Below are 55916 nucleotides of genomic sequence, written 5' to 3' on the forward strand. Positions count from 1 at the left end.
AGGCCACCAACGCCCGGGTGTCGGATGCGTTGGCGCCGTTGTGGACAGGGACGAAATACCGGGAGTCCGGCAGCGCGTAGTCGGCCGGATCCCACACCCCCGTCACCACCGAGGCGTTCTTTCCGTCCGACACATCCACGAACGACGTGAAGCTGTGGAAGTGGTTCTCCGCCGTCGAGGCGGGCGCCGCACGCAGATAGTTGCGGTACGGCGCCGGAATGCTGACGTCGATGCGGTACTGGCCGCCGTTCAGCACGGTCGACCCCGACACCACGACCTTTCCGGTGGTATCCGTGACGCCGGTGACGTGGTGCCCAGCGGGGTCGGAGATCTCCACCTTCATGCCCCGCTGTGGGACGTCCATCGTTGCGTTGATCACGCCGGTGCCGAAGAAGTCGCGCAGCACCTCAACTGTCAGCGTGCCGTCGGCGGTCGAAGCGGCAGCCGGTCCAGCCGTTGCTCCCACCGCCCCGCCTGCCAGCAAAAGAACGGATAACCCCACGCGCGCCAGCGGCTCCACACGCCTCCGGGCCGACCGGCGAGGGTCTCTATCGACTCGGTTCATGGCATCACACTCCTCACTTTTCTTGTCAGGAAAACGAAGCCCCCGCTTCTCGCTGCACGTCCCTTCATGGCCCCGGACGCGGACGCCGGCGCGAACGCCACGGAAAAGAAAGAGGGCCCACGCTGGTGCGTGGACCGCTTTGTGGTGATCGCGTGATCGTTTGAGATATTGCGGGCGAGTGGTAAGCGTCGCAGGCCAGGGAAAGCGAACGCACGTTCAGAGCCTGGGGCAGGGCGGCGCCGGGTTGCATGTCCTTGCAACTCCATCACGGTGCCCTCGCCCCCCACCGCCTACCTCACCGACCGCCATCGCGAGCAGCGGGCGATATTTTATCCACTGGAGTCTCGCCAACACCAGCGGAATTCCTGGAATCCCCTCGGGATCCGCGATAGTCCCCGAGTGCCCAGAGAATGGCGACCGGAAGAATGTGCGACAGTGACGTGATGGCCGGATCCGGTCGCGTTGGGTGCCTGATGCCGGAATGACGCGGGGGAACGTGCCCGTGAGACAAGGACGTTGGGTAGTCGAGACCGACGTTGGTGAACATGTGGTTGCCGAGGACCATGAGAACTGAGTCGACTGGCCTATGACTAAACCGGTTTCGAGGACACATTCGAGAACACACTGAACTCCTCGGTCGGTTGCAGTCATCAGGCTGGTTCGCTGGAGCTCTACGCGGCGGAATCGAAGTAGGACGGCTTTCGATATCAAGCGGTCGCGGTCACGCTGGCTTCGGTCCTGCACCGGCACGCTGTGGAGGACGGGCGGGAGTCGGCCGTGGCGATGCTTCGCGCCGACTGGGCGGGCCCGCCGTCCTGTCGGAAGCCGCGGGGCCAGGAGTACGACGTGAGGCGGGCCCACACCGCGCTGGTGGGGCCCGCCTCATCGGGTCGGACGGCGTGTTCAGGACTGCTGTCCGCCGAACTCGCCGTAGATGTCGGCGAGGAAGGTCGACAGGTGGGTGAACTCGATCTGGTCGTGCAGCACGAGTTCGTAGGCGAGGCCCAGTGCCCCGTGGCGGGCCTTGTCGTCCGCCGGGGCGGGGCCCTGGTCGAATATGTAGCGGCTGCGCAGCTCGAAACCGTCAGCGGTGTCCCGCACCAGGTGGATCATGCAGCCGTTCTGGATGTGGCCGCAGGCGTGGGCGCGGTAGCCGGCCTCGGCGAAGCGGCTGGTGTCCATGCCGAGTTCGGACGGGTCCACGAATTCGACCCACAGCTCGGCGCGGTGCGGGCCGATGTACTCGACGATCTCGTGCCGGCTGCCGATGTAGCGCTCGGCGTCGGTGAGGCCGGGCCGGGTGAGCGCGGACCGGTCGCGGGGCCCGGACTGCAGGTGGTTGTAGGGGTACCACAGGGAGTACCGCTCCGGCTCCACGGAGTGCCACCAGAACCACCAGGTGAACATCTCCGGGGAGCAGCCGGGGAAGCGGGTCAGGCTGGCGACGTAGGGATGGCCGGCCTCGGTGAGGCCGAAGCCGGTCTCACCCGGCAGGTAGCCGGGTTCGAGCAGTTTGTTGAGGTCGGCGGGGGCCGAGGAGAGCGTGGCTTCGGGGCTCATGGGCTCCTTGAGGAACGGCAGGACCTCGTCGTGGAGCCACAGGTCACCGTTGAAGTACTTGGCGTAGGGCTTGTCCTTGATCCGTTCGGCGTTGTAGCGGAACAGGTCCTGGGTGGGGACCGGGTAGTACGTCACGGGAAGCACGGTGATCGCCTTTCGGAGGGGCTGGTTCCGTGGTGTCGAGTGGTTGGCGCGAGGTCGGTGGCCCAGGCGGATGACTGCGGCATTGCCGACGTATTGGCCGGCGACGATGCCGAGCGGTCCGCACAGCGCCACCCAGGGCGGGGCCGGGGTGGCCACACCCATGAGCCGGTAGAGAAGCCCGGCCAGCACGCCGGTGCCGGAAGGGACGAGAGCGCGGGCGGGGGCGCGGCTCATGCGACCGCTCCGGAGCACCCGTAGCCGAGCAGCATGCCCGCCAGGCCGACGAGTCCGATCAGCGGCGGCGCGGGCGAGCACACCCTGAGCACGGCGTATCCCACCGGCGACCGCTCCGGCTGCCAGTGCCTGGAGGTAAGGCAGCATCGTTCGTCCCTCATTTCCGACTCCGCGCGGGCTCCGGCCGCTTCCGACCTCCCGAACCTAACATGAACGTGAATTTATATTCACCTCTGGGGGGTGCGACAATCTCTCCGTGAGTACGCGCAACGCACCCCGCCCCCCGCAGCAGCAGCGCAGCCGCGCCGCGATGGAACGCATCCTGAATGCCACACAGGAGCTGGTGGCCGAACGCGGCGCCGCGGCGGTGACCGTTGCGGACGTCGCGGCCCGGGCCGCAGTGGCGGTCGGCACGGTCTACCAGCGCTTCGCCGGCCGGGACGCACTGCTCGAAGCGGCGCAGACCCGCTGGCTGGACCAGCTCATCGGCGGCGAGCAGGCCAATCGGGCGTCCGTCAGTGAAGAGTCCGCAGACTTTGAGGACCTTGTCACCCGCTACATCAGACGGGTCATCCTGACGTTCCGTCAGAATACCCCGCTCATCCGGGAGTTCATGCTCCGCGTCACTCTCCAGCCGAACCACGGCGAGGCGGTCCTGAGCAAGCTCCAGGAAGTCTTCACCGGGCTGTGTGATGCACTCATGGCCCACCCGGACCGGCCGGCCCATGCCGACCGGGATCGGATTGCGTTCGTGCTGCGGGCGGCGCAGGCCATGCTTGAGTGGCGGGTGACCGCCCCCGAGGAGGTGGCCTCGGACAACGGCTGGGACACGCTCAACGAGGAGCTGCCGCGGATGGCCCTGAGCTATCTGCGGGACACATCCCGCTGACGCCACCTCGGCGACGCGTGTGAGTGGCCCGCGTTTGCCGGAAGGGCCTCTGCCTCACACCTGGCTTCTCCGGCCCGCGGTCGCGTAGGGGCGAGCCGCCGGCAGGCAGGTGGCGGCTGGGACGTCCTTGGTGGCGTGTGCGGCGTGGGCGAGCATTTCCCGGTGCAGGGAATTCTCCGCTGCGGCCAGGTGCCGCTGTCGCAGCTCGTGCAGCAGAAGCAGTCCGGCCGGTAAGCCGCGCACAGGAGCCGTCACCGCTCCTCGGCGGGGAGTCCGACGACGCAGGCGGCGCAGTCGGTGCCTTCCGCGACGTCTCGTTGGCGCCCTCCCGACGAGTGCGCCGAGGTACGGAGCGAGGGGCGGTCCGCACCGCGCGCGTCCCGGCGTCAAAGATCACCATCGAGCTCCACCGTCGTCGCCACCCGCGTCAGGGCGGGCTTACGGGGCACCGAAGCGAAGCCGAAGCGCACGGGTGGGTGGACAGGTGCCATGTCGCCGAGGTCGGCACCGTCGAAGACCGCCGTAACCTGTTCGATCGGCCGTAGATCCCGCGCTGCGTACCATTCGAGGCGGCCGGCTCCGGCGCTGCCCCGGGCCCGGACGCCGGCCAGCAGCACGCGGGCGGGCAGGTCGGTCAGCGCACCCCATGCCGGACGGCTGGCGAGTACGTTCGGCACGGCGTGCAGCAGGAGCCCGAAAAGCCCTCGCCGACCGGTGGTGAAGCGGAGGCCGAGCGGCCCCGCGGTGAGGTTCCACATGTCGTCGGTGACGCTCACGGTGACCGGCGCGACGCTGACCGCGTCGAAGGTGTAGGTGCCGCCGATGAAATCTGCTGTGGCGGCGGTGGGCGCGACCAGCAACCGGTCTCCGTTCGCCCGCTCGATCATCACATCGCTGAACGGCCCGAACGGCGACCGCTCCCAGTGTCCCAGCACGATGCGCGTCCCCGACGAGGTGCCGGTGCCCGGGATCCATCCATCGAAGCGCAGCCGGATGCGCCTCCGTCCGGCTGTGTGGTGCATCCGGTTCCTCCTCCCGCTCCGATACGGAGTGTCCTGCGGAAAGGCGGACCGTGGCGTCAGGAAGGGCGCCCGGGCCCGTCCTGTCTGGCCGGCCGGAAATTCCCGGTCACAGGTCACAGGTCACAAGTCACATGGCCGTGAGATTCCGAGCCGCACCTGTCTGACTCCTTCCGAGAAGTGCACCAAGGGTTCACCGGCGGGCGCGGGGAGACCGGCCGAGGTGGTCAGCGTCTCCTCAAGCTCGTCGACAGCGGCGTTCGCCAGCGGCCAGGGCTCGTGCTCGACGGGCGTCTCCCACAGCAGCCCGAACCGTCGGGTGTAAGCCCGCCGGCGCGAGGTCAGCCAGACGTCCCGCTCCGTCGGCCTGAGGATCGGATCACCGGGACGGACGCGCAGGCGGTAGGAGGGCTCGACGGGCCGCCTGGTGCCCGTGTACGCAATGGCCTCCGCCTCCGCAGAAACGCTCAGCGTGCCGAGGTCGTAGGGCGCGCCCATCGCACGAGCCGCCAGCATCAGCGGGTACGACACCTGGAGGGACAGGAACCAGAGCCCATCGCGCCCGTTCCGGTGCCGGACGTAGGTCCGCAGATCGGTCTCCGCGAACGTCGGTCCGGGCACGGCGGCGGGCACCCCGCCAGGGTGCACCTGGGCCATCAGGGAGGGAGTCAGGCTCACCCACGCCGCCCCCTCATACTCGTCCACCACCAGTTCCTCGGGCAGCCGCGCCTGCACCTGCTCCGGGCGGAAGGGCCAGTGGACGAACGCCTGAGACATCCAACCGGCCCGCAGCGCGGGAATGCGCACGCGCTGCTCCGCTTCACGCGCGACCACGGCGGGTCCTCGCACAGGGCGGGCGAAACGGTGCCCTTCGGGTCGTTCCGAGCCTCATCCGGTCACCTGGGGCGCTCGGCAGCAGGGGCTGCCGCGACGACTTACGTGGAGACGCCTTCACGGCGGGGCCATGCGGCGCATGAGCTGCACGGCAGCCGGTGCATGGTCAGTGGCACATCGAGGCATTTTCCCGACATTTCCTTAGCCGAAACGGGCGTAGGTGACGCCCCGGTCCGGATCACGCTGCACGTGTCGGGGCCTCTGTCGCTCGTTCTGGACATCGTGATGCTCGGCTGCACGTACGGGCTCACTCGCCTGTCCGTCGGCCGGGTACTGCGCCCGGTGCGCACCATGACCGACCAGGCAACGACCGACCAGGCCACCCAAGGGAGCGCCGTGGGCTCCGATCAGCGCTTCGGCGTGGCGGATCACCAATCGGCCGAACTCGCCCGCCTGGGCGCCCCGTTGGACGCCGAGACCTGCGCGAGTCACGAGGTGATCGCCGGACGTCGCGCCGACCCCGGCGACGGGCACGACGGCGCGGGCCTGGGGCTACCGCTCGCGCGACACCTGGCCCGCGCCGTCGGCGGCGAGGTGTCCTACGGCCCCGGGCACGCACCCGGGGCCGGGTTCACCGTCAGCCTGCCTGCTGGGTGAACGGTTCCTTCTCTACAGCCCGCGGGCGGCAGTCCGGCGCTCCTTCACCTGGGCGGAGGCCATCAAGCCGAACAGCACGACGAGCAGAACGGCGGACGACCCCGCGGTACCGAGATCCAGGCCGCCCTTGGCGACCGGCTTGGTCAGGAAGTCGCCCGCGGTGGCGCCGAGCGGGCGGGTGAGGACGAAGGCGATCCAGAACAGCAGCACGTTCGGCACCGCGGGCACCTTCATCAGCGCCACGAGCACGGCGAGCACCCCGGTCACGAGCAGCGCGCCGCCGGCGTAGCCGAGGCCGGAGCTGTCGGACAGGAAATCGCCCATGGACGTGCCGAGGGTGTTCGACACGAGGATCGCCGACCAGAACAGTGCCTCGCCCTTGAAGGTGACGATGTCGCGGATCTGGAACGTCATGCCGCTCAGCTTCCAGGCAAGGAAGATCGCCAGGAGGATCGAAATCAGGATCGCCGCTCCGGCGGGGTAGCCGAGGCCGAGGCCCTGCGGGCCCCACCCCAGCTTCGCCGCGCCGTTCGAGAGGTACTTCGCGCTGGCGTCGCGGTTCATGAAGTCGGACATCGTGGTGCCGGCCATGCTGGTCGACAGGATCACGGTCCAGTAGAAGAACGGGTGGTAGCGGCTGGATCGCAGCTGGACCACGAGCGTCACCACGAAGATCAGGAACAGCGCGATCGTGGTGAGGAAGTAGCCCAGCTTCAGTGTCTGCGCGAAGAGGTCGCCCGCCGTCTCGCCCAAGGTCGTTGCGGCGATCTTCATGATCCAGAAGGCCAGCGTGACTTCGGGCAGCTTCTTCATCACCGACTTGGTCGTGCTCGACGTGCTCGATGTGCTCGCCACGTCGAGGTCCGTGAGGACCTCCGATGTCTCCAACTCAACGTCTCCTGTTCGGTGGAACGACAGGGCGCCCGCCCCCGGTCCGGGACGAGCGCCCTGTGAGATGAGTCGACCGCGGACGGCGGCCGAGATCATCGACCGTGGCACAGAGAGCCTGAACGCATCCTGAACAGGGACCGGTCGGCTGGTCAGGCCGCGTGTCGGGTGCTCCCTTCCGGCTCGGTGACGTCCTTGCGCGTCACCGCCAGGTACACGACCAGACCGAGGATGACCGCCAAGAACACCACACTGGTGATCACGGTGCCCAGGCCCAGGCCGCCGTCCCCGCTCGGCTGGGAGAGGTAGTCGCCGATGGACGCGCCGAGCGGCCGGGTCAGGATGTAGGCGATCCAGAAGCTCCACACCGCGTCCAGGCCGAGGGCGAAGTGTGCGATGGCCACGGCGGCGATGGCTGCCGCGAACAGGACCGCAGACAGCCAGTACCCGAGGTCCATGCGCTCGGAGACCAGGTCACCGGCGGCGGTGCCGAGCGCGAAGGTGAACAGCACCGCCAGCCAGTAGAAGGACTCGCGGGGCGTGGTGTCGATGTGGTGGATGGACAGCGTCCGCTCGCGCCGGTACCAGACCACGAACACCACCGCGAGGACGATGGCGAAGACCGTCGCACTCGTCTCCAGCGGCACGCCCATGTTGTCGGTGAGGTTGTCGCTGATCAGCGTGCCGACGACGCTGATCAAGGCCACGGCGAGCCAGTACACGCCCGCCCGGTACGCACTCGTACGGAACTGCACCACCAACACCACGGCCAGCAGCGCGCTCATCAGCACCGACACACCGGTCAGGCCGAGCCCGGCCTTCTCGTTCAGCAGGTCGGCCGCGGTCTCCCCGACCGTCGTGCACAGCACCTTGATGATCCAGAAGTAGACGGTGACTTCGGGCACCTTGTTCCAGTGCAGGCGGTGTCGCGCAGGAGCGGCGGACCCACCCGCCTCGGTGAGCGTAGATGCCTGGGACGTTTCGTAGGTCATGGACAGCGACCGTGCCACCGGAGGCCTGAATACATCCTGACTGCCGCACGGCACCGCGCGCATCACCCATCGCCAGGTGCGCTCGGCGAGTGACTGTGACCTGTTCTTCACGGTTCGGACTGGACGGGGGCCGAGGCATGGGAAGAGCTGCCGTGCACACAGGCAGCTTCTCCTACGATGTCGCCATGACGGTCTCCGGGGAGCAGCCGCTGATACGTGTCTTGTACGACGAGTCCCGCACTGACCTGCGGGATCCGGCTCGTCCGCGTCCCGTCCGTCTCTACCTGTGGGAGCCGGACCGTCCGCCGGCTCTCCCCGCCCCGCTGGTTGTCGTCTCGCACGGCACCGGCGGTTCGGGCAGCAGTATGGAGTGGCTGACGGGACCTCTGCGCGAGGCAGGCTTCCGAGTCGTGGCCCTGGACCACCACGGCAACAACTTCATCGACGGCTACGAGCCGGAAGGCTTCCTGCACGTGTGGGAACGGCCCCGAGACGTTTCCTTCGCCCTCGACGCGCTCGCCCGTGAGCAGCCCCTCGGCCCGGTCGGAGTGGCGGGTTTCTCCCTGGGCGGCTATACGGCGGTGGCACTTGCCGGTGCGCGTGTCGATCCGCAGATCCTGTGGGCGGTGATGACGGGGGCGGTGCCTTTGCCGGAGATTCCCGAGTTCCCCGGCGCGCTGGAGGCACTGCGGAAGAAGCACCCGCTGGACGAGTCGTCGCCACATGCACTGGACGCCGCCGGGGCAGACCTCACGGACGCCCGAGTGCGCGCGGTCTTCCAAGTGGCCCCCGGAGTCGGCAGTCTCGTGACCCGAGAGAGCCTCCGAACGCGACCCCGTCCTGCTCCGCGACGGCACCTACGACGGCTGCGCCCTCATCACCCCTTTGGCCGGGGGGGGGGCCGGCCCTGTTGGCCACCGCCGCGGCCCGACCTCCTCGGCCCTGCGGGAGCTGCTCGACGAAGCCCTCGCACACGCCCTCGGAACGTAAAGGGAAAGGCGCTGTGGCACGAGCAGCGCGGCCTCAGCCCGGTGATCGGGTTGGTCAGGACGGCTCAGACGCCCTGATCGCGCCAGTCAGGACGAGATCCTTTCACCATGACCGGTCCCTACCGGTCGGCCATGGGGCGGCCGGACGCGAAGGCGAGGATGTCGTGCACTGCTGCCCGCAGGCTGTTGAAGTGGCGGTGCACCCCGCTCGCCGCCACAGGGGTGTTGACGCCCCACACCGTCATCCCGGCACGCAGGCCGGCCTGCACCCCGGAGGGGGCGTCCTCGATGACCAGGCAATCCTCCGGTTTGACGCCAAGCCGCGCGGCGGCCTGCAGATACGGCACCGGCGACGGCTTGCCTTCCTCAACGGCGGCCGCATCTACCAGGACCTCCGGCACCGGCAAACCCGTCCGCGCGAAACGTCCACGCACCCGGTGCTCGTAGTTCGAGGTCACCAGTGCCCAGGCCCCCGGCCGCAGATCATTCAGCAACTCCGCCGCGCCGTCGAAGGCCGTATAGGAGCCGGAACGAACGTCCTCGTCCTCCAACTCGTGCAGTGCGGCCAGGCACTCTCGGGGGTCCTTGTCCGGAGCAACCTGCGCGAAGGTCTCCATCGGCCTCGTCCGCAGCGCCACTTGGTAGACCTCGTCGGGGTCCAGTCCGCAACGCTGTGCCCACGTTCGCCAGACCAGGCGCTGATTGTCTACGGCATCGATCAACGTGCCATCGACATCGAACAGTACATACCTCATGGCACCGGAACTGCCGGTTTCACCGATCACGCCTCGATCATGCCATCCAGCCCTGAGCAGGCAGCTTGCTGGACAAAGCTTGAAGCGTGAGATTTATCCAACGCGCCGTGGTGTGGTGCCCACCTTGTGAGGGGTGGGTCGGTCCGCTGTATGCCTGGCCGGTGGAGAGGACTCGATCCACCCGGCGCGGCGGGTAGCCGGGTGGCGGTTCTTCGATCCGGGCGGTCGCCCCGGGCGGGGTGCCACTCCTCCGCTGGGCCGCGTCTCCACGTCCAGGCGGATGACGGTGCCCTCGATGACGGGCAGCGGTCCGTCGTGGTCGAGCCAGGCCACCCGCTATGTCAGCCGCGGATGCAGCCGGCCCCATGCCTGGGCGGTGGCCTTCCCATAGAGGCGTGTGTCCGTGGTCGTGACAGCCTGTTCTGTGCCCCAAGTGGGCGGGGTCGCCGAAGACGAATTCGCCGCCGTGCTGGGGCGGCCCGCCGCCCTTGGGGTCGTAGACGCGCGGTGGTGTCGGCCGTCGCATCACCCGGCCCGAGCGAAGGCGGCTGAGGATCTGCATCGGCAAGCCGGCCAGGAGGTGGGCGATGCGGGGTGCGTCGTATCCGGCGTCCAGCACCACCAGGATCTCCGCGCTACCGTCCTTCCACTGGCCGGATGCGACGAGCCGCTCGACGACTTCGCAGATCCGTGCGGTGGTCACGGCGCGCCATCGGCGCCGGGCTCCAGCCGGACGGCATCCGGCACTGCCGTCCAGGACATGCGGCCGGTCTCCAGCGCGGCCACGACTGAGTACGGCCAGACAGGGGACATCCGACGCTCGTTCTGATTCTGATCCGGCCGTAGGTATGGCCGAAGGAACTGTCCTGGCAGGATGCGGTGTCCGGCCGCAGCTCGAGTGAGACGTCCACCGCCAGGACCAACCAACGTCCGAACTGGTCCGTCCGTGCGCAACAGCGCGTCGCACAGCTCGACAGCGCGTAGCCCGGGGCAGTCAGACACGCGTACAACTCCGTCCGGAAGCATGGCACTTTCGCGACCGCTTCCCGCAGGAGGCCCTGATGTACCGGACTCACGAGCCACGGCCTTCGTGCTGTTCCTGTGCCTTGCGACGATGCAAAGGGTCAGACGAAGGCCAGCTTCACGTCCGCTGAACTGTATAAACAACGGTCAAGTTCGAGGCGCGTCGACGTCGGACGATCGCGACGCTACTCAGACACCCCCTCAACAAGAAGAAGCCGCCGTTCCAGGGCTGTATTCCGGACCTCAAGCGCGTCCGCATACTCAGAAGACGTGTACCACTCCTTGGCCCGGTCTGCATCCGGGAACTCGACGATGACCACTCGCTGCGACGAGGGCCAGGTGCCCTCCAAGGCTTCGGGTACAGCACCGCGGACGATATAGCGACCGCCGTAGCGACGGATGGAAGCCTCCGCCAATGCCCGGTAGGCGTCAGCGTGTTCCTCGTCCAGCACCTCAACCTCAGAAATCACGTAAGCAGGCATGTCAGCCATGCTGCCAGGTGCGTCAACCAGCGAATCCGGCTAGCAGCAGGGTGTGTAGCAAGCGCCCATAGCTATGGCAGAACGAGCCTGTTCAAGCCCGAGGCGCTGTGGGACGCCGACCTTAAATGGCAAGTGAAGAGCGACGCTCGATGGCTGCTCGACGGCCGTTCCCGGGCGAGACGTCGTGCTGTCCTCGCGTTCTCAGACCTGGCCTGTCTCGTCTGTTGTGTGGAGAAGCAACGGGAACAGCCGGGTGATGAGAGCCACCGGGCGGGCGCCATCAGGTCGGGCCAGGGGGCGTTGCTCGCGGTCTTGGTAGGGGGCGAGCGTCCGTCGGATGGCGTCCGCGACCCGGTTCATCTCCTCGGGCGTCAGGTAGGCGACAGCGCTGAATGCCTCATCGTGGCGCCATTCGATCGGCGCTTGGTCGCGCTGGGCGAGCCATCGCTGCCAGCTCTGGTCCTCCAGCCCTCGGGCCAAGTCGCCGAAGTGCTTCTCCTCGGGTGCACCAGCGGAGGGGTTGCGCTGCCTCAGGCGCCAAGGGCGTGCACGCCCCCCGCGGCGAGGAGCTTCCTCGATGTGTCCGTGGCGCGCGAGCTGCCGAAGGTGAAACGAGCAGAGCCCAGAGCTGTAGCCAAGTCGGGTGGCGGCTTCGGTCGCCGTGACGGTACCGACTTCGGCCAGCAGGTCCAGCAGGGCCGTGCGGACCTCGTGCTCACGCAGTTCGTCGCTGGCGTCACGTTTCTGGCCGGGCTGAGGGCGAAGGTCATCTCCAGTCACTTTGCAAACTCTGCTACTTTGCAAAGGAGTTGGCAAGTGTTCTTGCTGGGGGCATCAGGACGCAGCGCCTTTCACGGTGTGTGCGCGCAGAAGGGGAGACAGCAATGCCTGTTCGTCACGATCGTTCCCGTCCCATAGACCGGCGAGTCCGTGTGCAGGGCCAACCCGTCGACTCGTATCCCGTTCTGCCGCCGGAGGCGGAACGGGGTTCGGTGCGGCGGGTCACGGTGGTGGGTGAGGAGATCCTTAGCCGTCCGTGCCGGGAGGTGACGGAGTTCGGAACTGCGGAGTTGTCGGCGTTAATCGACGACATGTTCCTGACTATGTATGTGGCCGAAGGTGCCGGCCTGGCAGCCAACCAAGTAGGCGTCGGTCTGAGGCTGTTCGTGTATGACTGCCCGGACGACAATGGGATTCGGCATGTCGGTCACCTCCTCAACCCGGTTGTGGATCTGCCCGATCCCGGGAGCCGCCGCCTCGTTGACGAATTCGAGGGCTGCCTGTCCGTGCCCGGTGCCGCTATGGAGGTACCTCGTACCGATCGTGCCATCGCTCGCGGGTTCGACATGGAGGGCAACCCTCTCGTCATCGAGGCGACGGGATACTTCGCCCGGTGCCTGCAGCACGAGGCCGATCACCTCGTCGGCCACACGTATCTTGACCGGCTCTCCAAGCGGGACCGCAAGGACGCGTTGCGGCAGATGGAAGACCGCCGTGAGGATGTCTTCGCCCAACGCGCCAGCAGGACTGCCAGTCTGGGGCGGTGAGACGCCTGGTGGCATCGGCCACTGTCCTCCCGGAAGGCGTGGGAAAGCGCGCACGCCTTCCGGCAGCCCCGTTGAGAGCGTCCGACCAGGCTCTCGCGCCCTTGGGTGCACTTTTCGATGCAGCGGGGAAGATCAGCAGCCGCTCGCCGTCAGCGGAAGTGGAGGGAGCCTGGTCCGTCGCTCATGCCGGGGTGGTTGCTGAAGTGGGGCTCCTTTGCGCCCGGTGCCAGGGAGAAGTGGGTGCCTGTGTATCCGGCGTGCTGGTAGAAGGTGACCGTGCGCTTGCCCGGGTTGGTGGCGGAGCCGCTGCCGTCCCAGTCGTGGGCCCGCAGATTTGCCACGTTGTGGGTGATGCCCACGGACCTGCCCTTGAAGTGGGGCTGTTCGTAGAGCTTGACCTTCGCCTCGCGGGGCTTGAGCGTGCCGGCGGCCTCCTGGGAGTTGTCGGCGAAGGCCGGTAGGGAGGCGCCGAGCGTGAGTGCAGCGGCGACGCCCGCAACTATGTGGCTGATGCGCATGATGTGCCTCTTTCGATGTCTGTCGTGCGATGTGTTTCGGGGGCGGTGATGTTGTGGGGCTCGCGGGCGGCCGGGGGATGCCGCGGCCGGGACGTGGCCCCCTGCCTCAGCCGCCCTCGCGCTTCAGGACGCTGCGGGCGGCTGCCAGCCAGCGGTCCTTGCGGACCTTTGCCTCGTACAGGCGGTCGGTGTTCTGTCGGATCAGGCGGTGTTGGATGCGGGTCTCGGCCGCTGTCCATACCTTCACCAGATTCGCCGACTTCTGGCAGGCCACGTCGGCGCGGGCGGTGGCGCGTTCGACGGGGGTGGGGTCGGCCGTTTTCCAGCGCTCGTTGCCGGCGGCGGCATAGGGGTCCGGGTAGTCGAAGCCTGCCTTCGCCATGCATGCGTGCCATGTGTGCAGGGCGTCACGTACTTCGGGGGTCCGCCGGGAGGTTTCCAGGGCGGTGCCGGTCAGTTGGTTGAAGGCGTGGTCGTCGGGTGGGGCGGTGTCGCCGACGAGTTGGCGTTGGGCGGCCTTGAGGCAGCCGCCCTGGCCGGAGGCCCCGTAGGCCGCGCGCTGCACCTCGGCGGGGAGCGCGTCGCGCTCGTCCCAGGCACGGTTGCGCCGTACGACCGACGGCGGGTCGGGGCTCGGGTGGTACCCGTAGCGGACGGCTGTGGCCTTGTCGGCGCCGTATCGTCGGAGGTTCGGCGGCTTGGTGTCCTGGGGGTCCACCGGCGGCAGGGTCTTCCACTCCATGCCCAGGTCGTTCATGCACCGGTGCATGAGGATGTCCTGTGCGTCTTCCACGATATGGGTCTCGGCCACGGTGGATACATAGGCGTCCAGCGGCAGCCGGAGCTGCCCGGCCTGCCGGAACGCAGGCGGGGAGTGCGGGGCGGGCGTGGGCTCGTGTTCCGCGGCTGTGCAGGCGGTGGTGGCCAGGAGCAGCAGTGCGAGCGCGGTGGCGGCCCGGGCGCGGGAGGGCGACATGGTTGCCTCTCGTCGTGCGGTGCGCGGTGAGTCGGGTTCGGTGGCAGGTGGGGTGGGGTGCGGTCCCCCGTGGCCGCACCCCGCCCGTCAGTGTTCGTTCCCGAACGGACCTGCCGTCAGCTGAACTCGATGGAGCTCGTGGCGTCACTCATGTTCGAGTGGTGGCCGAAGTGGGCCTCATTGTGGTGCGGCTTCAGGGAGAAGCTGGCACCCGTGTAGCCGGCGTCCTGGTAGAACGTGACCGTGCGGTTGCCCAGGTTCTTGGCGGAGCTGATGGTGTCGTTCCAGCCGTCCTTCTTCAGGTTCCGCATGTTCTCGGTGAAGGTCGTGTTCCGGTTCTTGAACTTGGCGTCCTGGTAGACCTTGACCTTCGTGACACGGCCCTTGGCCGCGGCGCTGTCCGCGTGGGCATCGGCGGAGGCAGGCAGCGCGGCACCGAGCGTGAGTGCGGCAGCGGCGGTGCCCGCCGCGACGATGTGACGAATACGCATGAGGTTCCCCTCGGGTCAGTTCTCAGGTGGGACACCTGAGAGGGGTGATGTGGTGGCCGGTTCTGGTGCTCGTGCCTGACCGGCACTTCGTACGCTAAGAGCTCCCGTGCGCTGGAGGTTCAAGTAGCTGTGAGCGAGACCACATGGACCATCGGGCAGCTGGCGGCCCGCACCGGGCTGCCGGTGAAGACGGTCCGGTACTACTCCGACGTCGGCCTGTTGCCCGTCGCTGAGCGAAGCGCCGGGGGCCACCGCCGCTACCGGCCGGAGGCGCTGGAACAACTGCACCTGGTCCAGCGGCTGCGCGCGCTGGACACCCCGATCTCCACCCTCACCCAGCTGGCTTCCGGCGAACGCAGCCTCGGCGACCTCATCGCCGACGAGATGGGCTTGGTGCGGAGCCGATTAACCGAACTCCACTGGCGCCAAGCCACCCTGGAGGCACTGGACAACTGCTCCGCACATGAGCGGCTCCGCCGTCTGGAGGTGTTGTCCCGGGTTCAGCGTCTGCCGGAAGCCCAAGACCGGCTCGCACGGGCATGGGGGCAGACGATTCCCGCCTCCGTGCCGGCGCGCCTTGCCGAGGCCATTACCGCGCAGGCCGTTCCGGATCCTCCGGAGAATCCCACCGCCGAGGTGGTCCTGGCCTACGCCGAGCTGCACACACTCACCAGGCACCAGGACTTCCCCGTCTACTGGGCCTGCCCCAACGTGCGCGACAAGGCGTCGCTGTACTCGGAACTCCTCGATACCTCCGAGCTCGCCGCCGACACAGTCGCCGACGGCCTGCCAGCCCAGCCCGGAGAGGTCCTGGACCACTTCTCCCGAGCCTGCGCCCGCTCCCGTGGCGAGGACGACACCCCCGGATTCCGCGCCTTCATGGGTGCGCAGCTGCGCAGCACCATCCCCCTCTTTCGCCGGTACTGGCACCACGTCGCCACGATCTCGGCCGCTCAGCGACCCAATCTGGGGGTCACGCATTGCTGGCTGGTCGAAGCCCTCGCTTCGCGGGAACGAGCCGCGCTGGCGCCGGCGCGATAACGCCCCTCCACCAAGGGCCTCAAGGGGTGGGGCATTCCCGCTAGGACCTGCCGGTGCCGCCCGCCCGTTGCAGATGGCCAACTGGCAAACCACAACGCTCAGTCACGTCGCTTATGAGTGCGCGCCTTGGTTGGCCAGGGTGCGCGTCGCGGAGCGAGCAGGAGCGTGCGGCAGAATTCCGCTGTGATGTCCATGGGGATCCTGGCCGGCTTGGAAGCGGGTATGGCAGAGCTGTCCACGCCGATGCGGGTGTACGTGGCGGCCGGGCGGTTCGCCGAGCCGGAACCCGACCTGCCCGAGCTGGCGGCTCAGGTTCGCGCGCTGCTGGCCGTGGTCGCGGTGGACGAGGCATGGCGGCGCTTCCTGCCCGGGTACGTCCCGCCGTCCCTCCGGGAGATCTGCGCTGCTCTGGAACCGGTGGAGAGGGATGAGGCCGCCGCGTTTCTGGCTCAGGTCGCGGCCGTCGACCTGGTCTGGCCGGGCCACCGGCACCTGCCCGCCGAGGCCGCCGAGCGCGCGGCGGACCGGGTCGTGTCTCTGCTCGGGCCGGAGGCCAGCTGGTGGACCAATCACGACGCCGGATGCGGCGCAGTGAACGGACTCACCCCGCTGTTCGACAGCCTGCTCGCCGGGACGGACGGTGAGCACTACGCGCTGGCCCTGCAGATCGCCGACGACTGAGCGACCTGCCCGGTTCGAGTGCTCACGCGTAGCTCCGCATGCGGACACAACGGCGTTCCCGACAAGGATGCGGCATGCCTGCTCACCGACACCGCGGCGCACTCTTCTCCGTTCGCCGGGCCCTGCTTGGCCGCCGCCGGAACCGCGGCCGACTCGTGAGAGCCGTACCGCTCGCCCTGTCTCATCCCACCCTCCGAACCGGCTGAGCGCCTACGTGGCCAGACTGGCTGACTGCGATGCACAGTCACACCGGCGCTCATGACGGAGCGCCCCAGGTGGCTGTTGAGCGCTTCGGTTGGCCAACGCGTCGCTCAGCGGCACGGTGCGGCGACGGGCCGGCACCGCTTCGGGGAATGCCGGCTGTCGGCGGGGCTGTCGGTGATCCATGGGCGAGGTGTCGGTGGCTGCTGGAACCGTGGGTGTCGAGTTGCCCAGCGGGGCAGTCGCATCGTCCGTCAACGCAAGGGAGCCCCGTCGTCATGGTGTCCACGCCCTCCGCCTCACCCTGGGATGTCCGACGGCTGCCGCGTGCCGATGGCCGCGTCTTCCTGGTCACCGGCGGCAACGCCGGTATCGGGTACTTCGTTGCGGAGCAGCTGTCGGCAACCGGAGCGACCGTCGTGCTCGGCAGCCGGGATCCCGCGAAGGCCGAGATCGCCATGGTCTCGATCCGTGGGCGTGTCCCTGGCGCGCGGTTGCGGGCCGTGCGGCTGGACCTCGTCGACCTCTCGTCGCTCGCCACAGCGGTGGAATCTCTGAACGTGGAATGCCTCGATGCGGTGGTCCACAACGCCGGTGTCGCGCTCGATGACCCGCCGCGCAGGGAGACCGGGGACGGTCACGAGCTCATGTTCGGCACGAACCACCTCGGGCACTTCGCGTTGACCCAACGGCTGATGCCGCTGCTGTCGGCTGCGCCGGCGGCTCGCGTGGTGACCATGGGCAGCTTCGCGGCGAAGTCCGAGCGGCTCGACCTGGACGACCTGCAGTCCCGGAAGGACTACCGGCCCAAGCGCACCTACGGACGCTCCAAGCTGGCGCAGATGTACTGCGGCATCGAACTCGACCGCCGCCTGCGCGCTGCGGGCAGCACGGTGGCGAGCATGGTGGTCCATCCCGGCGGCGCGTTGGATTCCCTCACCCCGTCACGGCCGCCGGTCCATGTGCGCACCACCGGCGCACGGCTGAGCGCGGTACCGGCGGCCCTCCTCGTCCAGGGCAAGCACGCCGGCGCATGGCCCGCGGTCCGGGCGGTGCTCGACCCTGGGGTGCGTGGCGGCCAGCTGTGGGGACCGCGCGTCTTCGGCCTGCGCGGCGAGCCCCGACGTGAACCGGTGTGGGACCACCTCGCCGACACCTCCGTCGCGACGCGGTTGTGGGACGCGAGCTGTGATCTGACCGGCGCCGACCTTGGCACTATCGTCGGATAGCCTCCGGTCGATGAGGCCGGCATGGTCGAGCCGGAGCATGACCGCCTCGTGCAGCCGACGAAGCAGGGCGGCAACGCGCGCCATGCACAGCCGCTGACCAGCACTGTTGGGGCTCTCTGGAATTCTCCACCAGCGCTCACACCCCGAGTGCCGGCTCGGCCTCAGTCCTGCTGGGACGTGCGAAGGACGGAACGGGCGGAGGACTGCAACGGGGAAGACAGCCCGGCCCGGTGTGTCGTCTGTCCGGTCCGCGCAATGGGCATATGGAAGTCACGCCCCACGTAACCTCTTCCTGTGTCAGCTTCCCTCCCGCATCGCGTCGCCGTCCTCGTGCTTGAGGGGGCGAAGCCGCTCGATGTCGGAATTCCCGCGCAGGTCTTCACGACCCGCGCGAGCATGCCGTACGAGGTGCGGGTGTGCGGTGCCACACCCGGCCTCGTGACCGGCGGCGATGGCCTCGCGTACTACGTCGCCCACGGCCTCGACGCGCTTGCCTGGGCCGACATCGTCTTCGTCCCCGGCTACCGGTTTCCGGACCGTGACGACCCGCCGCAGGCCGTCGTCGACGCCCTGATCACCGCCCATGCGCGGGGCGCGCGGCTCGCCGCCATCTCCACGGGCGCCTTCGCGCTGGCCGCCACAGGCCTGCTCGACGGCAGGCGCGCCACGACGCACTGGCACTACACGCGGGCACTCGTGACCAGACACCCGCTCGTCCAGGTCGACGAGAACGTGCTGTTCGTCGACGAGGGCAGTGTGCTCACCTCGGCCGGCGCCGCCTCCGGGATCGACCTGTGCCTGCACATCCTGCGCGGCGACCTCGGCGTGGCCGCGTCCAACCACGCGGCCCGCCGCCTGGTCGCGGCCCCCTACCGCAGTGGCGGCCAGGCCCAGTACGTGCCGCGCAGCGTCCCCGAGCCGCTCGGCGAGCGCTTCGGCGCCACCCGAGAGTGGGCGCTGCACCGGCTCGGCGAGCCCCTCACCCTCGACATGCTGGCGCGGCAGGCGGGGGTCTCGCCGCGCACGGTCTCCCGGCGCTTCGTCGAGGAGACCGGCTACACGCCGATGCAGTGGGTGATGCGCGCCCGCATCGACCTGGCCCGTGAACTGCTGGAGCGCTCGCAGCGGAGCGTCGAGCAGATCGCCGCCGATGTCGGGCTCGGCACCGGCGCCAATCTGCGGCTGCACTTCCAGCGCATCCTCGGCACCACCCCGAGCGAGTACCGGCGCACCTTCACCCGGGGTGAATAGCCCCGCCGCCCGGCACCGGGTGGCGGGATCCTTTTGAACCGTGGCGATCCCGCCACTGTCAGCGGCGCCGGCCGCGGGCGAGCCTGGTGGCGAAGGGAAGGGACCTCACTCATGACTCGCATCGCCATCAACGGATTCGGCCGCATCGGACGCAATGTGCTGCGCGCACTGCTGGAGCGCGACAGCGCCCTCGAGATCGTCGCCGTCAACGACCTCACCGAGCCCGCCACTCTCGCCCGGCTGCTTGCCTACGACAGCACGGCGGGCCGTCTCGGGCGCCCGGTGACCAGCGAGGGGAACACCCTCGTCGTCGACGGCCGCCGGATCACGGTGCTGGCCGAGCGCGAACCGGCGCAGCTGCCGTGGGCGGAACTCGGCGTCGACCTCGTCCTGGAAGCCACCGGCCGCTTCACCTCGGCCAAGGCCGCCCGCGCCCACCTGGACGCGGGCGCGAAGAAGGTGCTCGTCAGCGCGCCGTCGGACGGCGCCGACGTCACGCTCGCGTTCGGGGTCAACACCGACGCCTACGACCCGGCCGTGCACACGATCGTCTCGAACGCCTCCTGCACCACCAACGCGCTCGCGCCGCTGGCCGCGGTCCTCGACGAACTCGCCGGCATCGAGCACGGGTTCATGACGACGGTGCACGCCTACACGCAGGAGCAGAACCTGCAGGACGGCCCGCACCGCGACGCCCGTCGCGCCCGGGCCGCCGGCGTCAACATCGTGCCGACCACGACCGGCGCCGCCAAGGCGATCGGTCTGGTGCTGCCGAACCTCGCCGGCAAGCTGTCGGGCGACTCGATCCGCGTACCGGTGCCGGTGGGCTCGATCGTCGAACTCAACACGACCGTCGCCCGCGACGTGACGCGCGACGACGTGCTCGCGGCGTACCGCACCGCAGCGCAGGGACCGCTCGCCGGCATCCTCGAGTACTCGGACGACCCGCTCGTGTCGTCCGACATCACGGGCAATCCCGCCTCCTCCATCTTCGACTCGGCCCTCACCCGCGTCGACGGCCGCCACGTCAAGGTGGTCGCCTGGTACGACAACGAGTGGGGCTTCTCGAACCGCGTGATCGACACGCTCGAACTCCTCGCCACCCGCTGACGGGACGCCGGGGCGGTACCCCCGCCCCGGCGACCGCGCCGACCGGCACGTCCTTCGGGCGCTCCGGATCACCAGATGGAGAAGGTTTCCGCCCACCACGGCAACCCCTGAGTCGTAGGGGCCGCCGCCGTCGAACCACGACGGCGGCAGCCCTTCCGGCAGGTTTCAGCCCTTGCGGGGGGAGAAACTGCCGTCGGCATCGCCGTGGGCCGTGCAGTCCGTGTCGCGGTAGCGGTCGACGAAGGTGCCGGTGAGGCCGGTGAACGCGTCGTATGTCTGGTCCAGGGGCAGGTCCTTACTCACCCTGAACCGCAGCTGCACGTGGACGGACTCGCGGGGCTTCAGCGTCTTCGGGCCGGGGATGGTGCCGCGAGCCTTTCCATCGGCCTGGCGCAGCGTCTTCCAGGCGCGCTGCGAGGTGTCCCAGTACTGCAGATCGCCGTACGGGCTCAGGTCGCGCTCGCCCTCGTTGTAGACATAACTGCCCAGCTTGCCGCTGAGTTCGAACGACTTCAGTTCCTTCGCCGAGGCGTTGGTGAGCGTGGCGGTGTAGGTCGTCCAGTGAGTGCCGAGAGCGATCGACTTGGGTATGCCGAACGAGCGGCCCACGAAGGTGTTGTTGTGGTACTGCCCGTGGGCGGTGTCGAGGTCGTAGCAGGTGGGGATTTTCGCGGCAGGGGCCGCCTGGGAGGCGGGCGCGGCCGCCACCGTCACGGGGAGCAGGGCGGCCGTCGCGGCCGAGAACGACAGGGCGCGGCGCAGTTTCATGAAGATCTCTTCCCGGTTCTTCGGACCCTTGGAGCCTTGGATTCCAGTGTCAGGCGTTGAGTGGTAAGGCTGGGGATCCTTGGGTTGGCAGGTGCTGAGGGAGTTGGTGGGGCTTACGCGGTGATGTCCGTGGCGCCCGGACCGGCCACGCCCTTCCGGCGGCGCACGCCGATGACCGCACCCGCGCCGGCCACCATCGCGGCTCCGCCGGTGAGAGCGATCGCCGGGAGCGCGGGCGAGGAGCCGGTCGCGGCGAGGGCGCCGCCTCGCGGGCTGAGGCCACCGGTGGAATCGGAACCACCCGTACCGCCGCCGGCCGCGGCGCTCTGGCCGGGCTCGGCCGTACCACCCGGCTTGCCCGGCTCACCCGGCTTGGTGGTCGGGGGATGCGTCGGCTTCGCGTTCGCGGGGAGGATGGTGAAGTCGTACCAGGCTTCCTTGGCCGAACCGCAGGAACCGTCGCGGTTGCGGTAGTCGCCGGCGGCGAGCGCGTAACCGGCGCCGGGCTTGGCGTCCTTGACCACGCGGGTGCGCAGTTGGAGCGTGAGGGTGCTGCGCGGACCGACGGGGAAGAAGCCGAACAGGTCGTCGGGCTCCGCGTCATGGAAAGTCTTCCACCGCCCTGTCTTGGCGTCGCGGTACTCGGTCTCCAGCTCCCAGTACGGTCGGTCGACGTCTTCGGCGGAGGACACGAGCAGGAAGGGCTGGACCTTCTCCAGAGCCTTGCCGGTGGTGTTGGTGAGCGTCATGGAGAAGGGGGTCCAGGCACCGCCCGCGGTCAGCTGGCGCGGCAGCCCGTGGACGGCCGCGGGTAACTGGTCGGACTCGAACGCGCAGGACTGACCCGCACCATCGGAATCCCCGGCGCCCTTGCCTCCACCGGTGGCGCCACCAGCGCCGGTGGTCCCCTCAGTGGTCCCTTCGGCGGTCCCAGCGGCTTTCGGCGGCTTCCCCGGCGCGGGACGGGCGGCCCCGTCGCGGTCCTGGGATGCCGAGCCACCGGCACCGGCTTCGCCCGGGCGCCGCGGCTCGTCCGGCTTACCCGTTCCGCCGCCGCTCGTTGCGGAATCCGCCGACCGGTCCGCCGGTGTCGCGGCACCGGGGGAGTCGGGAGAGACGGGCGTGCGGGGACCGGCCTCGGCCACCGGCTCCGTTGCGAACGCGGCGGCGGGCGCGGCCAGTACGGCGGCGGGCGCTATCACGGCAGCCGCTGCGGCGGCCGTCAGGGCGCGGCGAATCTTCATCCGGCAGACCTCTCGGATCCCAAGTGCCGTCTGGCGGCACAGGTTGACGTTCGTGACGTTCAGGTCGTGCGTGACTCATGGTGTGTGTGAGTGTGCATGCAGATATGGGGTACATGCGCACACCTGCTCCCTGTATGACCGCTTGCGCCACGAAAAGGTTCCACACTCAAGTCACTGAAGTGGCATATAGGGTGGGAAATGTCGCGGGATTTCCGTTGATGTCCGAGGTCCGCCTTCAGTGATCATCAAGCGGTGAATCATGGTGGATCATGGCTGGTGATGGTAGGTGATAGTGGGTGATACCTCGCCAGTAACTCGCCTGCGGTGACTGGGAGTTGCGCGCCCCGCTCATGCCCCGGGTCGTTACCGGACGGCCGGGCCGGGTCAAGTCGGTCCGAGGTGCCCCGGATCGACCGGGCGATGTCCGTCAGAGCTTGCGGCACAGCAGGGCGTCCGGTGTCCCGCCCTTGGCCCATGCGTGGGTGAAGGCGATTCCTGCCGCGAACTCGTCAGTTCGGCACTGGCCCTTGTAGGTGCCCTGCGCGAACTCCCCGCCCGGGCCCCCGGCCGGCCGGTCGTCGCCTCGGTCGAACCAGACCGTACGGCCGTCCGTGCCGAGTGCACTGCGCGCCTCGGCGCACAGCACGCCCGAGACCGCCTGGCCGCGCACGCTGTAGCCGATCATGAACTGGCCGAGCCCGCACTGGTACTTGGTGTAGCCGCGCGCCCAGTCGCCCTGCTGGACGTGGCGTTCGTCGTGCACGACGCTGAGCGCCGGGTCGGTCCCGGCGAGCCCGGCTGCTCCGGCGTCGGTGCACAGGCCACGCCCGTCGCGGTGTGCCAGGCCGATGAGGCGCTGTCCGTCGGGGCAGACCCCCTTGCGCGCTCCCGGGTCCCAGTCCCCTTGCGTCCGTACCCGCGGTGACTGGACCGCATCGGCGTGGTCGAGGTTCAGCATGTTCCAGGTGTCGGAGACGGCGATCTGCCCCGTCTTCTGCGGCGCGGCCACCAGGCGCTTCCAGTCGGCCGTGCGCCAGTCACCGCCGTCCAGGATGCCGGAACGTCGTCCGGCGGTGTCGAAGTTGATCATCGACCAGGTGCCGTGGCCGATCCAGCCGACCAGGGGCCAGTAGGCGAAGTCGGTGTCCTGGCCGATCAGGTAGTCCACGAAATTGCCGAACCAGGCGCGCGCCTGCGGGTTCGTCTCATCCCTGCCGATGCCGAACTCGCTGACCCACAGCGGTGCGGTGTAGTGGCGTCCGGCCTCGGTGACGTAGAACGCCTGGCGCTGCAGGGTCGCGAACAGATCCTCGCGGGAGAGTTCCTGGTAGCGCGGGTCGTGGGTCTCGCCCATTCCGGTGGCGCCGGTGTGGTTCGGTCCGGTGTAGCCGTAGAAGTGCGCCGAGTACACCAGCTTGTGCGAGGCGACGAGGGTGTGCGACAGAGTGCGTACCGGTTCGAGCGTCGGCCGCCAGTGGAACAGCCCGTCGGCCGGAATGCCTTGCCAGTTGATGCCCTCGACGACCACCAGCAGATCGGGATTGGCCTCCGTGAGCAGACGGTCGCCGAGGTGCTGGGAGGCGGCCCACCAGTCGTGGTTGTCGCCCCAGTTCCAGTTGGCATCGTCGGTGACGGTCCGGCGGACCTCGTTGTACAGGTCGGCTCCGACGACGCGCTTGTTGTCCTTGTAGCGGCGGGCGAGCGAGATCCAGTCGTCCTCCCACTGAGCGGTGGACTGACTGGTGTTCCAGCGTTCGTTGCCGTCCAGGCCGCAGCAGAAACGCGACGTGTTGGTGTGGTTGTTGAGCACCACCGCGAAGCCTTCCGCGGTGGTGGCGGCGACCACCTCGTCGAGGACCTGGAGTGGGGTCTTACCGCGCAGTTGCGGGTTAGCGGCCACTGATGAGTCCGGGACGGGGCGCTTGTCGTGCAGCATCTCGTTCGAGAACGGCAGCCGGATGCTGTTGATACCGAGTTCGTGGAATCCGGCGAGGATCTTCGGTATCGGAGCGCGGTCCAGGCCGAGCGGCATCTGGTCGGACTTCTCGCCGTCGTGGTGGTTCGCCGGGTCGGTGATGTCTCCGGATCCGTTCCAGGAGCCTTGGGCACCATGCCAGTTGGCCGACTTGAGCTTGAAGCGGTTGCCGTCAGCGTCGACGATGTAGCGGCCCCGGGTGCTGAGCGGCGGGCGCCACGAATCGATGAGGGCATTCGACTGGACGACCGTCGGGGGTGCGGGGCGCGGGGCCGTCGACGCGGCTGCTCCGGGCGCGCCGAGCGCTCCGAATAACAGCGCCCCGACGAGCATCGCCGGCAGCAGGGGTCTTCTCATGGGGTCCCTCCGAGGTTCGTGGGCCGGAGCGCGGGCACGGACTTGCCGAACGCCGCGGACCGAAGGGCAGATACGTAAACGGGTCGCGTGTGGGGGAGCGGTGGTGCTGCCCCGGCTCGGGAAGGCGCCGGGGTGGTGCGGCCCGGGACTGAGTAGAACGGATCGGCCCAGGACGTGGGGCATCGGCACATCATTTCCGCGCCGCGCGAAGTCCGCCAGCCCTTGAAGGCCGTAGATCAGCCGCCACACAGAGTCATTCAGCGACGTGAATGTCGTCGTGAATGTCGTCGTGGATGTCGTGGTGGAGGCGTCCTGGAGGCCGTCGTGGATGCCACCGCCCTGTAGGAGGCTGCCCAGGAGGACGCCTTGCCGTAACCGCTCGACGGCTGACCGGGCGAAGGCGGGCAAGGCGCGGGCGGCGTACGCGTCGACGTACGAGCAGGGGGAGACGGCCCGCGGCAGGGCGCTGCGGAATCCAGGCACGGGCCCGACGCCGCCACGCCCACTCGGCCGCCGTTGTAGTCGGCCGGCCGCCCACCGCGAGCTGTCCGCCGACGCCGCGGTCCAGGCCCAGCACCGCACGCAGCAGCGTCGTCTTGCCTTCACGCTGGCCGTCGCCCCCTCTTATTGCGCATATATTGCAGTTACAGTTATAGTGCAGAAAGGGTGGGCCGATGGGTGCGGCAGTGGTACTCGGGATCGAGTCATCGTGCGACGAGACGGGCGCCGGGATCGTGCAGGACGGAAAGCTCCTCGCCCACGTCGTGGCGTCGAGCATGGACGAGCACGCCCGTTTCGGCGGTGTCGTGCCCGAGATCGCCGCTCGGGCCCACCTGCATTCCTTCCATCCGGTCGTCCGCCGGGCCCTCGACCAGGCCGGGCTCCGGCTGAGCCAGATCGACGCGGTCGCCGTCACCACCGGCCCCGGTCTGTCCGGCGCCCTCCAGGTCGGCGTGGCCGGCGCCAAGTCCCTCGCCTACGCGGCCGGGGCACCGCTCTACGGGGTGCACCACCTTGCCGGGCACGTCGCCGCCGACACCCTGGAGCACGGCCCGCTGCCCACCCCCTGCGTGGTGCTGATCGTCTCCGGAGGGCACACCTCACTGCTGCTCGTACGCGACCTGGTGCGCGAGCCGATCCTGCACCTCGGCGACACCCTCGACGACGCGGCCGGCGAGTGTTTCGACAAGGTCGCACGGATCCTCAGTCTGCCCTACCCCGGCGGCCCCGCCATCGACCGCGCGGCGCGCGACGGCGACCCCCGCGCGGTCGACTTCCCCCGCCCCCTGACCCGTCCCGGCAACGACCCGTACGCCTTCTCCTTCTCCGGTCTCAAAACGGCCGCCGCCCGCTGGGTCGAGCAGTACCGCCTCCGTGGCGAGGAGCCGCCCGTGGCCGACGGAGCCGCCGCCCTCCAGGAGGCCGTCGCCGACGTGCTGACCCACAAGGCACTCGCGGCCTGCCGGGCGTACGACGTGAAGACGTTGATCGTGGTCGGGGGAGTGGCGGCGAACTCGCGGGTGCGGGGTTTGGCGCAACAGCGGTGCGCCGCCGCCGGCGTTGAGCTACGGGTGCCGTCCATGACGCTGTGTATGGACAACGGTGCCATGATCGCCGCTGTCGGTGAACTCCTCGTACGTGCCGGTGCTGAGCCCGCGCCGCTGGACGTGTCCATCGACCCGTCGGCGCCGCTGGAGTAGGCCGCCCTGACCCCGCGCGTGGGGTCCTTCGCGAGGGGAGCCTGATGGCCTCCGTGGTGCGATCGGTCTCCGGGCGGAGCCTGGATCCACGCGTTGCGACCCGCCGAGCGGCCCAGGGAGTATGTGGCGTTGACGACCGCCGACACCGTGGTGGTTCCGAAGGGCGCCGACGCGGCGGTATGGGCGGCGGCGATCGATACTGACGACGGGAGCCGTGGAGGAGCGGCTGGACGCCTACGTCACTGCCTTGATGGACGCCCTGGGCTGAGCCGAAGCAGCCCGGGGCGGGGACACGGCGGCGAGCGCCGGGCCCGGCTGCCACTTCCGGCAGCGGAGCCGATCGCATTCCCCCGCCGGGGCACCCCCGAGTACGGGCTGAGTCCCGGACTGACTCCCGGTCGACAACTCTGCGACACCTCCGAACCGGACGGCAATATCACCCGCCGTAACGGCACCCCAAGATCTGTGCCCGGTCAGCCCCAACCACCGTCCCTGGAAGGGGAATTCGTCTTCGGCGCAGACTCGCCCAGCGCGGCGAGGACGTCGCGGACGGTGTGGGCGAAGAGCGGTTCGGGGTCCGTCAGGGCGAAGTCGAGGTGGCCGAAGACCTCCACGGCTACGGCTCCGTACAGGCGGGCCCAGCAGGAGACGAAGACGTAGATGACCTCCAGGGGCACGGGTTCGCCGGAGAGGTGCTCGCGTACCTCCTCCAACTGGGCGGCCCAGGCCGGGTCGAGGTCGGTGGGCGGCCGGATGTTTCCGCGGCGCCACAGCTGGACCATCAGCTCCAACAGGATGCCGCCGAAGCGCCAGCTGGGGTCGTGTGCGGCGGTTCCGGGTGCGGTGTCGGCGTCCGTGAGGGGTTTGGCGAACAGCAGCCCGAACTCCTGGGGGTGGGCCAGTGCCCAGCTGCGCAGTTCGCGGCATGCCTCGCTCAGTTGCCGCCCTGGTTCGGAGGCGGGGTGGCGGTCGCGGGCCACTGCCAGAGCTGTGGCCAGCTCGTCGTAGAGGGACGAGGCCAGCGCCTGGATCAGGTCCCGGTGGGCGGCGTAGTAGCGGTAGAGGCCGGGCGCCGTCATGTTCATCTCGCGGGCGATGGCCCGCAGTGTGACGGCGGCCGGTCCTTCCTCGACCAGCAGTCGCCGGCCGGTTTGCAGGATCTCGGCCAGCGCCTCTTCGCGGACACGGTGACGACGCCTGCCCGTGGACGTTTCCGGAGTGCTCGGCACAGCGGTCTGCCCGCCTTCCGCTTGACAAAGTTAACACCTATCACTTTACCTTCTCTCGAAAGTTAACGGTGTTAGCAATCTCTTCGGGGGAGCCCCATGAAGCACGGCATGACATATGGAATCGTCCTGACCTACACCGTCAGCCCACGGTGGCTGGCACTGTCGCGTGCGGAGCGGAACGCGATGCGCGCGGCGCATCTGGAGCCGGTCTTCGCCACCTACGCGGACCGTGTGACGGCCCGCTTCTTCGACGCCGAGGCATTCACTGGACGCGTCTCGGACTTCGCCGTACTGGAGACCGATGACCTGGGCGCCTACTACTTCCTCGTCGAGGCCCTGCGCGACACCCCCGTCATCAGCGAGGGCTACCTCACCTTCGCCGACATCTTCCTGGGCGTCGAGGACGGCTTCCAGGCTTATGAGCAGGCCCTGTCGCACGGAGTGGTGTCGCACGAGGGAGGATCCCGGTGACCGCGCCCGAGAGGTTCGAGCGGCAGTGGCCGGTGCGGCTGCTGCGGGGCGCGGCGGTGCTGGTGCTCCTGGACACGCTCGTGCAGGCGGCTCTGGCCGGTCTGTTCGTGACCGGGGACCTCGACCTGCTGGCCTGGCACGCGGCCAACGCCGGCGTGCTGAGCGCGCTCACGGTCGTCCAGACCGTGAGCGCCTTGGTGGTCTGGCGTCGGCTGCGCGGACCCGGCTGGCCCGCCGCTGCCGGCGCGGTCCTGGTCGCCCTGGTGAGTGTGCAGCAGGGGTTGGGTGAGGCGCGGGTGCTGGCCGGGCACATACCGCTGGGCATGGCGGTCTTCGGCTGCGCGACGGCGCTGACGTACTGGGCGTTCACGTTCACCGGTCGCATCCGGCCGGTGGCGCCGGCGGGCCGGTCCGTGGGGGTGGCCGAGTGAGAGCCCGTGGGGTGAGTCGGCGCGGATTCCTGGGGCTGGCTGCCGGCGCCGGTGTGGGGGTGACGGTGGGCGCGGCCGGCTGGTCCCATCTCGCCGGGGCATCGACCGGGCGGGTCCTGGCCAGTGCGGGGCCGTTGCCCGAGCCGTTCGGTGTTCCGCTGCCGGTCCCGCCGGTGGCCCGGCCGGTGCGCAGTGAACGGGATGCGGATGTCTATGACGTCGAGCAGCGCGAGGGCCGCGTCGAGATCCTGCCCGGCAGGAAGACCCGGGTGTGGGGGTACGACGGCATCTTCCCCGGCCCGACCTTCGCCGCCCGCTCGGGTCGCAGGACCGTGCTTCAGGTGCGCAACAACCTCCCCGTGCCCACCGTCACTCATCTGCACGGTGGCGTCACTCCGCCGGAGTCCGACGGATATCCCACCGACCTGCTGCTACCCGCCGTCCGTTGCTCAACGGCACAGCCACACGGTACGCACGACGGCATGGTGGCCGGCCACGGCGGTCGGTCGGCCTTCGGCCACCGCAGCTACACGTACCCGCTGCCGCAGCGGGCCGCGACGCTCTGGTACCACGACCACCGCATGGACTTCAGTGCCCCGCAGGTCTGGCGCGGCCTGGCCGGCTTCTTCCTGATCGGCGACGAGGAAGAGGACCGGCTCCCGCTCCCCGGCGGCGACCGCGACATCCCGCTGATGCTGTGCGACCGGTCCTTCGAGGAAGACGGCTCCTTCCGCTACCCCACCCACGGCCACGACGCCTTCCCCGACGGAGTGCTCGGCGACGTCCAGCTCGTCAACGGCGCGCCCTGGCCCACCATGGAGGTGTCTGCCACCCGCTACCGCTTCCGCCTGCTCAACGCTTCCAATGCCCGCCGCTACCGACTCCGGCTGGAAGCCGAAGGGGGCAGGCTCGGGCGGTTCGTCCAGATCGGCAGCGACGGCGGACTGCTGGCCGCACCCAGGCCGCACAGCACGCTCGACATGGCACCCGGCGAACGCCTCGACGTCGTCGTCGACTTCGCCGACCACCCCGTCGGCAGCCGGATCACCCTGCGCAACACGGCGGGCGAAGGCGCCATGCGTGACGTCATGCGCTTCCACGTCGTGCGCAAGGCGAGGGACGACAGCCGCATACCGGCCCGCCTGTCCGCCTCCTTCGAGCAGCTCACACCGAGTGCGGCGATGCCGGTGCGGGTCTTCGACTTCCGCCGGACGCACACCGGCGATGACGACCGGCAGATGTGGACCATCAACGGCCAACCGTTCCGCACCGATACGGTCTTGGCTTCCCCGCGGCTGGGGAGTGTGGAGCGGTGGCGGTTCAGCAGCGACTTCCATCACCCCGTCCATGTGCATCTGGCCCAGTTCCAGGTCCTCGCCCGGGGCGGTAGACCGCCGGCTGCCGGGGACGCCGGCTGGAAGGACACGGTGGACGTGCGCCCCTACGAGGTGGTGGAGGTCCTCGTGCGGTTCGCCGGGTACCGGGGGCGCTACATGCTGCACTGCCACAACCTCGAACACGAGGACATGGCCATGATGGCCAACTTCCAGGTCATCTGAGCCTGTTCAGGGTGTTGGTAAGAGGTGCAGGGGGTCTGGGCGTTCGGCTCCTTGGGCCTGCGTCTACTTCCTCATGCTCCTCGGCAGAACACCCATCGGCGTCACCCTCGTCGGCCTGGTGTCTGACACCCTCATCGGCCTGGTGTCCGGCACCCTCGACGCCCGCTCGACCCAGATCCTCGCGGCAGCCTCCGCCGTGGCCCTCCCAGCACTGCTCATCGTGCGAACCCGACGACCGGACAGCACCAAGAATGCATGACGCGGCCGCGCAGGTCTGGGTCGGTGTGCAGCTGAGTCGGGGAGGTGGCGGTCGCCGGTCACGGTCACCGCAGCGAAGCCGGTCGGAATCGGAAGCGTACATGGTCATTTAGCTTGCTAGGATGCTAGCATTCGCCTTGTGAGTGATGAGGAAGTCAAGCAGTTCAACGTGTACCTGCCGATCGGGCTGATCAAGCAGGTCAAGTACCGCGCGATCGAGTCGGGCATGTCGTTGTCGGCGCTCGTCGCCGAAGCGCTGCGCGCCTACCTCGCCGACGACCACGGGAACCAACAGCATCCACCCAAGAAGGAGACCTGACATGACGACCGAAGGAATCGAAGCCGTGTTCCTGACGACGCACAACTGGGGCAAGGCGGCAAAGTTCTTCCAAGAGCTGGGTTACGAGCTGGACTTCGCGACGGACCACAACTCCGGCCAGCTGCGCAACGGCGACGGTCCCCACGTGTTCATCGCCGAGGTTCCCGAGGACCAAGAGCCTCAGACGCGGATCGTGCTGAAAGTGCCGGACGCAGACGCGTTCCGTCCCGACCCCGTCGTCGAGGTGGTCACGCCGTTCGAGGACACCCATTACGGGACCCAGGAGATGACCGTCCGCGACCCCGACGGACGGCTGTGGAGCCTCCAGGCTCCCGCCAAGAACTGACTGCGACGAAGGGGGAACACCATGGCGCACGAGCAGATAGAGGCACCGGACAACACCGCAGTACGAACCGCCCTCTGGCGGGCATTGCACCTCCGTGTCGACCCACCCCCGCACGTGATCATGGACGAGATCGGTCTGCAACTGGTGGCCCCCGGCGATGACTGGCGCGACCGCCCGGACATGGACCCGCAGGCCACCAGCGGATTCCGGGCAGCCATCGTTGCCCGCGCTCGTTTCATCGAGAACCTGATCGCTGAGCAGGCCGACCGGGGCGTGACCCAGTACGTCATCCTGGGAGCCGGCCTGGACACCTTCGCCCAACGCAAGCCGGAGCTCGCCTCCCGCCTGCAGATCTTCGAGATCGACCAGCCAGGCACACAGGCATGGAAGCGCCACCGCCTGGTCGAACTCGGCTACGACATCCCCGACTGGCTGCACCTGGTACCGGTCGACTTCGAAGCCGGCGCGTCCTGGTCCGAGCAGCTGTCCACTGCCGGCTTCGATCCCGGCCGACCAGCCGTCATTGTCTCCACCGGCGTCACCATGTACCTCACCAAGGAAACCACCGTCGCCACCCTGCGCCAGATCGCCGGGCTTGCACCCGGCTCAACACTCGCCATGACCTTCCTGCTGCCCACCGAACTCGTCGACGAGGCCGACCGCCGCGGCCTCCGGGCGAGCGAGGAAGGCGCGCGAGCGTCTGGAACGCCGTTCATCAGCTTCTACACCCCGCAGGAGATGCTGGCACTGGCGCGCGAAGCCGGCTTCAAAGACGCCAGGCACGTACCGGGGGCTGCGCTCGCCGAGCGCTACTTCGCCGAACGGACCGACGGCCTTCGCCCGTCAAGCGGAGAGAGTCTCCTGTTGGCCACCACCTGACCCTCGTCAACGCCGTCTGGCCTCGGAGTCCGTGCTTCAAAAACGCCTGCTCAAGGGCGTGTTGGAGGCGATTCCGCTGCCCCCCCACACGATCGACGTGAGTTCCCCCGAGGACTGGTGGCCTTACGAGGTCGCGTCCAACGGACGCGGTATCACCACCCGCAGGAAAAGGTATTGCCTCGGGGCCGGCACTCACGTTGGCTGGGCAGCATGACTGAACTGCGTACCGCTCGCCTTGCCCTCCGTCGATGGCGTGACACCGACCTTGAACCGTGGGCGGCGATGAATGCCGATCCCGAGGTGCGGGAGCACTTGGGCGACCTGCTTACCCGCGAACAGAGCGATGCCTGCGTGGCGCAGTTTCAGGCCGAGTTCGACCAGCGCGGCTACGGGTGGTGGGCGGTTGAGGTGCAGGCCACGGGGGAGTTCATCGGCTTCGCAGGCTTGGATCAGGTGGACGACGGCATGCCGTTCACAGGAGTGGAGATCGGCTGGCGTCTTGCCCGCTCGGCCTGGGGCCACGGTTTCGCTACCGAGGCCGCGCTGACCGTCCTGGCCTACGGCTTCGACACTCTGCAGCTTCCCGAAATCCTCGCTGTGACCACGGCCACCAACCTCCGCTCACAGGCCGTAATGCGCCGCATCGGCATGACCCGGAACCCGACCGACGACTTCGACGACCTCACCGCGCCCGAGGGGCCCCTGCGCCCGAACGTGCTGTACCGCATCGCCCGTCGTACGAGGATCTGATGTCCTCCGCTGGGTCGCTCCTCAGGCTGCGGTGGCGAGGGACCGTACGCCCCAGCAGATGCCCTTCTCACTGCGGATGCGGGCGCGTTTTCGCTTGCGCAACAAACCACTCCGACGACTCGGCGTCCAACTCCCTGACGGACGGCTGCAGATCACCCGGACCAGAGTGACGACCTGATCGGTCTCGAACGGGGCGTGAAGGAGTTGCGGCTCGGGCTCTACCGGCGCGTTGCGGTGCACGTCGGTAGGGCACGGCTGTAGTGGGGGAGGAGTGGTCGGGCGGAGCGGGTTCACAGCTCTCACCCAAGCGCCCAATGTTCGGCCGGGCCGGTTTCTCGCTCCTTCGGAAGCGCGTCCTCCTGGCGCGAACGGGATAGCAGACCCACTTGCCGCATCGGAAAGTGGCCGTTAGGTTTCCCTCATGGCAAGTGAATCCGGTTCGGCACGCTTAGATCCCGCAACCGCGCGCGCAGCTCTGGACGACGTCAGCGGCGCCCGCTCTCGCATCGCAGACCGCATCAAGAGCCCGTGGTGGTACCACCCGGGACTCGGGCTCTCCCTCGCCTTCGCCTTGTCCTCACCCAGTATCGACTGGGACCTCATTCCCTACGGCGTCATCCTCGGCGTGGGGCTCATTCCGATGTTCCTGGCCTACCTCCTCAAGCGGTCCACCGGTGTCGGTGTCGATCACTACATGGCCACTGAGGGCACCCGGCGTTTGTCCATGAGGTATTCACTCCTGCTTGCTGGCCTCATCATCGTGGGCGCGGTGCTCCAGTGGGTCGTCGGCTTGCGCTGGGCAATGGCAGGATGCGGTGTGGCAGCTTTCCTGCTCACGGCTTTCACTGGCCGTCGCATCGAGGAGGCTCTCCACCAGGACGTACAGGATGGTGCATGAGCGAGGCACGCTTCGACGAGATCATCCATCCGGCCAACCGCCTCCAGATCTGCGCCATACTCGCTGCCGCCGACTCGATGGCTTTCTCGGCCGTCCAAGAGGCTCTTGGTGTCAGCGACTCCGTCTTGAGCAAGCAAGTAAAGATCTTGCAGCGCGCTGGCTACCTCACCGTGGCAAAGGTGACGGCGAACTCCCACCTGCGAACGTGGTTGTCGCTCACCTCTCCCGGTCGTGAGGCGCTGGCAGGACATCTGGCCGAACTACGTCGCATTGCAGATCTCGCGGATTCTGCCCCAGGTCACACAGTGTGAGTACTCCACAGAAGTGGAGCCAGAACCCGTCCTCGTGAACAGCGGCCCCGGGGCAGTCAGGCTGCCTCCCGGAACGCTGAACATCTGCGGTCGGAAGCCGTGAACAAAGCCGCTGGCGACCTGGAGGCCGTTGGGCCTTGGGCTCGACCACACCCTCGAAGTGGTGTGGGTTGAGGCTTTCATCGGGGCGGAGGGAGCGCCGAGGACTTGGCGGCGGTGCAGGGGCCGGTCCATGACGCAGAGCCGTTGGCCGGCCGGGTCGACGAGCTGTGCGGGGTGGCCAAGGGCGGACTCGGACAACGCGCAGCTCATATGGCCGTTGTCCCAGCCTCCTTCCCCGAGGGAGAACTGGTCGCGGTAGGCAGCGTGCCGGTGAGATTCCCCGGTCCAGGTGCCGGCCCGACGGCCAGACGGGCGGCGAGGGTGGCAGCGAAGGTGGACAGGTCGGCGCGGAGGAGGCCGGCGGCCAGGACCACCCGTGGACGCTCGTCGGCACCACTCCCTCACAGGTCATCTCGTTTGGTGAGCCCGCGGTGGCACACGAGGGTGCAGGCGATGCGGGTGAAGGCCAGGAAATGGTTGGCTCTGCGTTAGTAGTGGCGGTGAAGTCTGCGGCATCCGGCGAGCCGGGCCATGGGGCGTTCGATGGGCCAACGGTGACGGCCCGACTGCCGTGAGCCTGGCACCGGAGGTACCGGTCGAGAGAGGGCGGCAGCCCCGACCGATCCGTGATCAAGCCCGCCGAGGGGAGCCCCAGGTTTGCCTCCCGAGGGAGCGGACGCTCCAGCCGAGCGTCGCGGCGGCCCCTCGACTGGCGCATGGCCGATTGAGAGTTTCCCTTATGTCCGGAATATTCGTAAAGGGTATGCACGACTTCTCGTGGCTACGTTCTGTAGCGCCATGCCCTACCACTGTGATTCCCCCCCGGGTGTCCCGTCCACGAGGAGTTCGAGCATGGCCACAACGCGGGTGCGCCCTGAGCCGCCGCCCGTCATGCGGCACCTGCCCGTGCCCCTGCTGCGTACGTCGCGGAAGATCCAGAGCCCGGACAAGCGGGCGACCTGGGTCGGCGTGTGGCCCACCCGCCCTGGCCCGAGCCCTGTCGTGGACGAGCAGAGGCAGCTCGAAGCAGACCCCAAGAACGCCCCGCAGTTCGTCAGGGGGGCGGCCGCCGGCGCGGACCGGCTGGGGGGCACCGGAGACAGCGATGCGAAGAACCGGCTGTTCGGCTCGCCGGACTCCGGCTCCGTTGGGCACGCGGTGCTCCTGGTCGCCCCGGGCAGCAAGGCGCCGCATGACGCCAGACTGCGGAACATCGAGGTCGCGGACGGGGCCCACCGGGTGACGCCGGTCCACCAGGACGACGGCGAGACCCTGCCCGGCAATCCGGGCGAGACCCTGCCCGGCAATCTGGGCGAGACCCTGCCCGGCAATCTGGGCGAGACCCTGCCCGGCAATCTGGGCGAGACCCTGCCCAGCAATCTGGGCGAGATCCCGCCCGGCGATCTGAAGAGGCACGCACGCTTCGGCTCCAAGGACGGCAGTTCCCGGCCCGGAGACAGGCACTTCCACCTTCACCCCTTCCCTCACCACGCTCCGCCACCTCGCCGCGGGCGATCCACTGCCCAGGCGCTGACGGGCCCCTCCATCCGGTTGGTCCGGCATTCCCCCACCTCTGACGTAGGAAGCGACGCATGGACAACAGCCCCCTCACCTTCCCCACCGTCCCCCCATCCAGCAACGGCCACGGCAACGGCCACGGCCCCGAACCCGAACCTCCCTCGGAACTCCACCGGCAGCTCGCCCGTGCTCTGCTGCTGATCGGCCCGAACGACGAAGACCTCAAACTGCGCTATCTCAAGACGCTGATCGACAACGGTCTGCCCCCGGCCACCGCCGCCGAGCGCAAGCGTGTCCTGATCGTCGGCGCCGGCATCGCCGGTCTGGTCGCCGGTCACCTGCTGAAGAACGCCGGCCACGAGGTGACCATCCTGGAGGCCAACGCCAACCGGGTGGGTGGCAGGCTGAAGACCTTCCGTACCGAGGACCCGAAGAATCCCGCGTTCTGGGACGCGAAGCAGTACGCCGAGGCCGGGGCGATGCGGATTCCGGACTTCCACCCGCTCACCCTGGCCCTCATCGACAAACTCGGCCTGGCCCGAAGGCTCTTCTACAACGTCGACATCGAACCGGGCACCGGCTGCGAGAACGTGACCGTCCCCCCGGTTGTCTACCGCTCCTTCAAGAACAACGAAAAGTGGCAGTACGGGAACGAGAGCCCCGAATTCAAGGCCCCGAACAAAGCCAACCGCACCTGGATTCGCACCAACCGCGTCCAGGTCCGTCGGAGGGACTACGCCCTCAACCCACGCCCCGTCAACGAGGGTTTCAACCTCTCCGGCAGCGAGGCCTGCACGCAGGTGTCCCAACTGGTCAACCAGGCCCTGGAACCGGTCCGGGACTACTACTCGGTGCTCAAGTCCAACGGCGAGCGCGAGAACAAACCGTTCGAGGAGTGGCTGGACGGCTGGGCCAGGGTCATCCGGGACTTCGACGGCTACTCGATGGGCCGCTTCCTCCGGGAGTACGCGGGCTTCAGCGACGAGGCGATCGAGGCCATCGGCACCATCGAGAACATGACCTCCCGCCTTCACCTGGCCTTCTTCCACACCTTCCTGGGACGCAGCGACATCAATCCCAACGCCACCTACTGGGAGATCGACGGTGGCAGCTGGAAACTCCCCTACCGGCTCGCGGACGGCCTCAAGGACAACATCCAGATGGGCCAGCGGATGACCCGCCTGGAGTATCTGGACCCCTGGAGCGACGGCGCCACCAGCCGGGTCACCCGGTCGTCCGGGCACCGGGTGCAGATCGACACGGTGAGCGAGCAGGACCCACAGGCCCCGCCGCGGACCTGGGAAGGCGACCTGGCCATCGTCACCGTCCCGTTCTCCAGCCTCCGGTTCACCCGCGTCAACCCGCCGTTCTCGTACAAGAAGCGCCGCGCCATCATCGAGACCCACTACGACCAGGCCACCAAGGTACTGCTCGAATTCTCCCGCCGCTGGTGGGAGTTCACCGAGGAGGACTGGAAACGGGAGCTCGGCGAAGACCTGTACCGGTGGTACCAGCAGCAGGGCGAGGACGAGGCAGAGGCCGCACGGGCCATGCCGGAGCACGTGCGCAGCGCTCCGCACGGGCCGCTCGGCCTCCTCAGCGGCGTGGCGGACACCGAGGTCAGCGAGGCGCAGCTGAAGCACTACCGCAACTGGTCGCTCCAGCAGGCGCCGGTCCGGGAGGCCAGTCATGTCTTCGGCGGCGGCTCCACCACCGACAACCCCAACCGCTTCATGTACTACCCTTCCCATCCCGTCGCCGGCAGCGAGGGCGGCGTGGTCCTGGCCAGTTACAGCTGGTCGGACGACGCGGCGCGCTGGGACTCCATGGACGACGACGAGCGCTACATCTACGCCCTGCGCAACCTCCAGACCCTCCACGGCCGCCGCATCGAGGCGTTCTACACCTTCCACGGCCGGACCCAGAGCTGGCTGCGCGATCCGTACGCCTTCGGGGAAGCCGCCGTCTACACCCCGCACCAGATGACCAGTTTCCATCTGGACGCGATGCTGCCGGAGGGCCCGGTCCACTTCGCCGGCGAACACATCTCCCTCAAGCACGCCTGGATCGAGGGTGCGGTGGAGACCGCCGTGGCCGCCGCCATCGCGGTCCACGAGACGCCACGGCCGGCCGACCTCGCCGCCATGGAACCCGCAGCTGCCGCCCGTCCTCAGGAGGTTCTGACGTCATGACGACCACCCACACCGGCGCGTGGAACGTGGGCCGCTACCTCGCCACCCGCCTCCAACAGCTCGGCGTCACCCACCTGTTCGGGGTGCCCGGCGACCATCTCGGACCGTTCCTGTCGATCATGCAGGAAACCACCGATGTGGAGTGGGTCGGCACCCCCACCGAGGTGGGAGCCGGCTACGCCGCCGACGCCTACGCCCGGGCCAAAGCCGCCGACGCCGACCCGGACAAGGGCGAGGTGGCCATCGGCGCAGTCGCCGTCACCTACAGCGTGGGCTCCTTCAACCTCCTCAACCCCATCGGCGGCGCCTACGTCGAGCAGGTACCGCTGGTCGCCATCAACGCCGCCCCGTCCTACGAGCAATGGCTCAACTACCAGGCAATCGGCCTGCTCACCTCCCACATGAGCCAGCGCCGCGAGAGCAACCTGGACGTCTACCGCCAAGTCACCGTCGACGCCCAGGTCATCTCCAACGCCGCGCTGGCTCCCGTCCAGATCGACACCGCGCTCACCGCGTGCCTGTCCGAGCTTCGGCCGGTGTACCTGGAGATCATGGATGATGTCTGGAAGGCGCCCTGTCCCGAACCGACGGGCACCATCGAACGCCGGGTGCGCCCGTACACCACTCGTAACGACGAGATGTGCCGGGCGGCGGTCAAGGCCACCGTCGAACTGATCGACCGGCACCGCAACCCCATCCTGTGGGCCGGTGAAGAGATTGAACGCCAAAGACTGGAAGGCAAGTTCACCGCACTGGTGGAGAACACCGGGATCCCGTTCTGCACCACCATCGGCGCCAAGTCCGTCGTCTCCGAGAACACCCCGGGCTTCTCCGGCGTCTACAACGGCAAGGCCAGCGATCCCAAGGTGCGCGAGACCTTCAAGGCACACGGCTGCCGGATCGGCCTGGGCACCTGGTCGACGTCGAAGAACCTCGGCGGCGAGCAGGCGCTCGGCGACGACTGGGCGGTCGCCGTACGCGACGGCGTCAGCGTCGGTGCCAGGTACTTCCCCAGCGTCCAACTCGCTCACTACATCGAGGAGCTGGAGAAGGCCCTGAGGGAACGCTTCGGCCACCGCGGTTTGGCCGCCGACGCCTTCGTGCACGCCCATGAGCAGGGCCTGGACGTACCGGCGAGCACGAACGCCTACCTGTCCGGCCTCAGCTCCTCGGACCAGCCGGCGGACCTGCCGGTGACCTACGACAGCTTCTTCGAGCACATCAGCGCGTTCCTCCAGCAGCAGACCACGGGCTCGGGCACCGGCGCCACCACCCCCTACACCGTGATCTCGGACGCCGCGTTCGCCCTGATCGGCTCGATGAACCTGCGCATGCCCGAACGTGCCTCGTACATCGCGCAGAACAGCTGGCTGTCCATCGGCTACTCGGTCGGTGCCACCACCGGGATCGCCCTCGCCAGGAAGCGGCGGAACAAGCGCCCATTGGTGTTCGTCGGCGACGGATCGTTCCAGGAGACCTGTCAGGAACTCGCCACCCACGTCCGCCAGTTGCTCAATCCCGTGATCTTCGTGCTGGACAACGAGGGCTTCTACGGCATCGAGCAGATGCTGGTCAATCCCTGCTATTTCAAGGGCCGGACGTCCGACGGCGCCGACTTCTACAACGTCCTCCACCCCTGGAACTACGACCGCCTGGCCGAGGTCTTCGGATCCGAGAAGACCCCGATGACCGGCGAACAGATCCACAACCACGGCCAGCTGGCCACCCTGCTGGACCGCCTGGCCAACCCGGAGGACAGCCTCAACGCCGGACCGACCCTGGCCCAGATCAGGCTCGCCCGCCACGACTACCCCAAGGCCATGACCTACAAGATCAAGGAGAAGTGCCCCGACTGAGGACGGACGGCGGGGACCGTACCGGTGATGCCGGTTGAGTGGTCCCCGCCCTACCTTCCCACGGGTCCAGCGCGCTGAGCGAGGGCTCGGGCCGGCCGTAACAGACGTCGCCAGCGAATGAGTGGATGGGCCCGGCACCCCCACGTCGCCCCCCCGCACACCCGACCTCGACCGAAGGACCGAAACAGGCAGCCGCTCCGCCGGCACGCCCCTTCCACGGCCCTTCAGGTCGGCTGCCGTATGCCTCGCCGGAGTCATGCGTCAGCGTCTCGACCCGACTGGCGGGGCTGACGGACGGTGGCGGCCGAGGTGTCGTCGTAGACAAGCAGGCCATCGGGACGTAGCCGGAGCCCCGGGGTCGGTGGGTGGGGCACAAGCCGCTTGTCGTGCATCAGGTGTTGCACGGTGGCGTGCCGGGACACGGTGGCGAAGTCGGCGATCAGGCGCCGGTGACAGCGCCACCAGACCGCCTCACTGCACATCACTGTCGTCCGGGAATGCAAGGCTTCGTCGAGCAGTTGATCCAATGCGGCCACGAATGCGGGCTCACGCATATAGGTGGCATAGCCCCTGAACGAGGAGTTGCGCCAGACGACGTCCGGGGAGTCGGCTGGTGCCTTGCGAAAGCCACCCAGGTTCGGTTCCCATCGGTAGCTGATGCCGACCTCCGGCATCCAGTGGGTGAGGCTGCTGCGGGCCAGGTGAGGGGCGCGCCTGCTGCCCGGCCCGATCCGTACGTCGACCACCGAGCTCACGTTCGCCCACTGCAGCAGCTCGATCAACTGCTCTCGACTTGCGGTGCTGTGGCCGAATGTGAGCAGCTCGGCCTTACGCATCCAGCCGCGGAACGTTGCCGAGCCGAACGGTTGAGACGCCTGCCCGGCCGCCCTCCCAGTCGATCACATCCACGCCATGCTCCACGACGCCCGCCTCTCACTCGTGGTAACCGGCCCCTCCGCCTGACCCACCAGCCGTTCCCGGACGCTCCCCTCACCACACCGGAAGGTTCGAGATTGCCCCGATTGCCCTGCCGCGCGGGTTCGTAGGGGCCGGTCAGCAAAGGTCAGCTTCGACGGGGAGGGGAGAGGCTGCGGAGGAAGGCCCGGCGTGGGCTAGCCGGGCCCTTATTTCTCCACACCTCCTGAAGGCGTAGCAGTTAGCTCATCCCAGTCGGCAGGGCGGACCCAAGGCAAGATTCATCGCACGCAACTGCGCCAAGGTGCAGGCTAGTTGATGTCACGTCAGCATCCGGATCTCGGCGTCGGCGGCACCCGCTGCTAGCGCCTAGAGTCGCCCAGCCTTGATCAATCGAACGGTCCTACCCAGCTTGGACTATGAAGATCCGTGAACCCTGAGGTGCCCCGCCGGCTTCGAAGTCCGGCGGGGGCACCTCACACGCTATTCGAATTTACCGAGAAGCGATCGGGGCCCGGCCGCCAGGCCAACATCTGCCGTCCCGGGTCAGGTCGCGGCCGCAGCGGTGCTCAGCACGGCAGGGCGGTCTCAACACGCCGTTAGGAGGTAGCGCCGTGGGCGCGCAGTTCTTCGTTGATGCGCTGGGCTTCTTCGAGTTGGTCTTCGAGGATGATGATGCGGCAGGCGGCTTCGATGGGGGTGCCGTCGTCGACGAGTTCGCGGGCGCGGGCGGCGATGCGCAGTTGGTAGCGGGAGTAGCGGCGATGACCGCCTTCGGAGCGCAGCGGGGTGATCAGGCGGTGCTCGCCGAGAGCGCGGAGGAAGGCGGGGGTGGTGCCGAGCATTTCGGCGGCCCGGCCCATGGTGTAGGCGGGGTAGTCGTCGTCGTCGAACTTGTCGACGGGGCGGGAACTGCGAGGGGGCATAGACCTCTTCTTTCGGGGACGCGTCGAGGGGCCCGAGTGCCGTACTGGCACCCGGGCCCCGAGCTTTTAACACCATCTACCGGCTGACTGCGCCGGCCTTCTTGTTCCGCAGGTCTGCCTGGGAGGGCAGAAGTGCGGGGATCGCGGATGCGTGACCGGGGACCACCTTCCAATCCGGGGCCTGCGGTACCCGAGCGGTGTTCTTCCTCGCCCGGGCGATCCTGATGGCGTCTGCTCCTTATCTCATTCGGTTACTCGGTTGTACTGCTGGATATCGCGGGTACTGCATGCGGCCCCTGGGGCCGCTCGGCCCGGCAGCCAGTGAAGGAACCCACCATTTCCGGCCCCTCCGCTCCACTGCCGTTCCGCATCCTGCCTGACTTGCTCGCACGGCAGTTCATCTCTGCCGTGCCCTCTTCGACTTCCTGGGTACGAGAAAACACTAACCCCCGCACGCGCCCATGTCTACTCTCGCCGTGACAGATTTTCTCAACACTCAGCGAGTGGGCTTCTGCCTCATGCGCACCCGGAAGAGTGCCATCCATGGTGGAAGACCGGCCCGGCGGGCGCAGGCTGAGCCCGGCGGCGCAACCGACCCAAGCCGGGTGTGGGCGCATGAACGACACGACGACAACCCACGACTGCTCCGAGACCCCCGCTCGACCTCGAAGAGGACAGCTGCCAGCACCCCACGCGCCCGCGGTGTCGCCCGTGCCTGCGCCGACGCCCTGGCTTCCAAGGCCGCGGCGAACCCTCGCCCTGGTGGTCCCCGAACGCACCACCAATGCCCTGCGCCGGGAGGCGGCCCCTACACCCTCGAAGTCAGCGCCACCGCGCGGACCGCGGCGCAGCCAGTGAATGGCGCCGCCAGCGACCTCAGCCCGACGCCCCTGCCGGCGCCCCTACGCGAACGCACCTCTGACTCAACGGCGGCACCGGCGGCTTCGGAGGGCACGTGATCCGCAGTGCTGGATCGTCTGGGGGCACATCATCCATCTCGCGGTGTACACGACCTGTGACCGGTCATCTCACGGAACTCGCCCGAGAGTGGGCAACTCACTACTCGCGGTATACCTGCCGGTAATTTCCATGCCCACCCGGACCTGCACGGAAGTCCCGGCCTTCCCGGGACGGGCGGTACGTACCGCGTCGCCAGGGGGATGCCGGCGCCTGGACTGTAGGAGCCGAGCGCTACTCCGACCGCTGAGTCGGCCGCTGCGGGGCGGATACTTTGCCCCGCAGCGGTCCGGCCTTGCTCGGGCCGGGTGCCCCAGCAAGGCCGACGCCGTCTCCTGGTGTGACCCCGTCAAAGCGATGAGGGGTATCAAAGCCGAGGCCGTCACGGCTGAGCCCGTGCTCATCGGTCGCCGCCATTACCTTGAGCAGGTCGAAAGGGCAGCGGCGACGACGACGCGCCTAGTGCCTCGACGAGGTCGAAGAGAAGCCGGCAACGGATCGCCGGCCCGGGCGGAGAGGGATCAAGGGGTGAGGACGACGACGCCGAGGGCGTGGCCGTTCTCTCCGATCACGGGTGAGGCCCGCAGCGCGCGTTGACGCATGGCGCGTTCCGCGTCGTGTGCAGATGTCACGGGCGAAGTGAAGGGCCCACGGTCGTAGCTGAGGTCCCGCAACCGGGTTTCCTCGGTGTACCAGGAGCTTTGGTCGTGGGCCGTGAGCTGGGAAAGGGTGATCAGGCCCGTACAGCGCCCGTCCTCGTCACGGACGAGGAGATGGTCGGCACGGGCCCCGATGAGGACGGACAGGGCCACGTCGACGATCATGTCGTCGCCGACCTGTGGTCCCGGCGACGACATGACGTCGCCGGCTGCTTTGCCGGAGCGGTCCGCCTGGGGGTGGCTCTGCAGCATCAACGCAAGCCTCCGTGAAGATGGTGATCCGACGAGCCGAGCGTGATCGTCCGGAACCGGTCTAGGCGGTCGGGGTCGACGAGGTCTGCCGCGCCGTGGGTGTTGCGGTTCGGGCTGATCCGGCGACACGGCGGGCCCGGGCGGGGCGGCTGCGGCGGCCGCGTGCGGAGGAGCCGCTGCGCTTGGCACGTTCGACGACTGGTGCGGCGATGGTGACCGGGGTGCCGGAGGGTGCCTGGGCGCCGGTGATGCGACTCAGTTCGGCCTCGCCGGAGCGGACCTGGGTGGTCTGCGGGGTGATGCCCGCGTCCGCCATCAGGCGGTTCATGGTGCGGCGCTGGTTGGGCAGGACGAGGGTGACGACGCTGCCGGACTCGCCGGCGCGCGCGGTACGGCCACCGCGGTGCAGGTAGTCCTTGTGGTCGCTGGGCGGGTCGACGTTGACGACGAGATCGAGGTTGTCGACGTGGATGCCGCGGGCCGCGACGTTGGTGGCCACCAGGACGGTGACGTGGCCGGCCTTGAACTGGGCCAGGGTGCGGGTGCGCTGGGGCTGGGACTTGCCGCCGTGCAGGGCCGCGGCGCGGACACCGCTGTTCAGCAAATGCTGGGTGAGGTTGTCCACGGCATGCTTGGTGTCCAGGAACATGATCGACCGGCCTTCGCGGGCGGCGATCTCGGTGGTGGTGGCGTGCTTGTCGGCGCCTTGGACGTGCAGCACGTGGTGCTCCATCGTCGTGACCGCGCCCGCCGAAGGATCGACGGAGTGGACCACCGGGTCCGTCAGGTAGCGCCGGACCAGGAGATCGACGTTGCGGTCCAGGGTCGCCGAGAAGAGCATCCGCTGCCCCTCGGGCCGAACCTGTTCGAGCAGGGCGGTGACCTGGGGCATGAAGCCCATGTCGGCCATCTGGTCGGCCTCGTCCAGCACGGTGATGCCGACCTGGTTCAGCCGGCAGTCACCACGCTCGATGAGGTCCTTGAGCCGTCCCGGCGTGGCGACGACCACCTCGACCCCGCCTCGCAGTGCGCTGGCCTGGCGACCGATCGACATTCCGCCGACGACGGTGGCCAGCCGCAGCTTGAGCGACCGGGCGTAGGGGGTGAGGGCGTCGGTGACTTGCTGGGCCAGTTCCCGGGTGGGGACCAGGACCAGTGCCAGTGGCTGGCGGGGCTCGGCGCGCTGCCCGGCGGTACGGGCCAGCAGGGCCAGACCGAAGGCCAGCGTCTTGCCCGATCCGGTGCGACCGCGGCCGAGGACATCGCGTCCGGCCAACGAGTTCGGCAGAGTGGCGGCCTGGATGGGGAACGGGGCGGACATGCCTTCCGCGCTCAGGGCCGCCAGCAGCGCCGACGGCATGTCCAGCTCGGCGAATGTTTCGGCCGGGGGCAGGGCGGGAGTGTGGGTGACGGGCAGGGCGAACTCTCCCTGCAGTGACGCGGGGCGCCGTCCGCGACCCCCGGAACGACCCGCGCCCGAGCGGTTCGACCCTCCGGGGCGGTAGCCGCCACGGCCTGAGCCGGACGAGCCGGCAGAGCGGGAGTAGCGGTCATTCGTGCGAGCTGTGCGGTTCATGGAGAACCTTCCTCGATGCGGTGCGTCGAGGAATTCCCGGAGGCAATGAGCCGCACACAAAGAATCGCAAGAACGAACCGGTGAAATGAGAGAGAACGAAGCGGGGCGAAAATATGGCGGCCGTGTGCGCCCAAGTGGGGCCGGCAACGCCGCAAAGAATGGCCTGGCTGCCCGCGCGCCGCGTGTGCGGCCGTGGTGCGGCACACGGGGCCGAAAAAAGCAACGAGCTGGGGCCCGCACCCAAGGTGCGGGCCCCAGCTACGGTGTTACGCGTGAGCGTCAGGCGGGAACGATGTTCTCGGCCTGCGGGCCCTTCTGGCCCTGCGTGACGTCGAAGCTCACCTTCTGGCCTTCCTGCAGCTCACGGAAGCCCTGGGCGGCGATGTTCGAGTAGTGGGCGAAGACGTCAGCGCCGCCACCGTCCTGCTCGATGAAGCCGAAGCCCTTTTCCGAGTTGAACCACTTCACGGTGCCAGTAGCCATGTCATATCTCCTTCGGGCAGTGCCCGGAGCCCGCACCGTGCGAGCTCCGTATCGCTGCGTTGATTGCCCGTCCGGAAATAAGCACCGGAAATACGAAAGCGCTCCGCCATGTACGACGGCGAGACGCTTGAAGTCTGGGAACCACAACTGCAACTGAAGATCGACGGTAGCACGGTCTTGGCGGCCATGCGCGGCACTTGACCCCGACGCTTTCGAGAGCGTAAAAAATCCTCACCCCACCGGTGGTAAATTCTGTAGTTGCGGCAGGAGATATTCGGAATCGGTGCTCGCCCGTATTCGACCGGAAATACGCCGATCTCCTCGGCCACCGCCCAGGCTCCGCAGGCGTCGGCCGGGCACCCTCCGTGCATGGCCGAACGGCGCCGTGCGACCGTCAGCACGTCAACCAGTGGACCGTCACCGGTTCACCCCGCGGCGCCGGTCAGCCCGCCGCGGGACCCGTAGCGCTCAGCAGGGAGCAGACCCGCCGAGGTCCGCCGCCGCAAGCGTTCGCATAGCGGTCAGATGCGGCGTTTCCCGTTTCCCTCCTCGGAGTGGTTTCGCCCGGCCACGGGGCCGCATCCGGTGATCTTCCGGTTGCCTCTCGGACAGCAGGCATGGTGCGCACGAGCAGACCATGCGCCGATACGCGCAAGCAGAGGGGCCACTATGACCGACGGGACGGTTCTGTTCGCGGTACGCGAGTTCCCACAGAGTCAAGGCGTCGCCGCGGAGCAACTGCGCAGAATTCGCAACGAGTTGGAGACCCGAGGGCTTGACGTGCGCTGGGCCACCACAGCCGACGATGCCCAGGCAGTGCTGCGAACCGAGGCCGGCATGGCCGCCGCCGTGATCGACTGGGACCTTCCCCAGGCCGCCGGAGAAGGCGGCGAAACAGGCGGCGCCGAGGTACTGCGTCACGCCGGCCGGCGCTTCCAGAATCTCCCCGTTTTCCTGGTCACGGACGGCGAAGACCTGGAACACCTGCCCCTGTGGGTGGCCGAAACGGTGATCGGCTACATCTGGCCGCTCGAAGACACCGCACCCTTCATCGCCGGACGCATCGCCAGCGCCGCCCGCGGCTACCAGCACAACCTGCTCCCACCGTTCTTCAAGGCATTGCGCCGCTTCGACCACGCGCACGAGTACTCCTGGCACACCCCCGCCCACTCCGGCGGTGTCGCCTTCCTCAAGTCCCCCGTCGGCCGGGCCTTCCACGACTACTTCGGAGAACGGCTGCTGCGCAGCGACCTGTCGATCTCCGTGGAGGAACTCGGTTCCCTCTTCGAACACACCGGCCCGGTAGGTGACGCCGAGCGCAATGCCGCCCGCGTCTTCGGCGCCGACCGCACCTACTTCGTACTCCACGGCGACTCCACCTGCGACCGGATGGTCGGTCATTTCAGCGTCACCCAGGACGAGATCGCACTGGTGGACCGCAACTGCCACAAGTCGGTGCTGCACGGCCTGGTCCTCTCCGGCGCCAGGCCGGTCTACCTGGTCCCCACCCGCAACGGCTACGGACTGGCGGGCCCCCTGCCGCCCGCCGAGATTCAGGCACAGTCGGTCGCCTCCCGGACCAGCCGCAACCCCCTGACCCAGGGAGCCGTCTCGCCCAGGGCCCAGTACGCGGTGCTGACGAACTCCACCTACGACGGCCTGTGTTACGACACCCTCCAGGTCGCCCAGGCCCTCGCACCCAGTACCCCTCGGCTCCACTTCGACGAAGCCTGGTTCGCCTACGCCCGCTTCCACCCCCTTTACGCCGGCCGCTACGGCATGGCGGTGGGCCCCGAAACCTTCCCCGGCCCCGAACGCCCCACCGTCTTCTCCACCCAGTCCACCCACAAGCTGCTGGCCGCTCTGTCACAGAGCGCCATGGTGCACATCAAATCCGCACCCCGGGCGCCGGTGGAGCACGACCGGTTCAACGAGGCGTTCATGATGCACGGCACCACCTCACCGCTGTATCCGATGATCGCCTCCCTCGACGTCGCGGCCGCGATGATGGACGGCCCCCAAGGCCACTGCCTTATCGACGAAGCGGTGACCGAAGCCATCCGCTTTCGCCAGACGGTCGTACGCGTCGCCCGGCGCATCGCCGCCGCCGACGACCGGCCCGACTGGTTCTTCGGTGTCTGGCAACCCGAGACCGTGACCGACCCGGCCACCGGCGAGCGTCTTCCCTTCGCCGACGCACCGCTTGAACTGCTGCGCACCGAACCGTCCTGCTGGCAGCTGGAGCCCGACGCCGACTGGCACGGTTTCGCCGGACTGACCGAGGGCTACTGCCTGCTCGACCCCATCAAGGTCACCCTCACCTGCCCCGGCATCGACGCCACCGGACGGATCGCCCCCTGGGGCATCCCTGCCCGCGTCCTCACCGCTTACCTGGCCACCAGGGACATCGTGGTGGAGAAGACGGACAGCTACACCACGCTCATCCTCTTCTCCATGGGGATCACCAAGGGCAAGTGGGGGACTCTCATGGACGCCCTCATGGACTTCAAAACGCTCTACGACCACAACGCACCCCTGGAGCGGGTGCTGCCCGAGCTGGTCGCCGCCCACCCCCACCGCTACACCGGCCAGACCCTGCGCCAACTGTGCCAGGAGATGCACCACCACCTGCGCGATGCCCGCCTGGTCGAGCTGCTCGACACCGCCTTCCAAGACCTGCCCGAGCCCGTTACCCCGCCCCAGCACTGCTACCAGCGCCTCATCCGCGGCGGCACCGAGCGCGTGAGGCTGACCGACGCGGCCGATCGGGTGGCCGCCGCCATGGTCACCGTCACCCCGCCGGGCATCCCCGTCCTCATGCCCGGCGAAAACACCGGCACCCCCGACGGCCCGCTGCTGCGGTACCTGACTGCCCTGGAGTCCTTCGACCGGCGCTTCCCCGGCTTCCGCAGCGAGACCCACGGCGTCACCGTCGCTCCGGACACCGGCGACTACCTCATCGAATGCGTACGCCAGATCCCCGCCCAGCAAACCGGCCGCACGGCCAGAGAGCACTACAAGACACCGACGCCGCAGCCGCTCAGCCCCCAACTACCCACAGACTGACCCCAAGGCACCAGGCATGCCCCTGCCCCGGACCGGGTGGCGATGCCCGGCACTTTCTGCATGTGTGATCACCGGTCGGACAGCCCGCCGGTGAGAGTGCGTGGCCGGAGGGCGTCGAAGCGGTGCTGGTTGAAGGAGAGCATCTGGAGGAGGCGGTCGGCGGCTCCTCCTGGTTCGTCCGGTGGTGACTGTGCGGGGAGGGGCATGCTGCCCCTGGACGCCCACCAGAGGGAGCCGTTGCTGTCGATCGAGGTGCGCGTTTGGTTTCTGTTGTCCTGGTGGAGGCAGTAGGGGACGTCGAGCAGGCCGAGGCGGAACGCCTCGTGGAGGGAATCGCCCACCGTGGTCTTGAGGGAGAGCGTGGTGTTGATGAGCGCTGACGCCTCGTGAAGCACTTCGCGTCTTGGAAGGCGCGCGGAGCGGGGGACACCGTGGGCGGCGTTCGCGGCGTTCGCGGCGATGCGGAGGGCAGCGACATTCTCCGCGATGGTGGGGATCCGTTGGGATTCGACCATTGTCTTGACAATGAGACGTTCGCAGCCGGAGGTTGCTGCAAGTTCGGCGCTCTCTCGAAGAAGCGCGGTGGCGCCGTCCGTCGACTTGGGGTAGACCCCCATGAAGGTGTAGAGGACCACGTGCCAGTCGATATCGCTGAGGTGTTCCTCGGCGAGGGTACGCAGAGCCAGGATCGCGTCGAGGTCTTGCTGTGGATTTGACTGCTGGGCGTAGCTGAGGGAAACGCTGCGGATGCCGTTCTCGACGAAGAAAAGGCATTCGAGGACGCTGAGGGCGACCAGAAGACTCGGTGGACACAGCTGCCCCAGCATGCACCCGCCGAAGGTCTCAAGATGTGCGGAACCCTGCCCGCCTTCCGCAAGGATCTGACATCCCTCTGCCCAGGCGTCGATGGATTCCCGCAGTGGCACCCTGCTGTAGGGCAGGCAGTAGGAAACCGGACCTCCCTCGGAAACGGTGAGACCGAATCTGAGCATGGTGCGAAAGATGTCCTGGGGCTTGGGGGATCCATGCCTGACCTGAACGGGGAAAGCGTCCAGGTCCATGCCGCGCAAGAGCAGGGAATTGCTCGAATCGCTGTGCGATACGAGCGGGTAGCCGTTGAGTGACTCACCTGAAGCGATGGCTCGGCCGGCCCGTAGGAACTGCCCTGTGCGCGTGAAACTGTCCAGGGTGATGGTCCCCACCACACGAGGGCCGGCACCCCGGGTCGCATCGAGACCGGCCCTCATGAGTTCAGGGCCGGCGAAGCCCATGCGGGGTTGAACAACCAGTTCACCCCGGTTGCTTGCCTCGGCGACATACGTGCCGAGGCTGGATATCTGCACCATACCGATTGCCGATCCTTACGCCGCGGTCGCCGTTGAACTTACCGACAGGCTGGACAGGTACGAGCGGAACGCATCGACGGCCGTCTCTCCGACGAACACCTCGGCAAAGCCCATATCGCGTAAACGCCGTACTTCGTCGTCATTGACCTCTCCGTGGGTGTTGAGCTTGCCACCGAGGACGACAGGCGGGCGGACTCGCTCCGGCACGTGAAAGACGGCGTCGAGCAGGGAAGGAGCCTCCAGGAGGCCATGGCCGTTGACGGTGCTGACCAGGAGGAGATCGACATCCGACTCGGTGAGGGACTCGACCACAAGTCCGGTCGGGGTGCAGGGGCCGAGATTGATCACCTGCCACCCGCGCTCTTCGAGAAAGAGCTGCAGATAGACCAGGTTCCAAGTGTGGGCGTCAGAGCTGATGGTGGTGACAACCGCCACGGGGGGCCGAGAACTCATGAGCGGGCTATCTCCTTGTCGCAAGGGCCGGCCGATGGCGCTCCGTCGGCGGTGCGCAGCACCGGGGTCATGGCAATCCCGGCGAGCGCGAACGTCGCACCGAGACCAATCCAGCCGATCGATCCGTTCTCGATGACCAGGGTCGAGATGACGAATGGGGCGACCATTTGGGAGAACGCGAATCCCGTGGTGAAGAGTCCCTGGTACTGGCCGTTCTGACCGGAAGGAGCGAGGTCAATGCTGATCACCCAGCCGGCTGCCGACTGGATGATCTCTCCGTAGAGATGGAGGCCCGCCGCGACGAGCAAGAGGACACAGGCGCCGATTCCGGAAACGCCGTTTGTCAGGCCGGTGAGAACGCAGGCGCCGAGGAACAGGAAGCCGGCCAGCCGCCACGACCGCCGTGCCGAGTCGAGCGTTCCGATCCTGCGTGACGCGGATACCTGAAACAGGACGCAGCCCACGGTGTTGAAGAGAATCAGCACCGCCGCCATCCAATGCGGGGCACTGGTGTGCTGCACGATCCACAACGGGAATCCAATGTCGAGCATGGCGAAATGGATCACCATGATCATGTTCACCATCGTGGCGGCCGCATACCGGCGGTCCCGCAGGACCGGCAGCTTGGCGGCGCCGGGTTTCACCGGCACGGCCGCGATGCGAGGCAGCGCGAAGAGGATGAGACCGCAGAGGAGATAGGACGCCGCGTTGAAGCCGATCACGGCCATATAGGCCTCGCGGGTGTCGACCCAGATCGCCAGGCCGGCGATACCGCTGCCGATCGCGACGCCCAGATTGCCGATCGTGCGGATCTGGGCTCTCGCCAGGGTCGCATCTTCACCGGCGGTCAGGGTCGAAAGAACCGCCTGCCGCGCCGCGTAGGCGCCTCTCTCGATGAACGTGAACACGACGGCGACCGCCGTGAATTGGAGGATTCCGTCGACCACCAGGAAGAACACGGCGGCCAGCGCGCTGAGGATCAGGAGCACGGCGGCCACGTCACGCTGGCCCCGCCGATCAGCGAGGTGCCCGAACGGGACACCGGAGAGGAGGCCGGTGGCGCCGGCGATGGTGAGTCCCACGCCGAGCTGGCCGGGCGTCACCCCCGCGAACTTGGTGAAATACAGCGCCGAGGAGGCCATGAAGGCGCCCCGGCCCAGCAGGTTGAAGAAGACCGCTGTGCCCAGTAAGCGGACACTGGTCGACATGGATCGCAGCATCACGGGCGGCATTCCGGTTCGTGGTCGAGGTCGAAGGTGAGCGAGCCCACTGCCGCCCGAGCACGCTCGGCGGCTTCCTCCGGCGTCGCGCCGAGCGCCCAGGCGAAGGCGAGCCGCGCGAGCGAACCGGTGAGATCGCCGACCTGCTCACCGACAGCGGCAACAGCGGCGACCTCCCTCACGCCCGGCATCCGCTGAGCGTCCTCGACGCCGTGGACTGCGGTGAGCACGCCCCGGCGGTCGGCGCATCGATATTGGATCGCGGCGAAGTCCGCGCGTTCGCCGCTCCGGTGACGTCTCATCGCCTCCTCGATCTCCGCGCTGATCGAGTGGCCGACCGCCTGACGAGCCCAGGCCTTCTGGATATCGATCCCCGTCGCGGCCGAGAGCATGTGGGGGATCCTGTCGCCGCCGTAGCGCAGATGGGTCTCGATGATCCGGACATCGTTCCCGGTGAGGATCACCTCGGTGTGGGTTGCGCCGTCCCGCACCTCAAGCGCGTCCAGCATCCGGCGAACGGTGTCGCCGATGGCCGCCGCCTCCGCTTCGGGAAGCGGAGCCGGCACCAGGTGCCCGACCTCGACGAAGCTGTCCTGGTCGATGGACTTTTGGGTGATCCCTGCCACGAAGTGCCGGCCTGCTTCGCTGATGCACTCGACGCTGAACTCCCGGCCCTGGTGGAAGGGCTCGACTATCAGCTCTTCCGCGTCCAGGCCTGAGGTTCCCTCCATACTCCATGTGAAGGCCTGGGGGACGTCCGCGGGCGACGCCAGTTTGCTGATGCCCCGGCTTCCGATACCTCCTGCGGGCTTGCACATGACGGGGTATCCGAGCTCCCCGGCGGCCTTGGCGAGCTCGTCCGCACCGACGATCTTCTTCGCGGGAGTGTCATCGACACCCGTCTCGCTCAGGCGGGCGCGCATGAGGTACTTATCGGTGACCCACTGAGCGGTTTGCTCGGAGTAGCACCTCAACCCCAGCTTCTCGGCGATGTAGCCGGTCTTGTCCGCATCGGACTCGGTGAAATTGACGATCGCGTCGATGCGGTCGTGCTCATGGATGGCCCTGGCGATGCCCAGCCATTCCTCCCGACCGGTCTCACGATCGAGGATCAGCAGACGGTGCAGGTCCTCCCTGTCCCAGACCTTGTTCTCAACCTCCTGCCGGCAGATCACGCTGATCCGCAGTCCGGGAGCGGCCTGTAAGCAGTTCCTCGGGACCTCGCGTGCTCCACCGATCATGAGGAGGTGTTCGGCAATCGCTGCCGTTTCCTCAGGCATCCGACCACTCCGTGTTCGCGTAGAACCAGTCGACACAGGTGCGAAGACGCTCTTCGACCTGGTCACTGGTCGCGCCGGAAACGAGGAAGGTCGCTATCTCGCCGTTGGTGTGCCGCATGGCCTGGTAGCGGCGTCCGGCAGGGGCGTGCGTGTAGTCCAGCACCCAGTCGAACGGAGTTGACTGGGGAACCTTGGTCAGGACCCCAGGTCGGGGAGAGATCGTCGTCTGCCCCGAGATCCGCTGTTGCAGGGCTTCCGTCGCCGGCCAGTCATGTGGTGCGAACCCGCAGAACGCACGGACCGCGGCCATCTTGAAATCGACCCCGAAACTGGCCCGGTTCTCCTCGAATATCGAGCCGCCACCGAGCCGCTGTGCGGCCTCGCCGAGGACGAGCGTGCCGTCCGGACGCTGCCAGAGCTCCACGTGGAAGAGCCCGTCGGGTCCGAAGGGAAGCACCTTCTCCAGAAGATTCCTGGTGAATCCGATGACTTCCCGGGAAAGGTCGCTGCGGGCGTCGAGCATCGTGCTGCCCATGAAGCCGCCGTGCAGGAAATCGATATGACTGCCGATGTACCGGGCCGCGCTCATGAAGCGGCAGACGCCCTGGGAGTAGTAGCCGTCGACACGTAGCTGGGTCCCGTCGACGAAGGCTTCGGCGAGCATGTCCGGCTCGCGGTCGATTCCGGCGAAGATTCCCGCACTCAGCAGGGAGTCCAGCTCCGCCTCCGAGTCCAGGATGAAGGTCTCGGCCGATCCCTTGCCCGAGATCGGCTTCAGCACGAACGGGAAGCCGACCACGTCGGCGAAGTCGAGCAGCTCGAAGGCGTTGCGGACCTTCCTGAACTCGGCCACCGGAACGCCTGCCGCAGATGCGCACTGCTTCATGAGGAACTTGTCCCGCAGGTAGACCGCGTCCTCAGGAGGGATACCCGTCAGCCCGTGTCGTTCGCGCAGCCATGCCGCTCGCAGGACGTCGGCCTCCGCCATGGGAATGATCCGCTTGAACCCGCCGTTCGCGAGCAGGTGGTCGGCCCGCTTACCGACCAGGTCGTTCATCGCATAATTCTGGAAGCACTCAATTTTCGGGAATGCGCCACCATAATGAGCCTCGATCCATTCCGGCGGATGGTCCTGGTCTGTGCCCGTCAATAAGTGGGCTGTGTTCTGGGTGGCGTCGGACCATTCCTGCGGTGTATTGCGGAGCAACACCTTGAGCGGCGACATGATTATGTTTTCCACGATGCCTCATCCTGCTCTGCTGAGTATATGTTTGGCTATTGCGTCCGCGTCATTGAAGAATTCATTCCAGGGGCCGGGCCTGCCGCTTCCGACGAAGGTGAACCAGCGAGTGTTCTCGGTCGGAATGCCGATCACGTGCAAGCCCTCGGACGACGAGCCGTCTCGTGCCACCGGATGGAAAGGGGAGCCTGTCGTCGCGACCCCGCCGGTTCTGAAGGCGGTCACTCCGTTGGGATTGACGTATTCCGTCAACACCCCCCGATCGCGGAGGTTGACCAGGAGGCGGGAGGTGTCCCGGGACAGATGCGTACCGGGAATCCTGGCATCGATGAGCACGTCGAGTTCCGTCTCGGAGCCGGTGACTGCCGACGATCCGATGGTGAACCGGCCGGTGGCTTCACCAACACCGAAGCGGGCACCCGGGCCGGCGATGCGCACGATCCCGGCTTCGAGAAGCGCGAGCAACTGATAGACGCGTTTCCTCGGCGGCCCCGAAGACAGCAGGGAGCTTCGGGGGCTGAACCATCCGAGGAAATCGTTCGCGTGTGATTGCGCGGTGAGCCCCGAAAAGTCCACCAGTCTACGTATCTCGCTGCGCGTATCTCTCAGGACGTCCAGCGCGGCCTTGAGCGGATCGAGCCGGTTCCCGGCCTCGGCGTGTTGGAGGTCCCTGCGCATGAACGCCAACACATGGTGCGTGAAGTTCTCGGGCGATTCGTAGGAGAGCCCGTCGAACGGGCGCGCCAGGGCGAAGAAGTCGACAGGTTCGGCGTGGACGCCGAAGGCCCGGGCGACGTCCCTGATCGTCAGGGCATCGATGGCTCCTTGCTCCCTGACCTCCTCGACGAAAGCAGCCTCTGAGGATGCGCCGGCCAGATCGCACACAAGCGTTGAGAAATACACCAGATGCATCTCAGCGAGCACCCACGGGGCGACGTCCGACCGGAAGTCCAGGGGGCGACCGGAAGACCTTTCAAGGATCTCGTCGGCCTTGAACAGAGTGGGCCGGTAGGAGTAGTCGGGCGCCTTCTGGTTCCGCCCCCGGGCGGGCAGCGGCAGCCCGCTGCGGGAGCCCGCGATGATCAGCGGCTCGTGACCGCTGGGCTGGTAGCTGTACTCGTTCTCCGCGACCTCCAGGAACTTTCCTTCACGTCCCTCGGTCAAAGAAAAGATCACGTCATAGGCCGAAAGGCCGAGCCCGATGACCCCGGTCGGCGCGCCGGCGGGAATTCATTCGAGGTTCATCTCCGCGGGGGAGTCGCTTCGGATGTACTGGATTCCCGGCTTTCGGGCGGCGAACTCCGCAAAGGCGAGCTCGGCCCCCTTAAGGCGAGGAAGGCCGTGCCCGGTTGCCAGGACGACGCTGTCGGCTTGGAGGATTCGTCCGCTGTCGAGGCGTACGTGGAAGACTCCGGCTTCCCGGCATAAGTCGACGACGCGGTCATGAATCCCTTCGAAGGAGACCTCCGGCGGCAGGGTCTTCTTCGTTACGTCCAGGACGAACCGCAGGTACCGGCCGTAAATCTTTCTGGGGGCGTATTCATTGCTTCCCACTTGCGGATCGCAAGACCGCCACCATTCTGCGAGCGACGGTCCCGCGCCTGGCCGGACCGGCCCGTTGTCCGCGGGACCGGAGAACATGGTCACCTCATCGGCGACGGTGTTCATCCGGTAGAGATCGTCCTGGTCGGTGCGCCAAATGCGGCCGCACCCGACTTCGGTCGAGTCGATCAGGTGGATGTCGATCCGGGAACGAGGGGAGGGGTTCTGAAGTCGCGCCACAATACGCTCAAGAACCGCAAGACCCCTCGGTCCTGATCCGACGATAGCGATCCGGTAGACGTGTGGTAAGCCGTTGACGTCGCTCACAGGGTCCCTCGCTGGGGTGGGGGAAAGTGTGGAACGTCAGGCGTTCCGTCCGAGCCGTATCGGACTTTATGCCGGAGTGATCATCCGGTAAATGGATTTACGAAAGGGAACGAATACCGGAGTGATCCACGGAGCGTGACCAAAACAAGGTGTGCCAGCGGGGCGGACGGCACGGAACATGTCATAAGGGACCGGGGAATCCGGACATTCGACCCTATGCATACACGCTGGGTGCGAATATCGCCTCGGCGTGATCTGCGTCTCACCGGCCCACCTCTCTCCGCATATGGTCCCTGACGGTCGAGGACGCTGAGCCTCTTGCGCCCGCGATGGCCGCCCTACGCCTCGAAGGACCGCCGCGCCGAGTAGATGTCAAGGGTGGTGGATCGGCAGTCCGTCAGGTGCCGCAGCGGTCTTTCGTTCCAGCAGTGTGAC

The 55916-nt window shown here is 67.9% G+C and carries 55 protein-coding genes and 1 pseudogene (2 of these 56 cut by a window edge); 24 read left to right on the top strand and 32 right to left on the bottom strand.

The features are described 5' to 3' along the window. The 3 genes from ACZ7MX_RS22635 to ACZ7MX_RS22645 all read right to left on the bottom strand — a co-directional run. Positions 1-466, bottom strand: partial view of an SdrD B-like domain-containing protein gene (locus tag ACZ7MX_RS22635; protein ID WP_472134749.1) — the 5' end (the start) only. 1961 nt of this gene lie to the left of the window's left edge; the window shows 466 of its 2427 coding nt (coding positions 1-466); the start codon lies at positions 464-466; its stop codon lies beyond the left edge, outside the window. Between the two features lie 1002 nt (positions 467-1468). Further along, entirely contained in the window at positions 1469-2503 is a 1035-nt protein-coding gene (locus ACZ7MX_RS22640; protein WP_472134751.1) for a DAPG hydrolase family protein, read from the bottom strand. Beyond that, the gene (locus ACZ7MX_RS22645) at positions 2500-2664 is read right to left on the bottom strand and encodes a DUF1427 family protein (RefSeq protein ID WP_472134753.1); all 165 of its coding nucleotides are present in this window, start codon (positions 2662-2664) and stop codon (positions 2500-2502) included. Before ACZ7MX_RS22645 ends, ACZ7MX_RS22640 begins: the two co-directional genes overlap by 4 nt. A 95-nt stretch (positions 2665-2759) precedes the next feature. On the opposite strand from ACZ7MX_RS22645, the gene ACZ7MX_RS22650 reads away from it, so the two are divergent. Next, entirely contained in the window at positions 2760-3392 is a 633-nt protein-coding gene (locus tag ACZ7MX_RS22650) for a TetR family transcriptional regulator (RefSeq protein WP_472134754.1), read from the top strand. A gap of 54 nt (positions 3393-3446) precedes the next feature. Here the strand turns inward: ACZ7MX_RS22650 and ACZ7MX_RS22655 are convergent, their stop codons facing one another. The 3 genes from ACZ7MX_RS22655 to ACZ7MX_RS22665 all read right to left on the bottom strand — a co-directional run bounded on the left by ACZ7MX_RS22655 (position 3447) and on the right by ACZ7MX_RS22665 (position 5245). Next, positions 3447-3647 carry a hypothetical protein gene (locus ACZ7MX_RS22655; protein WP_472134756.1) on the bottom strand — a complete coding sequence of 67 codons (201 nt, stop codon included), beginning with the start codon at positions 3645-3647 and terminating at the stop codon, positions 3447-3449. A gap of 131 nt (positions 3648-3778) precedes the next feature. Next, complete coding sequence (locus tag ACZ7MX_RS22660) at positions 3779-4414, bottom strand: hypothetical protein (RefSeq protein ID WP_472134758.1); 636 nt, start codon at positions 4412-4414, stop codon at positions 3779-3781. Between the two features lie 120 nt (positions 4415-4534). Next, a complete protein-coding gene (locus tag ACZ7MX_RS22665; protein WP_472134760.1) occupies positions 4535-5245 on the bottom strand; it encodes a YqjF family protein in 711 nt (236 codons plus the stop codon). Between the two features lie 249 nt (positions 5246-5494). On the opposite strand from ACZ7MX_RS22665, the gene ACZ7MX_RS22670 reads away from it, so the two are divergent. After that, positions 5495-5902 (top strand): hypothetical protein, encoded by a 408-nt coding sequence (locus ACZ7MX_RS22670; protein WP_472134762.1) that lies wholly within the window; start codon positions 5495-5497, stop codon positions 5900-5902. Positions 5903-5914: 12 nt separating this feature from the next. Here ACZ7MX_RS22670 and ACZ7MX_RS22675 read toward each other — a convergent pair whose 3' ends face one another. Next, positions 5915-6715 carry a COG4705 family protein gene (locus ACZ7MX_RS22675; protein ID WP_472134764.1) on the bottom strand — a complete coding sequence of 267 codons (801 nt, stop codon included), beginning with the start codon at positions 6713-6715 and terminating at the stop codon, positions 5915-5917. A 227-nt stretch (positions 6716-6942) separates the two neighbouring features. After that, entirely contained in the window at positions 6943-7782 is an 840-nt protein-coding gene (locus tag ACZ7MX_RS22680; protein WP_472134766.1) for a COG4705 family protein, read from the bottom strand. Between the two features lie 185 nt (positions 7783-7967). Between ACZ7MX_RS22680 and ACZ7MX_RS22685 the strand changes: the two genes are divergently transcribed. After that, positions 7968-8849 carry an alpha/beta hydrolase family protein gene (locus ACZ7MX_RS22685; protein WP_472134768.1) on the top strand — a complete coding sequence of 294 codons (882 nt, stop codon included), beginning with the start codon at positions 7968-7970 and terminating at the stop codon, positions 8847-8849. Positions 8850-8890: 41 nt separating this feature from the next. On the opposite strand, the gene ACZ7MX_RS22690 is transcribed toward ACZ7MX_RS22685, so the two are convergent. From ACZ7MX_RS22690 to ACZ7MX_RS22705, 4 genes are all read right to left on the bottom strand, one after another. Further along, a complete protein-coding gene (locus tag ACZ7MX_RS22690; protein ID WP_472135089.1) occupies positions 8891-9526 on the bottom strand; it encodes an HAD family hydrolase in 636 nt (211 codons plus the stop codon). 37 nt (positions 9527-9563) lie between these two features. Then, positions 9564-10229 carry a transposase gene (locus ACZ7MX_RS22695; protein WP_472134770.1) on the bottom strand — a complete coding sequence of 222 codons (666 nt, stop codon included), beginning with the start codon at positions 10227-10229 and terminating at the stop codon, positions 9564-9566. A gap of 505 nt (positions 10230-10734) precedes the next feature. Beyond that, positions 10735-11031, bottom strand: a complete 297-nt coding sequence (locus ACZ7MX_RS22700; RefSeq protein ID WP_472134772.1) for a DUF1330 domain-containing protein — start codon at positions 11029-11031, stop codon at positions 10735-10737. Between the two features lie 201 nt (positions 11032-11232). After that, a complete protein-coding gene (locus tag ACZ7MX_RS22705; RefSeq protein WP_472134774.1) occupies positions 11233-11811 on the bottom strand; it encodes a winged helix-turn-helix domain-containing protein in 579 nt (192 codons plus the stop codon). Between the two features lie 104 nt (positions 11812-11915). On the opposite strand from ACZ7MX_RS22705, the gene def reads away from it, so the two are divergent. After that, positions 11916-12578, top strand: coding sequence for a peptide deformylase (gene def, locus ACZ7MX_RS22710; protein WP_472134776.1), 663 nt, complete (start codon positions 11916-11918; stop codon positions 12576-12578). A gap of 149 nt (positions 12579-12727) precedes the next feature. On the opposite strand, the gene ACZ7MX_RS22715 is transcribed toward def, so the two are convergent. The 3 genes from ACZ7MX_RS22715 to ACZ7MX_RS22725 form a co-directional block, all read right to left on the bottom strand. Further along, positions 12728-13096 carry a beta/gamma crystallin-related protein gene (locus ACZ7MX_RS22715; RefSeq protein ID WP_472134778.1) on the bottom strand — a complete coding sequence of 123 codons (369 nt, stop codon included), beginning with the start codon at positions 13094-13096 and terminating at the stop codon, positions 12728-12730. Positions 13097-13202: 106 nt separating this feature from the next. After that, positions 13203-14072, bottom strand: a complete 870-nt coding sequence (locus ACZ7MX_RS22720; RefSeq protein WP_472134780.1) for a hypothetical protein — start codon at positions 14070-14072, stop codon at positions 13203-13205. A 116-nt stretch (positions 14073-14188) separates the two neighbouring features. After that, positions 14189-14563: a peptidase inhibitor family I36 protein gene (locus ACZ7MX_RS22725; RefSeq protein ID WP_472134782.1), complete on the bottom strand. Its 375-nt coding sequence runs from the start codon at positions 14561-14563 to the stop codon at positions 14189-14191. A gap of 129 nt (positions 14564-14692) precedes the next feature. Here ACZ7MX_RS22725 and ACZ7MX_RS22730 point away from each other — a divergent pair, with 129 nt between their 5' ends. The 5 genes from ACZ7MX_RS22730 to gap all read left to right on the top strand — a co-directional run bounded on the left by ACZ7MX_RS22730 (position 14693) and on the right by gap (position 20076). Further along, the gene (locus ACZ7MX_RS22730) at positions 14693-15604 is read left to right on the top strand and encodes a MerR family transcriptional regulator (RefSeq protein WP_472134784.1); all 912 of its coding nucleotides are present in this window, start codon (positions 14693-14695) and stop codon (positions 15602-15604) included. 222 nt (positions 15605-15826) lie between these two features. After that, on the top strand, positions 15827-16285 hold the full coding sequence (locus ACZ7MX_RS22735; protein ID WP_472134786.1) for a hypothetical protein: 459 nt from the start codon (positions 15827-15829) through the stop codon (positions 16283-16285). Between the two features lie 479 nt (positions 16286-16764). After that, complete coding sequence (locus ACZ7MX_RS22740) at positions 16765-17715, top strand: SDR family NAD(P)-dependent oxidoreductase (RefSeq protein ID WP_472134788.1); 951 nt, start codon at positions 16765-16767, stop codon at positions 17713-17715. A 294-nt stretch (positions 17716-18009) separates the two neighbouring features. Further along, entirely contained in the window at positions 18010-18966 is a 957-nt protein-coding gene (locus ACZ7MX_RS22745; protein WP_472134790.1) for a GlxA family transcriptional regulator, read from the top strand. Positions 18967-19077: 111 nt separating this feature from the next. Then, positions 19078-20076, top strand: coding sequence for a type I glyceraldehyde-3-phosphate dehydrogenase (gene gap / locus ACZ7MX_RS22750; RefSeq protein ID WP_472134792.1), 999 nt, complete (start codon positions 19078-19080; stop codon positions 20074-20076). Between the two features lie 165 nt (positions 20077-20241). Here the strand turns inward: gap and ACZ7MX_RS22755 are convergent, their stop codons facing one another. From ACZ7MX_RS22755 to ACZ7MX_RS22765, 3 genes are all read right to left on the bottom strand, one after another. Continuing rightward, positions 20242-20844, bottom strand: coding sequence for a hypothetical protein (locus tag ACZ7MX_RS22755; protein ID WP_472134794.1), 603 nt, complete (start codon positions 20842-20844; stop codon positions 20242-20244). A gap of 113 nt (positions 20845-20957) precedes the next feature. Continuing rightward, positions 20958-22088 (bottom strand): hypothetical protein, encoded by a 1131-nt coding sequence (locus ACZ7MX_RS22760; RefSeq protein WP_472134796.1) that lies wholly within the window; start codon positions 22086-22088, stop codon positions 20958-20960. Between the two features lie 427 nt (positions 22089-22515). After that, positions 22516-24420: a glycoside hydrolase family 5 protein gene (locus ACZ7MX_RS22765; RefSeq protein ID WP_472134798.1), complete on the bottom strand. Its 1905-nt coding sequence runs from the start codon at positions 24418-24420 to the stop codon at positions 22516-22518. Between the two features lie 674 nt (positions 24421-25094). On the opposite strand from ACZ7MX_RS22765, the gene tsaD reads away from it, so the two are divergent. Together tsaD and ACZ7MX_RS22775 are read left to right on the top strand one after the other, a co-directional pair. Next, a complete protein-coding gene (tsaD, locus tag ACZ7MX_RS22770; RefSeq protein WP_472134800.1) occupies positions 25095-26120 on the top strand; it encodes a tRNA (adenosine(37)-N6)-threonylcarbamoyltransferase complex transferase subunit TsaD in 1026 nt (341 codons plus the stop codon). Positions 26121-26204: 84 nt separating this feature from the next. Then, positions 26205-26319, top strand: a pseudogene (locus tag ACZ7MX_RS22775) (aminoglycoside phosphotransferase family protein); the annotation flags it as partial. Positions 26320-26593: 274 nt separating this feature from the next. Here ACZ7MX_RS22775 and ACZ7MX_RS22780 read toward each other — a convergent pair. After that, positions 26594-27349 carry a TetR/AcrR family transcriptional regulator gene (locus ACZ7MX_RS22780; protein WP_472134802.1) on the bottom strand — a complete coding sequence of 252 codons (756 nt, stop codon included), beginning with the start codon at positions 27347-27349 and terminating at the stop codon, positions 26594-26596. A gap of 108 nt (positions 27350-27457) precedes the next feature. Here ACZ7MX_RS22780 and ACZ7MX_RS22785 point away from each other — a divergent pair, with 108 nt between their 5' ends. The 12 genes from ACZ7MX_RS22785 to ACZ7MX_RS22840 all read left to right on the top strand — a co-directional run bounded on the left by ACZ7MX_RS22785 (position 27458) and on the right by ACZ7MX_RS22840 (position 39239). Beyond that, positions 27458-27820, top strand: coding sequence for a darcynin family protein (locus tag ACZ7MX_RS22785; protein ID WP_472134803.1), 363 nt, complete (start codon positions 27458-27460; stop codon positions 27818-27820). After that, positions 27817-28251, top strand: coding sequence for a hypothetical protein (locus ACZ7MX_RS22790; protein ID WP_472134804.1), 435 nt, complete (start codon positions 27817-27819; stop codon positions 28249-28251). The genes ACZ7MX_RS22785 and ACZ7MX_RS22790 overlap by 4 nt, the downstream gene beginning before the upstream one ends. Before the next feature lie 11 nt (positions 28252-28262). Next, the gene (locus ACZ7MX_RS22795; RefSeq protein ID WP_472134806.1) at positions 28263-29810 is read left to right on the top strand and encodes a multicopper oxidase family protein; all 1548 of its coding nucleotides are present in this window, start codon (positions 28263-28265) and stop codon (positions 29808-29810) included. A 118-nt stretch (positions 29811-29928) separates the two neighbouring features. Continuing rightward, positions 29929-30069 (top strand): hypothetical protein, encoded by a 141-nt coding sequence (locus ACZ7MX_RS22800; RefSeq protein WP_472134808.1) that lies wholly within the window; start codon positions 29929-29931, stop codon positions 30067-30069. A gap of 138 nt (positions 30070-30207) precedes the next feature. Then, a complete protein-coding gene (locus ACZ7MX_RS22805) occupies positions 30208-30387 on the top strand; it encodes a ribbon-helix-helix domain-containing protein (protein WP_472134810.1) in 180 nt (59 codons plus the stop codon). Between the two features lies 1 nt (position 30388). After that, positions 30389-30733 (top strand): VOC family protein, encoded by a 345-nt coding sequence (locus ACZ7MX_RS22810; RefSeq protein ID WP_472134812.1) that lies wholly within the window; start codon positions 30389-30391, stop codon positions 30731-30733. Between the two features lie 21 nt (positions 30734-30754). After that, a complete protein-coding gene (locus ACZ7MX_RS22815) occupies positions 30755-31612 on the top strand; it encodes a class I SAM-dependent methyltransferase (RefSeq protein WP_472134814.1) in 858 nt (285 codons plus the stop codon). Between the two features lie 210 nt (positions 31613-31822). Beyond that, on the top strand, positions 31823-32362 hold the full coding sequence (locus ACZ7MX_RS22820; protein ID WP_472134816.1) for a GNAT family N-acetyltransferase: 540 nt from the start codon (positions 31823-31825) through the stop codon (positions 32360-32362). Positions 32363-32783: 421 nt separating this feature from the next. Further along, positions 32784-33260: a hypothetical protein gene (locus tag ACZ7MX_RS22825; RefSeq protein WP_472134818.1), complete on the top strand. Its 477-nt coding sequence runs from the start codon at positions 32784-32786 to the stop codon at positions 33258-33260. After that, entirely contained in the window at positions 33257-33571 is a 315-nt protein-coding gene (locus ACZ7MX_RS22830; RefSeq protein ID WP_472134820.1) for a transcriptional regulator, read from the top strand. Before ACZ7MX_RS22825 ends, ACZ7MX_RS22830 begins: the two co-directional genes overlap by 4 nt. 1694 nt (positions 33572-35265) lie before the next feature. Beyond that, a complete protein-coding gene (locus ACZ7MX_RS22835; RefSeq protein ID WP_472134822.1) occupies positions 35266-37383 on the top strand; it encodes a flavin monoamine oxidase family protein in 2118 nt (705 codons plus the stop codon). Continuing rightward, positions 37380-39239, top strand: a complete 1860-nt coding sequence (locus ACZ7MX_RS22840; protein WP_472134824.1) for a thiamine pyrophosphate-binding protein — start codon at positions 37380-37382, stop codon at positions 39237-39239. Before ACZ7MX_RS22835 ends, ACZ7MX_RS22840 begins: the two co-directional genes overlap by 4 nt. Positions 39240-39493: 254 nt before the next feature. On the opposite strand, the gene ACZ7MX_RS22845 is transcribed toward ACZ7MX_RS22840, so the two are convergent. The 5 genes from ACZ7MX_RS22845 to ACZ7MX_RS22865 all read right to left on the bottom strand — a co-directional run bounded on the left by ACZ7MX_RS22845 (position 39494) and on the right by ACZ7MX_RS22865 (position 45007). Further along, positions 39494-40075, bottom strand: coding sequence for a DUF488 domain-containing protein (locus tag ACZ7MX_RS22845; protein WP_472134826.1), 582 nt, complete (start codon positions 40073-40075; stop codon positions 39494-39496). Between the two features lie 678 nt (positions 40076-40753). Next, positions 40754-41080, bottom strand: a complete 327-nt coding sequence (locus tag ACZ7MX_RS22850; protein ID WP_472134828.1) for a MerR family transcriptional regulator — start codon at positions 41078-41080, stop codon at positions 40754-40756. Between the two features lie 1478 nt (positions 41081-42558). Beyond that, positions 42559-42948 carry a CBS domain-containing protein gene (locus ACZ7MX_RS22855; protein ID WP_472134830.1) on the bottom strand — a complete coding sequence of 130 codons (390 nt, stop codon included), beginning with the start codon at positions 42946-42948 and terminating at the stop codon, positions 42559-42561. 61 nt (positions 42949-43009) lie between these two features. Next, positions 43010-44524 carry a DEAD/DEAH box helicase gene (locus ACZ7MX_RS22860; RefSeq protein ID WP_472134832.1) on the bottom strand — a complete coding sequence of 505 codons (1515 nt, stop codon included), beginning with the start codon at positions 44522-44524 and terminating at the stop codon, positions 43010-43012. A 279-nt stretch (positions 44525-44803) separates the two neighbouring features. Then, a complete protein-coding gene (locus ACZ7MX_RS22865) occupies positions 44804-45007 on the bottom strand; it encodes a cold-shock protein (protein ID WP_006604579.1) in 204 nt (67 codons plus the stop codon). Between the two features lie 669 nt (positions 45008-45676). Between ACZ7MX_RS22865 and ACZ7MX_RS22870 the strand changes: the two genes are divergently transcribed. Continuing rightward, positions 45677-48073: an Orn/Lys/Arg family decarboxylase gene (locus ACZ7MX_RS22870; protein ID WP_472134834.1), complete on the top strand. Its 2397-nt coding sequence runs from the start codon at positions 45677-45679 to the stop codon at positions 48071-48073. A 68-nt stretch (positions 48074-48141) separates the two neighbouring features. Here the strand turns inward: ACZ7MX_RS22870 and ACZ7MX_RS22875 are convergent, their stop codons facing one another. The 8 genes from ACZ7MX_RS22875 to ACZ7MX_RS22910 all read right to left on the bottom strand — a co-directional run. Next, entirely contained in the window at positions 48142-49419 is a 1278-nt protein-coding gene (locus ACZ7MX_RS22875; RefSeq protein ID WP_472134836.1) for a methylaspartate mutase, read from the bottom strand. A gap of 15 nt (positions 49420-49434) precedes the next feature. Continuing rightward, complete coding sequence (locus ACZ7MX_RS22880; RefSeq protein ID WP_472134837.1) at positions 49435-49872, bottom strand: cobalamin B12-binding domain-containing protein; 438 nt, start codon at positions 49870-49872, stop codon at positions 49435-49437. Continuing rightward, positions 49869-51080, bottom strand: coding sequence for an MFS transporter (locus ACZ7MX_RS22885; RefSeq protein WP_472134839.1), 1212 nt, complete (start codon positions 51078-51080; stop codon positions 49869-49871). The genes ACZ7MX_RS22880 and ACZ7MX_RS22885 overlap by 4 nt, the downstream gene beginning before the upstream one ends. Positions 51081-51091: 11 nt before the next feature. Then, positions 51092-52372 (bottom strand): ATP-grasp domain-containing protein, encoded by a 1281-nt coding sequence (locus tag ACZ7MX_RS22890; RefSeq protein ID WP_472134841.1) that lies wholly within the window; start codon positions 52370-52372, stop codon positions 51092-51094. Then, positions 52365-53597, bottom strand: coding sequence for an ATP-grasp domain-containing protein (locus ACZ7MX_RS22895; RefSeq protein ID WP_472134843.1), 1233 nt, complete (start codon positions 53595-53597; stop codon positions 52365-52367). The genes ACZ7MX_RS22890 and ACZ7MX_RS22895 overlap by 8 nt, the downstream gene beginning before the upstream one ends. A gap of 21 nt (positions 53598-53618) precedes the next feature. Further along, complete coding sequence (locus ACZ7MX_RS22900) at positions 53619-54788, bottom strand: FAD/NAD(P)-binding protein (protein ID WP_472134845.1); 1170 nt, start codon at positions 54786-54788, stop codon at positions 53619-53621. 54 nt (positions 54789-54842) lie between these two features. Then, positions 54843-55481: an FAD/NAD(P)-binding protein gene (locus ACZ7MX_RS22905; RefSeq protein ID WP_472134847.1), complete on the bottom strand. Its 639-nt coding sequence runs from the start codon at positions 55479-55481 to the stop codon at positions 54843-54845. A 372-nt stretch (positions 55482-55853) separates the two neighbouring features. Beyond that, positions 55854-55916, bottom strand: partial view of a GNAT family N-acetyltransferase gene (locus ACZ7MX_RS22910; RefSeq protein WP_472134849.1) — the final stretch only. Its footprint extends 474 nt past the window's final position; the window shows 63 of its 537 coding nt (coding positions 475-537); its start codon lies off the right edge, out of view; the stop codon is at positions 55854-55856.

The organism is Streptomyces sp. NPDC107765, assembly GCF_055657085.1.

Excerpts from the sequence above, each read along its gene's own strand:
- ACZ7MX_RS22640 (WP_472134751.1), bottom strand. The coding sequence starts at position 2,503 with ATGAGCCGCGCCCCCGCCCGCGCTCTCGTCCCTTCCGGCACCGGCGTG.
- ACZ7MX_RS22645 (WP_472134753.1), bottom strand. The coding sequence starts at position 2,664 with ATGAGGGACGAACGATGCTGCCTTACCTCCAGGCACTGGCAGCCGGAG.
- ACZ7MX_RS22660 (WP_472134758.1), bottom strand. The coding sequence starts at position 4,414 with ATGCACCACACAGCCGGACGGAGGCGCATCCGGCTGCGCTTCGATGGA.
- ACZ7MX_RS22675 (WP_472134764.1), bottom strand. The coding sequence starts at position 6,715 with ATGAAGAAGCTGCCCGAAGTCACGCTGGCCTTCTGGATCATGAAGATC.
- ACZ7MX_RS22680 (WP_472134766.1), bottom strand. The coding sequence starts at position 7,782 with ATGACCTACGAAACGTCCCAGGCATCTACGCTCACCGAGGCGGGTGGG.
- ACZ7MX_RS22685 (WP_472134768.1), top strand. The coding sequence starts at position 7,968 with ATGACGGTCTCCGGGGAGCAGCCGCTGATACGTGTCTTGTACGACGAG.
- ACZ7MX_RS22690 (WP_472135089.1), bottom strand. The coding sequence starts at position 9,526 with ATGAGGTATGTACTGTTCGATGTCGATGGCACGTTGATCGATGCCGTA.
- ACZ7MX_RS22700 (WP_472134772.1), bottom strand. The coding sequence starts at position 11,031 with ATGCCTGCTTACGTGATTTCTGAGGTTGAGGTGCTGGACGAGGAACAC.
- def (WP_472134776.1), top strand. The coding sequence starts at position 11,916 with ATGCCTGTTCGTCACGATCGTTCCCGTCCCATAGACCGGCGAGTCCGT.
- ACZ7MX_RS22715 (WP_472134778.1), bottom strand. The coding sequence starts at position 13,096 with ATGCGCATCAGCCACATAGTTGCGGGCGTCGCCGCTGCACTCACGCTC.
- ACZ7MX_RS22720 (WP_472134780.1), bottom strand. The coding sequence starts at position 14,072 with ATGTCGCCCTCCCGCGCCCGGGCCGCCACCGCGCTCGCACTGCTGCTC.
- ACZ7MX_RS22725 (WP_472134782.1), bottom strand. The coding sequence starts at position 14,563 with ATGCGTATTCGTCACATCGTCGCGGCGGGCACCGCCGCTGCCGCACTC.
- ACZ7MX_RS22735 (WP_472134786.1), top strand. The coding sequence starts at position 15,827 with ATGGCAGAGCTGTCCACGCCGATGCGGGTGTACGTGGCGGCCGGGCGG.
- ACZ7MX_RS22740 (WP_472134788.1), top strand. The coding sequence starts at position 16,765 with ATGGTGTCCACGCCCTCCGCCTCACCCTGGGATGTCCGACGGCTGCCG.
- gap (WP_472134792.1), top strand. The coding sequence starts at position 19,078 with ATGACTCGCATCGCCATCAACGGATTCGGCCGCATCGGACGCAATGTG.
- ACZ7MX_RS22755 (WP_472134794.1), bottom strand. The coding sequence starts at position 20,844 with ATGAAACTGCGCCGCGCCCTGTCGTTCTCGGCCGCGACGGCCGCCCTG.
- ACZ7MX_RS22760 (WP_472134796.1), bottom strand. The coding sequence starts at position 22,088 with ATGAAGATTCGCCGCGCCCTGACGGCCGCCGCAGCGGCTGCCGTGATA.
- ACZ7MX_RS22765 (WP_472134798.1), bottom strand. The coding sequence starts at position 24,420 with ATGAGAAGACCCCTGCTGCCGGCGATGCTCGTCGGGGCGCTGTTATTC.
- tsaD (WP_472134800.1), top strand. The coding sequence starts at position 25,095 with ATGGGTGCGGCAGTGGTACTCGGGATCGAGTCATCGTGCGACGAGACG.
- ACZ7MX_RS22785 (WP_472134803.1), top strand. The coding sequence starts at position 27,458 with ATGACATATGGAATCGTCCTGACCTACACCGTCAGCCCACGGTGGCTG.
- ACZ7MX_RS22810 (WP_472134812.1), top strand. The coding sequence starts at position 30,389 with ATGACGACCGAAGGAATCGAAGCCGTGTTCCTGACGACGCACAACTGG.
- ACZ7MX_RS22815 (WP_472134814.1), top strand. The coding sequence starts at position 30,755 with ATGGCGCACGAGCAGATAGAGGCACCGGACAACACCGCAGTACGAACC.
- ACZ7MX_RS22820 (WP_472134816.1), top strand. The coding sequence starts at position 31,823 with ATGACTGAACTGCGTACCGCTCGCCTTGCCCTCCGTCGATGGCGTGAC.
- ACZ7MX_RS22825 (WP_472134818.1), top strand. The coding sequence starts at position 32,784 with ATGGCAAGTGAATCCGGTTCGGCACGCTTAGATCCCGCAACCGCGCGC.
- ACZ7MX_RS22830 (WP_472134820.1), top strand. The coding sequence starts at position 33,257 with ATGAGCGAGGCACGCTTCGACGAGATCATCCATCCGGCCAACCGCCTC.
- ACZ7MX_RS22835 (WP_472134822.1), top strand. The coding sequence starts at position 35,266 with ATGGACAACAGCCCCCTCACCTTCCCCACCGTCCCCCCATCCAGCAAC.
- ACZ7MX_RS22840 (WP_472134824.1), top strand. The coding sequence starts at position 37,380 with ATGACGACCACCCACACCGGCGCGTGGAACGTGGGCCGCTACCTCGCC.
- ACZ7MX_RS22845 (WP_472134826.1), bottom strand. The coding sequence starts at position 40,075 with ATGCGTAAGGCCGAGCTGCTCACATTCGGCCACAGCACCGCAAGTCGA.
- ACZ7MX_RS22850 (WP_472134828.1), bottom strand. The coding sequence starts at position 41,080 with ATGCCCCCTCGCAGTTCCCGCCCCGTCGACAAGTTCGACGACGACGAC.
- ACZ7MX_RS22855 (WP_472134830.1), bottom strand. The coding sequence starts at position 42,948 with ATGCTGCAGAGCCACCCCCAGGCGGACCGCTCCGGCAAAGCAGCCGGC.
- ACZ7MX_RS22860 (WP_472134832.1), bottom strand. The coding sequence starts at position 44,524 with ATGAACCGCACAGCTCGCACGAATGACCGCTACTCCCGCTCTGCCGGC.
- ACZ7MX_RS22865 (WP_006604579.1), bottom strand. The coding sequence starts at position 45,007 with ATGGCTACTGGCACCGTGAAGTGGTTCAACTCGGAAAAGGGCTTCGGC.
- ACZ7MX_RS22870 (WP_472134834.1), top strand. The coding sequence starts at position 45,677 with ATGACCGACGGGACGGTTCTGTTCGCGGTACGCGAGTTCCCACAGAGT.
- ACZ7MX_RS22875 (WP_472134836.1), bottom strand. The coding sequence starts at position 49,419 with ATGGTGCAGATATCCAGCCTCGGCACGTATGTCGCCGAGGCAAGCAAC.
- ACZ7MX_RS22880 (WP_472134837.1), bottom strand. The coding sequence starts at position 49,872 with ATGAGTTCTCGGCCCCCCGTGGCGGTTGTCACCACCATCAGCTCTGAC.
- ACZ7MX_RS22885 (WP_472134839.1), bottom strand. The coding sequence starts at position 51,080 with ATGTCGACCAGTGTCCGCTTACTGGGCACAGCGGTCTTCTTCAACCTG.
- ACZ7MX_RS22890 (WP_472134841.1), bottom strand. The coding sequence starts at position 52,372 with ATGCCTGAGGAAACGGCAGCGATTGCCGAACACCTCCTCATGATCGGT.
- ACZ7MX_RS22895 (WP_472134843.1), bottom strand. The coding sequence starts at position 53,597 with ATGTCGCCGCTCAAGGTGTTGCTCCGCAATACACCGCAGGAATGGTCC.